Source organism: Rhodococcus sp. P1Y, assembly GCF_003641205.1.
GTDB lineage: Bacteria > Actinomycetota > Actinomycetes > Mycobacteriales > Mycobacteriaceae > Rhodococcoides.
In genome coordinates this window covers 1-56,240 of the sequence record NZ_CP032762.1, presented here as the reverse complement: position 1 = coordinate 56,240, position 56,240 = coordinate 1, and the positions used below count along the sequence as shown (strand labels likewise).

Here is a 56,240-nt window from a genome sequence, read left to right as displayed (position 1 = left end):
TTTCACGATCGCGCCGACGCTGACCCCGAGCGATGCGGCAGCGGCGTCCGCGGTCGGGGTCGGCTCCGGCGAGGTGACCACCACTCCGTGATGTCCGCGCGAAATCAGAATGTCGGCGACGTGGGCTGCGTTCGGGTGAAGTAGCCGGTTCATCTACCAAGGGTATTGCTACCGCGGCATTTTCGCAGTTACTACCGGCCGCTGGACTCGGATTGCCGCTACGACAACGAGCCGAAGAGCCGCAGGCGTGCCATACCCCCGTCGGGGAAGATGTCCATGCGTACTTCGGAGACCGGCTCGGTGCGCTCCAGCAGGAACCGGTGACGTGTGTCGGGTTGCAGGCGGGTCTTCGGTAGCAGTTCGATCCATTCGCCATCTCCGAGAAGGCCTTTGAGCGACGCAGCACCCGGGGCGTTTCCGAGGAAGCACGACGTGTCGAGCTCGGCCAGTTCGATCGTGCCTCGTCCGGCGAGGGCTACCTGGACCCAGTCGTTGGCGTCGTTACGCCTGCGTGAGGTTTCCCAGCCCTCACCCATCGACCGCGGCGGTCCGGGGAACAGCAGGTTGTTCGGCGAGCTGTAGAACATGTTGGAACACGCGGAGACGTAGCCGCCGTTCTCGAGGGCCGCGAGGTCGAACGGGCCGGCCGCGATGAACCGTGGGTCGGGACGCCCGCGTCCGAGTACGCGCAGTCGTGCCACACCGCCGTCGGGGTAGATCGACAGCTTGACGTGCGTCCAGCGCTCGTCGGATGCGACCCCGAACCGGTTCTCGGTGTCCCCGTTGACCGAGCTCTTCGGCACGATCGTCGTCCACTCGGTGTCCTCGTGCAGTTCACGCGCCGACGGGAAACCCTCGATCGACGCCGCCTCGATGGAGATTTCCGGCGGGTAGTTGCCGGTGAACCACGCGGTGTCCACCACCACAGCGTCGACGACGCCGGGCGCGCCGAGTCGGACGATGGCTTCGTCGTAACCCGCTTCCCGACGCCTACGCGTCTCCCACCCGTCGTAGATCTGGCCCTTGTGGCCGAAGGTCGCAGGCTGGTAGTCGGCCTTGCCCGGCTTGACGAGGTTCTCCTTCTCCGCGAACGTTTCGTCGTTCGCCCACACGACGGCGCCGCCCAGAGTGCGGACGGCGAGATCGGGTAGGGGGAGGGGGAAGGTGGCTGTCATACCGGTCAGGATACGGGGGCGGTCTCGGACTTCGCGTTGCGTGGTGACCGGCTGAAGCCGAACAGGAGTGCAATCCCGACGACGGCATACACGGCCAGCGCAAGTGCCGGTTGGCCCAGGCCGTTGCCGGAGAAGTACACGATGCTGCGCACACCCTCGGTTCCGATGCCAGGGGTGATCCAGCGTCCGACGGCTGCGTAGAACTCCGGGAGGACGTACGGACCGAAGGCCCCTCCAGCGCTCGGGTTTCCGAGAATCACGAACACGATGATGGCGATGGGCACGGCCGCGACGCCGATTGCTGCACGAAGGCCGAGGGTGAAGACCGAGGTTGCGAACACGACGCCGGTTCCCAGTAGCCACAACGGGAACCAGTGGCCCGCGAACGTGCCGAGCAGCGAGGTGACGATGAATGCGCCCAGCGCACCGGACAGAATCGAGTAGCCGGCGAATATGCCGAGTTGGGCGGCCGCGTCCCGGCGCGACTTCGGTGCTCCGACGAGTAGGCCGATGGCTGCGGCCAGCAGGTAGCCGCCCACGACCCAGCCGACGGACAGGTAGAACCCGGACAGTCCGCGATTGTCGTGGATGCCGACGGGGATGTCGTCACGGACTAGGAACTGCCGGTTCTGGCTTTGTTCGACCTGGGTGAAGATCGACTCGAGCGCGGCGGAAATGGAGCTTCCTGCGGCGCTGGCAGTGATGAGCGTGTCCGTTCCGCTGGCGCTCAGGACGTACGCACCGAGTACTTCGCGGTCTCGGATGAGGGCGCGAGCGTCCTCGGTGCTCGCGACGGCGCGTGCCTGGAGTGGGGTGCCGTCGATGCCGTTGAGTTTGTCGACCGTATCGGTGTCGACTCCGGCGGGGATGCCCTGCTCGGCGACCACTGCAATAGGGATCTCACGTGGCGTCGGCTGGTGGAAGGCTGCGACGTAGCTGGCGATGAACCCGAGTTGGAGTATGAGCACTCCGACCGAGATCCAGACGACCTTGCGCATGCGAACTCCTCCGGGATGTTGTTAATACTTCGAGTATTGAATACTCTAGGTATCGTGAGTACGGAGGGTCAAGTGACGTGGGCACCGACACAACGGCCGGGTCGGGAGAATGTGCGTGAGCGGCTTCTCGAGGCCGCCGCGGACGAGTTCACCGAGAACGGTTACGCAGCCGCCAAGCTGGCGGACATCGCGCGACGTGCGGGCTTCACCAAAGGCGCCGTCTACTCCAATTTCGATTCCAAGCAGGCGCTGTTCGCCGAACTGCTCTCGAAGAGGTCGATGGAACTCGCTGGCCGGGTGATCGACATCGTGTCGGGGCTCGGGCCGGGCGATGCCGCGGGACGAGGGGGCGACGCCATCGCGTCCTGGGTCGTCGCCGAGCCGCGGTGGCCGCTGCTCGTCACCGAATTCGGAATCCAAGCCGGACGCGTTCCCGACCTCGCCGAGGGGTACCGACGTGAGCGACGCCACCTCCGTGACGAACTGCAGCGCCTCATCGCCGAGCGAGCGACGGTGTGGGGCGTCGCCGACGCCTTGAATGCGCGCCGGGTCGCGACATCGCTGCTGGCCTTGATCTCCGGCTTGGCCGTCGAGCATTCGGTAGATCCCGACGAGATCGACGAGAATGTGATCGGCGACGCAATCACCGAGTTGCTCGCGGGTGCGATTTCCCGCGCACTGCACCGCGATTGAGTCCGGTGGTACCGGGTACCCGCACTTCATGACTGCTCAGAACCCCGAACCGAACGACACCGCGGGCCTCGAAGCCGGCGGGTCCGTCACGCCAGGGGACACACCTCCCGCCGAAACCGGTGTAGGCGGTCCCAACCACGAACCGCCGCAGCGCAGTTTGAAACTACCGATCGTGTTTCTCGGCATCCTGGGCGTGGTCGTATTGATCATCGTCATCGGCTTGATCGGCCGCATCGTCGGGCTGTTTTAGAAGCCGGATCAGATCTGGGAGGCCGGATCGGAGAAACGACCAGGTCGCCGACCGTGAGTGAGTAGTTACGTCGGGCGGTAACTACTCATGCACGGGCGGCGGAGCCGCTAGAACGGCGGCCAGCCCTCTTCCGGACCCAGCACCCGTTCGATGCGGATTCGATTGACCTTGGCGAGTTCCTCGCGCATCACCTTGCGCTCGGTCTCGTGGCTGTTGTCGAGCCGGTGGCCCAGGTCGACGAGGACCTCGCGCGGATCCTCGCCTGCGCTGTCGAGCGTCGCCGAACAGACGATGTAGCCGTAGCCGAACCGCTCGATGTACATCCGGCACGCGTCGATGAAGACACTCTGGGTGGCCACGTCCATGCCGGCGCAGGTCTTCCCGACCGGTCGGTGAGTCGAGGCGAGGTAGTCGATGTCGGCGTCCGACAGCTCGTCCAGCTCGGCATCGGCCCGGGCGAAGAGTTCGGCGTGGGAGCGGAACGGGCGTGCGTCGGCTATTCGCGACGCCCACGTGTGCGAGCAGCAGCATTCGTACAGGGCGTGCACCGCTTTGCGGCGCGGCAGGTCGTTGAACGTCTCCAAACCGAGTCCCTGGTGCATCAACATGGGCCCAATGATGAGCCTCGCCAGCGGAGAACTCCAGGGTTGAGCAGGGTCTTAGCGCAGGCGTAACCGGGCGTAACACACCCGAGGGCCCTAGCGTGGTGTTGTGGGCGTCCAATCGACGTGGTCGTCGTTCTCGGGCGGTGACTTCAGCGTGCCGCTTCTTGCCACCGATCACGCTGGGCGATCGGTGCCTACCCTCAACAGTAGACGGAACTGGACCCAAAGGACCATATTTGACTCATGGATTCGAGGCGGCGAGGCAGAGGACCGCGTGCATGATCTAGTTCTGGGTGGACGATTCCGCAGAGAATGCGCGAATCCGAGCGATCGCTATGTCCACGGCGACCCTCATGAGCTTCACATCACGAGTGGTCTTCGCGAGTAGGTACCCGCCCTGCACCGCAGCAAGTAACCCGATTGCCAACGTCTGGGGATCCGCATCCGCCCGGAGCACGCCGAGTGTTCTCAACCTGTCGATTGCGTTGATCAGCATCTGAAGCCACTCATCGAAATGGGTAGCGATGAGTTCTCGCCCAGCCTGATCGTGATCGGCTATCTCGTTCGCCATCGATCCCAGTGGGCAACCATATGCGCCGTCCCGGAGCGCGTTGCGCTCCACCATATCGTCCCGCCATAGTTCGAGTCCGCGAAGGGAATTCACCTTGTCCAGGCGACGACGCTGCTGGGCCAGCAATGCCTCGGCTCGGAACTCGATGACTGCGCTCACTAGTGCGTCCTTGTCAGCGAAGTGCTGATATAGCTGGGACTTCGACGTTCCGCTTGCGGTGCGAACGTCGGCGAGCGTTGTCGATGCGACGCCTTGCTCGAACATCAGTTGGTTGGCTGCCTCGATGATTCGCGCCTTCGTGGCTGCGCCCCGCGGCGTCAAACGGCGGGCACTCGCACCGTCGCCGCTGTTACTCACGCCTCCAGGTTAGCTTTCCAGGCGCATTGAGCCACGCAGGGTCGGTCCCATGATTGGCATGTCCACGGGGCAGTCGCTCGCACAAATTCTCGTATCGCGCTGTGGCAGCGCAGCGCTGATTGGACTCTCGAGACCGGTTGCTCGAGCGTAAGGTCACGGTGTGACTCGCAACAATGGCCGCATTCTCTTGGCCGCAGTGGGCGCATTCTTCGGCCGTCGCGGCGTCGGCCACGCAGAACGTTCTATTGCGGGGAATTGCACACACGGAAAGCGGAAGCGATGAACGACAGGCGCCCAGACGAGCAGCCAGAAGCATCACCAGGCGTTCGCACCGAGGGCCGCGAGATGTTCGATTGTCCGCATTGCGGGCACCAGCTCAGCATGTTCATGGAGACGCGGTCCAACCCCGGGGACAGGGCCGCTGCCCGGTTGGCCACGGTCGCGGGTTCCTGGCCCTTCCTTCTGATCCTGGTGCTGGCTATTGTCGCGTGGCTCGTCGTCAATACGATCCTGCCGCTCTTTCATCCTGACTCGTCGGCCGTGCTCGACTATCTCGGAACGGCGCTCGCTATTGTCGCGGCCTTGCAAGGACCGCTGATCCTGCTTACCCAGCGTCGAGAGTCCGATCGTGACCGCGCGCGGGACATCGAGACATTTCACATCTCGCAGAACGCCGAGGCCGACCTGCACTCGATCAGCCTCGCTATCGATTCGCTCCTCGAGCAGAGTGGGCGAGACCGGTCGTCGAGCGATGGACGACGACACGAACCATCCACGCCGTCAGAGGATTCCGCTTGATCGGTGATGCCGCTCCGTGATCGCGGGCAGTGGGAGCGGTTATGCGCGAGGCACCGTGATGTAGGCAAGCCCTGACATGTTCACGAGTGCCGATCCGGGATTCTCGACGACTACGGCCAACACAGCTTGGCACTCGCTGCACCGCATTACTGCGCCCATGGCGGTGATGAAGGCATGCGTGCGGGCCAGTTCGGAGGTATTGCCGCAGCCGCGGCACCTGCCGGTCGCAACCGTGATGTCGATACCAAGGGTCGCCGCAAAGACGCCGGCGAGTGCGTTTCCGTCAACGTAGGTCATGACATGCCTCCAAATCGTTCCGTACGGATCCGGGCTGGGTCGTGGCCGAGTTCGACAAGCCAACCGGCTACGGCCTCCACGAACGGCGTCGGTCCGCACACGAAGATGCGCGGCGACAGTGACGCTGGGAACGTCGACGCGGCGATCGTTTCCCGCGTCAGCCGACCGGGCGGCTGGCCCGCTCCGGGTGCCGACTCGCGGGTGTGCGCGATGTCGACGATTGTTCGCGAGAAGCCCGCGAGTTCGTCTGCGAAGAGCGTGTCGCGCGGACTGCGGACCGAGTAGAGCAGCCGGAAGGCGGCGCCTTCCGCTTCATGTTCACGTGCTGCGGCCATCGAGAACAGAGGTACGACGCCTGATCCGCCCGCGATGAGTTGTACCGGTGACCGGTCGGGATCGGTCGGCTTCCAGACGAAGAAACGTCCGAGAGGTCCTTGTATCTGGACTTCCTCACCCACCGCGAGATACCGCACCAGAAACGGCGACACTTCGCCCGTGGTTACCTCCTGGACCACAAGCACGACACGGGTCGATTCACCGGAGGACGCCAGCGAGTACGACCGGGACGCCTGGTATCCGTCCGGTGCCGTGAGCCGGATATCGAGATGAGCTCCGGCGTTGTTTCCGGGCCACGTCGGGACATCCAACTCCAGGCGGACGGCCGCCTCGGTCTCGAAACGCCGACTGATCACCCGTCCGAGGTGCCAGCGGATGCGGCTTGGTGTTTTCACCAGTATCGCTCCTCCCGCCACGGGTCGCCGCGAAGGTGGTAGCCGTTCTGCTCCCAGAATCCGGGGTCGTCCGAGGGCATCATGTCCATTCCGAGAACCCACTTCGCACTTTTCCAGAAGTAGAGATGGGGCACGAGAAGTCGGGCCGGACCCCCGTGCTCCTGCGAAAGGGGTTCGCCTTCCGCCTCGGTGGCTATCCACGCTTGCCCTTCGAGGAGATCCTCGAGCGGAAGGTTGGTGGTGTATCCGCCGGAGCAGTGCACCATCACGTAGTCGTAACTGGTTTCGACGTCCTCAAACAGCCGGTCGAACGGTACGCCGCGCCAGGCCATGTCCAACTTCGACCAGTGGGTTACGCAGTGGATGTCGGTGACGATGTCCTCGACCCCCACCTCATGCAGCTCATCCCAGTTCCATCGGTGCGTGACCTTGTCCTCCGTCATGATCGAGAAGCTCCATCGGCTCTCGTCGACGTTGGGTGTGGGTCCGGCCGAGAGAACCGGCCAGTCGTCGACGAGAGTCTGCCCAGGGGGTAGCCGCGTGTCTCTGGAACGACGCCTTCCTCCGAAACTACTGTTGATCACATCCACGAATGCCCCCTCTGTTGGACTTTCCTGACACTGCTGGCCGAGAATGGACCCTTCGGACCAAATTACGATCACTGGCGGCACGAGCTGCACAGCGCGTCAACTGCCCTGATCGGCGACCAGCATTGGTGGAGCGCGCTATTGAGACGTCAAGGCTTTTGCGGGATTCCGCCGCGCCGCGCAACCCACCTCCCGTCGCGCCCGCCGCCTGGGTCAGCCTCAATCTCAAGATACGCCATCGAAGTGGACCAGTAAGGCCAATCGAAACATTCGGCGCCGATCAGGGGATGTTTTCTACGGCTTGAAGTTTCGTAGCCTCGGACCCGATCGTAAGATGCCGGCCGCCTCCTGTTTGGCGTTGATTACTGAACCGTTGAGTTCTCTTGATAAGGCAACGCCTCGCCGCTCGGGGCGCACGTTTCGAGGGTCGTATGTCAGGAATGAGTCGGCTCGCAGCGCACCACCCTGCGGACGAGTGAAAACCACTTTTCTCCCGGGGGTGTAGACAAGAAGCATGCCAACGCCATCTGCCATCGCAGTCCAACTGCCCACGGCGCGTGGCCCCCTGACCGAGGGACTCGTGCGTGCGCTGAGATTGGAACCGGCAAGTCCGATCCTGCTCCCGGACGTCGACGGCGGTACGGACCCGTTCGGAGAGGACCTACAGGCTGCTCTGTACATCTGCTACGAGCTCCACTACCGGGGTTTCGACGACGTAGCCGATGCCTGGGAATGGAATCCGGACCTGCTCGGATTCCGGGCAGAACTCGAAAAAGTGTTCCTTACGTATCTCCGCGAACGAGTCGAGCCGGGGTCCGACGCGGTCGCCGAGATGAAGAAAGTCGAGGTCGAATCGACCCGCGACGAAGGTCCGTCTCATCACTTGTCCTCGCATGGAACCTGGACGCAGATGCAGGAGTACTTCGTTCATCGCTCCATCTATCACCTCAAGGAAGCGGATCCCCATGCGTGGGCGATCCCGCGATTGACCGGTCAGGCCAAAGCATCGTTCGTCGCCGTGGAGTTCGACGAATACGGCGGCGGTCATCGCGCCCGCATGCATCAGCAATTGTTCGCAGACCTGCTTGACGCAGCAGGGTTGGATTCGACTTATCTCGGTTACCTGGATCAGGTGCCCGCTGCAACGTTGGCGACCGTGAATGTGATGTCGCTCTTCGGGCTTCACCGCGGGCTCCGCGGCGCCGCAGTAGGCCACTTCGCCGCCACCGAGATCAGTTCGTCGCCGGGCTCGGCGCGCCTGGTGACTGCTCTGCGGTCCATGGGTGCACCGGAACCCTGCGTGCACTTCTATGCCGAGCACGTCGAGGCCGATGCGGTTCACGAGCAGGTCGTGCGCCACGACGTGGTGGGGTCGTTGATCGCTGAACTGCCAGCACTGGAACCGGATGTGGTGTTCGGGATGCGCGTGGCCGACTACGTCGAGGCGCGCTTGGGTGACCAACTGCTCGGCGCGTGGACTGGCGGTGAATCCTCGCTCCTTCGGCCCCTATGACGATGTAGCCCCACGGACGGCCGCCTTTCGTCGGTGGCTTGTGTCGCAGAGTGGGTAGTTCTTGCTTCGTTTGCACAGGCACACGGCCACCACGTTTCTCTGCGAATGCACCACTGTGCCGTCGGGCATGAGGATCTCAACCGGCCCGTCCATCAGCATCGGCCCGTTTTCGGCGATTCGTACACGGTTACGCGCCACTGGTATTCCTCTCGGCCAGTATCACTGCCAACTCTTCGGTGCGGCAGCCTTTTTCGATGAGGCCGTTGGCCTCCAGCCATGCGGCGCGCGCGAGCATCACCGGCCCGAATTCGATGGTTCGCCTGGCGACGATCGATGTGCGTAAACCTTCCCTCTCGAACATGGCGATCGACTTCGGAACGTCGGCATGCTCCGATTGAACAAGCAACAGAAATCCGCTCTCCGACAGAAGGGATGGAGCGGCACGACACAGTGGATCAAGAAATGCACGCCCGTCCACCCCTGCATCCCACGCCACCGAGGGGCCCTCGGTGGGTGGCACGTGCTCACTCGGTACGTATGGGGGATTGCACAGTACGACGTCGTAGGGGCCATGGTTCAGTGCGACGTGGAGGTCACCCTGACGCGTCTCGACATCGAGGCCGAGTCGATACGCAGCAGCCCTGGTCGATTCGACGGCTGCTATCGAGATATCTACTGCCAGTACTCGTTCGGCGCCCAGAGATGCTGCCGTCAAGGCTTGGATTCCAGACCCGGTGCACAGGTCCAGTACCCGTGCGGCTTTCGGTAAACCGCGGGCAACGACTGCCTCGGCGAGCATGTGCGAGTCATGCTGAGGTTCGTAGACAGTCCCGTGTCCGAGTGAGAGCGGGTCTGAAGCTGTGGTGTCGATGGCTGATCCCCCTTCGATTGCCGACGGCGACAGTGTCGCCGGGCGGTGCAGCTATACCCGTCGATCCGCGCCCTACGCATGGCGAATGCGCGCACCGCCTTTTGCCGGTAACCTAATACTACCGAGCATGTAGTAGTTCGGCATGGCCCTGGGGAGGACATCGATGTTGGACGACATGTTGCCGGTGAGCTCGCCGCAAAAAAATATCTGGTACGCCCAGCAGTTGACGCCCGACATTCCCTTCGCCATCGCCTACTACGTCGACGTCACCGGCACGATCGACCACGATGCGCTGCTCGACAGTGGACTGAGAGCGCACGCCGAATACTCTTCGGCGACGATGCGCATCGTCGAGGTGGACGGCCTGCCAGTTCAGAGCTTTGTCGACAGCTACGGCGATGCCGCTCAGATTGTCGACTTCCGAGATGAGGCGGACGCGCTCGAACGTGCTCGCTCGTGGATGGAGCGCGATTGCAGAAGCCCGCTGCCGCTCGACGGCTGCCTGGTCCGACTCCGACTCTTTCGTCTCGCCGACGATCACGTCCTTTGGTACACCCGCGCGCATCACATCGCTCTCGACGGCTATGCCTCGGTTCGGGTGCTCGAGCGTGCTGCTGCGATCTACAACGCCGTGGTCATGGGCAATGAACCCGACCCTGTCGACGTGACCGTGCCGTCGGCGGTCGTAGAGGAAGACCGGAAGTATCACGCGTCGGCGCGAGCGAAGAGAGACAAAGACTTCTGGTACGCGTCGGTAACGGAACGCGAGAACTCGGCCGCACCGTCGCTCGGTACCGTCGCTGCTCCTCAGCCGATGTCGACGACGGTCGGTGGCACCGACTCGAACGCCCACAGCTCGTCCGATCTCGAATTTTCCGGCAGTCAGTCGACGTCGAGTCTCGTGATTGCCGCATTCGCAGTGTTTCTCGCGCGTATGACCGACTCCGACGACGCCCGGCTTTCGCTTCCGGTCTCCGCTCGATCGAATGCGGTCCTACGCCGCGCGGGCTCTTCCACATCGAATGTCGTTCCACTGGCATTGCCAGGCATTGGGCGTACGACGGTCGATGGCGCGGTCAAGTTGACCGAGACGTCGATAGGCGCGGTCCTGCGTCATCAACGAAGTCGGCCGGACGTGGTGTGGGAAAGGGGTCGGAAAAGGACGGCGACAAGGTCTTTCGGCCCTACGGTCAACGTGATGATGTTCGCCCACACCGTTGCTGTGGGTGGTGTCGAAGGCCAGGTGCATATCCTGACCACCGGGCCGGTATCCGACCTCGCGGTCGACATCTACCCCGAAGGAGCCGGACGGCAGCCTCGCGTCGACTTCGAAGCAAATCCGGCTGCGTATTCACGCCCTGACCTCTCTCGCTATCACCGGAGGTTCCTGCAGTTTCTGCACGCCTTCGCGAACCGGAGTGTCGGCGACATGGCTGTGTCGGACCTCGAGCTGTTCCTGCCGGATGAGTCACGCATGTCGGCAGCGTCGACAGGTGCCACGTCCACCGAGCGTACGACGATGATCGACGCGTTCGATTCCGCTGTGCGACAACACGGAGACCGAATCGCGGTCGAGGACGGCGGAGAGGCTCTGACCTATCGAGAGTTGAACCATGAAGTCGACCGTCTGGCAGGGGTGCTACTGGATCGGAACGTCGGCCCGGAGGATCCGGTCGCGGTTCGGATAGCGCGTTCGATCGACTCGGTCGTCGCGTTCTGGGCGGTAGCGCGCGCGGGGGCCGTGTACGTTCCGATCGATCCGAGACTTCCCGACACGCGCGTCGAATACATCGTTCGGGACAGTCGCGCTGTTCTGGGACTTGGGTTGTCCCCAGATGGGACGGACAGGTGGGGCGAGATCGACTGGCTCGCCAAAGCTGAAAGCTCGTATTCAGAGCGCGAGCCGAGAACAGGCCGACGTACAGCGTCGCCGCGCAATGCTGCGTACGTCATCTACACCTCTGGTTCGACCGGTGTCCCGAAAGGCGTTGTTGTCACACACGATGGAATCGGGGGACTGGTGCAACAGATTCGGCACAGCTACGGACTCGATCCATCCTCGCGGGTCTGCCACCTCGCATCGCCTGGATTCGATACAGCTGTGGTCGAACACCTCGCGTCCGCGGTGACGGGTGCTTGCCTCGTGATTGCTCCACCGGATGCCTACGCGGGTCCCGAATTGACTCGGCTACTGGCCCACCGACGCCTCACTCACCTGCTCATCACCCCGTCTGCGCTGGCTACGCTGGAGCCGTCCGAACTCACCGACGTTGCGACGATCATCATCGGCGGGGAATCGGCGCCGAGAGACGTCGTACACACGTGGTCGCCTGGCCGCCGGCTCCTCAATGCGTACGGTCCGACCGAGGCCACTTGCAGTGTGACCATGACCGAGCCGCTCGGTTCGGACGCCGCGGTCGCCATCGGAACAGCAATGGCAGGCGCAACGATTCATCTGCTCGATCGCGCACTTCGTCCGGTGCCACCTGGTGCGATCGGCGAGATATTCATTGCCACCGCAGGTCTTGCGCGCGGATATTCGCACCACGCACCTGGAACCGCGTTACGGTTCGTGGCAAATCCATTCGGAGACAACGGCTCACGATTGTTCAGGAGCGGCGACATGGCTCGTTGTCGCGTCGACGGTTCCCTCGACTTCATCGGACGTACCGACGACCAGGTCAAGATCCGCGGCAACCGTGTCGAGCTCGGTGAGGTCGACGCCGCACTACGCGCGCACCCGCTCGTCGGCGCAGCTGCATCCATGATCCGTCGAAACCACCGCGGTGACGCGCGAATCGACGGCTATGTCGTATGGAAGAGCGGCGAGTCCGTCGACTTGCAGGAGGTTCGGGCATTTCTTGCGCGGGCGCTACCGGCATATGCAGTTCCGTCGACAGTCACAGTGCTCGACGCGATACCCCTCACTGTCAACCGCAAACTCGATAGGGTCTCCCTTCCGGAGCCTGTGTTCGCGGGAGGAGTCGGGGCGATCGAAACTCCTTCCGGGGCCACTGAAGAAGCGGTTTCGCAGGCGTATTCGCAGGTTCTGGGTGTCGACGGGGTTGATGTCACCACCTCGTTCTTCGACCTGGGTGGGGACTCGCTTGCCGCGACCGGCGTGATCGCGCGGCTGCGCGCTGACTTCGAAATCGATCTCGGCATACGGGACCTTGTGGATGCCAGTTCGGTTCGGGCTCGCCCAAGTGATTGAAACACGGCCACACGGTCACGTGCGATTGGACCGTCCGAAGGCAGGGTTGTCGAACAGTGTGTCGGTGATCCCGTTAGCACCGCAACAGGCCAATATCGATCGCGGTGCCCGGCTGCCTCTCTACAACTTGCCGTTCACCGTCGACATCGCCGGGCCGCTCGAGGTCGATGTGGTCGAAGCCGCATTCGGCGACCTACTCGTCAGGCACAGAAGCCTGCGAACGACATTTCCGGATTCACCGTGGGGTCCGCGGCAACTGTTCGTGGATGATCCGTCGACGATGAAGTCGGTTTTCCGTAGTGCACCGTTCAGCGAAGACGCAGTGACGGACGTCCTAAGTGCGCCGTTCGACGTTCGGTCTCAATTACCCGTCAGGGCAACGTTGTTCGAGCGGGAATCTGGTGATCACGTTCTGGCGTGCAGCGTGCACCATATTGCGGCGGACGGATGGTCGCTCGGTGTGCTTGCACGGGATTTCGCGACGGCCTTTTCGAGCCGCACGCTGGGAACGGCCCCGGAATGGACCGATGCTCCGCTCCACTACAGCGATTTCAGTGTCTGGGCGGAGGGCAATTCTGATGAATCCGATCTCGAATTCTGGCGCCGAGAGTTGAGTGATGTCCCTTTCGATACGTCCGTACCGAACGACCGCCCCAGAGAATCCGACTGGGACTACACGGGCGACCGGGTCGAGTTCGATGTGAATTCGCAGACCGTCGAGGGACTCGATCGAATCGCACAGCGTTATCGGACAAGTCGTTTCACCGTGTTGCGGTCCGCGCTGGTCGTTCTGCTCGCACGGTTGACCGGCGAGAAGGACCTGTTGATCGGCACTCCGATTGCCGGCCGTGGAGATCCGATTCTCGAACAGGTCGTCGGGATGTTCGTCAACACTCTCGCGATTCGGTCCGATATCGGCAAGGCCGCGACGTTCGAAGAAGTTATAGGCATCGCTCATGCCAGTGAGGTGCGGGCGTTCGATCACTCCGGTGTGTCATTCGATCAGGTTGTTGCTGAATTGGATCCAAGCCCCCATCGGGGACGGCATCCGTTGTTTCAAGTTGCACTCTCGCTAGACGTGTTCACCGTCTCGCAGTTCGATGTCGGTAGTACGCATTTCGAGGTCGTACCCGTCCTCTCGGCATAGCCAAATGCGATCTACATTTTCACGTCGTCGAACGACGCAACAGTTCTGGTGCGGTCGTCGGAGTGAACGTCGGAATTGTTTATCCGACAGCGTTGTTCGATCGAGGAACTGTGGAGTCGTGGGGGGAGTTCTACGAGCGGATTCTCGGACGCATCATTGTCGATCCGGCAGAGGAATGGACGACGCTTCCAGAAGTACTACAGAAGTTGTAGTATGACATGTGGGTTGTGCAGTGTGCGCAACCGAACAGTAGGAGACCCTGTGTCGACAACCGACGGCTTGCCCGTTCATATCCTGCTGGTGCACTTCATCGTGGTGCTCGCGCCTCTGACGGCAGTTCTCGCCATAGGGTCGAGTATCTGGCCTGCGATGCGGAACAGGCTGGTCTGGTTGGTCGCGGTGCTCGCCGTGGTCACGCTCGTGGTGACGCCATTGACCACCGATGCGGGTGAGTGGCTGGAAAAGCGGGTTCCGGAGTCGGCGTCCGTCGAGACGCATGCCGAACTCGGCGACTCGATGCTCTACATCGCGTTGGGACTAGCACTTGTTGCCGCACTGCTTGTGGCGCAGCATATTCGAGATCGCCGCGGGACACAGCCGGTCAAGTGGCAGTCGATAGCCGGCATCGTCTTCGCCGTCGTGATCGGTGTAGCGACGATCGTGCAGGTGTATCGAATCGGAGAATCAGGGGCACGGGCCGCGTGGGAGGACGCATTCACCTCTGCCCCGGCGCAGGATGGTCCCGGCGAGTGACGTCCGAGAGACGAGGAGTCGTGCCATGTCGGATCTGACCTCAGGGGGACACGAGGCCGAGCCTCACCGGAATATCGGTGGGCGTCTGAATTGGCTTCGAGCCGGTGTGCTCGGCGCAAACGACGGCATCGTGTCGGTCGCAGGCTTGGTCGTGGGTGTTGCGGCGGCCACCGTAGAACGCGGGCCTGTCCTCACGGCGGGAACCGCGGGGCTCGTTGCCGGCGCAGTATCGATGGCTCTCGGTGAATACGTCTCTGTGAGTACGCAGCGCGATACCGAAATAGCTCTGCTGAGCAAAGAACGTCGAGAACTGGACGAGGAGCCTGAGCAAGAGCTCGCTGAGCTCGTTGCGATGTACGAGGACAAGGGCCTGTCGCCTGAGACCGCCTGGATCGTCGCAGAGGAGTTGACTGCCCACGATTCCTTTGCCGCGCATGTCGATATCGAATTGGGTATCGATCCAGACGCACTGACCAATCCATGGCAAGCGGCAGCATCGTCGGCGATCGCGTTCGTCAGCGGCGCTCTGCTTCCGCTGTTGGCGATCGTGCTTCTGCCCGCGTCGAGTCGTATAGCGGTGACGTTCGCGGTGGTCTTGGTTGCACTTGCCGCGACGGGGACGATCAGTGCGTGGCTCGGAGGTTCATCCCGTTGGCCCGCAGTGACGCGGATAGTGACCGGAGGAGCCTTGGCGATGATCGTCACCTACGGTGTCGGTCAACTCGCCGGCGTCGCTGGCATCTGACGAGCTGAATCTTCACCGAAACACCGACGTCGGTGCCTCGCCGCCTTCCGGGGCGATCACGTCCTGCACCACATCGACCAACGCAATCGAAATTGCCGAGAACGTCACGATCAACGCCAATGCCGCGAGAATGATCGGACGACGTTGCGGTGGAGGCGGAGGTTCGGTCAGAGCGCGGACCCGGCGTACGACGTCGCCGCCGGTGCTGGACAACGCAGTCGATTGCTGTGCGAGGTGGGCGCGCAGTAGTACGGTTCTCGCCACGGCGGACATCGTTGCCGGCCGGTCCTGACGCGCTGCCCATTCGTCTGCTTGGCGCTCGGCTGCGTGGCGTACGTGCCGAACGACTGGGCGAAGTAGAGGATCGAATTGCGCGGCAACTTCGACCATCTGTGTCCAGAAGGTGTGCCGAAAGCGAAGGTGCGCTCGTTCGTGTCGAATCACGGCATTCAATTCGGGATCGGACAGAGCGTCGACGAGTGCTGTGGTGATCACCACCGCACCGCCACCGGACGCGACGGCGAATGCATCGGGCTCGGGCGAATCCACGACGACGGTTCTTGATCCGGCGTCTGCGTTCTCTCCGAACTTCGCTGCATCTCGGGCGCTGGCCAGAACGCGGGAGAGGTGTCTCGCAACCAGTACGAGCCTCCATGCGACCCAACCGAGTATCGCGATTCCGATTGCGACTGCCACTCCCCGTTTCGATGCGACCAACACCGATGCCACTGCCAGCGCAGACGCCGCAACGGCGAATGCGCTGACAGCCGCAAGAATGGGAAAGATCGAGACAGTGGTCTGTGGTGCGAAATGGTTCTCGATGCGCCCGCTGTACATCCGCAGCGCGACCGACATGAGCCAGGGTAGTGCGGCGACGACAAGCAGCAGAGTCATTGCCTGCCGTCCTTCTTGGTTACACCATTCTGGGACAGCAGTTTTCGAAGAACGGACTCATCTTCAGGATCGAGCGATGCGACGAAGTTGGCGAGAACGTCGGCTCGTTCTGCACGTGCATCGAGTTCGGTCCGCATTCGCATTGCTGCTCGTAAGGCCGGCAGCTCATCCACTGGCGCACGGAGGGTGTAGACATACGAACGGCCGCGTCGTTCCCGGTCGACGAGTCTTTTGCTGTGTAGTCGACTCAGCGCCGTCATCACTGTCGTGTGTGCGAGGTCGGATCCGAGCAACTCGCGAGCCTCGGAAACCGCCAGCTCGTTATGCTCGCCGAGCAACCGAAGGATCGACTCCTCCAACTTACCGGATCCTCGTCGCACGGCTTCGACCTCACTGTTCGGCTGTCGTCCTAGGGTATGTCATCGACCGTCGTCGTCGAGGGCGGGCAGTGATGTTCGTCCGCTGAATTCGACGAACGTGCCCACACCGCGGTACTCACGGTGAAATCGCACACTGCTCAGTTCCTGTCAGGCGAGACACATCGACCCGCTGCCGCCTAGCGGGATACCCCTGGGGGTACTTGCATACCCCCCTAGGTATGTGCGAGGGTAGGGAGGCGCCCGAGGGAAAGGACTGCCAGTGTGTTAGCCGGTCCAGTGCCCGACGTCCGCTAAGGCCATGTGGGCCGGTTGCTTGTCGGCGCGTCGACAACGTCACGATGTTCCGCAGTCACAACGCTTGATTTCAGTCGGCTTCTTTACCTATTTACATACCCCCACCCGTATTCAGGAGATGTCATGTCCGTGCCCGACACCGTCGAAGCCGCCGGCCGCGACAACCGCCCTCACCCATCCGCGCCCGGCGCGCTCGGTCGACTGGGGAGTGCGATGGTCACGCGCCGCCGGTGGGTGTTCGGAGTCTGGCTGATCGCCCTCATCGCCCTGGGATCTGCAGCACCATCGGTGTTTTCATCGCTCGCCGGCGCTGGGTGGCAGGCCAACGGATCCGAATCCGTCCAGGTCCGTGAACTCGCTCAGCAACATTTCGGCGGAAACTCCTCCGCAGCAGTGCAGGTGGTCGTGCACTCCGATACCGCCTCGATCGACGACCCAGCAGTGCAGCAGACACTGACCGACGTCGCGGCAGTGTTCGACGGCGACGCCCGCTTCGGGGAGATCATCGCTCCCCAGCCGGGGATGACCATCAGCCCCGACGGACACACCGGCATCCTCATCGCCGGCGCCAACGCGAGCACCGACGACATGGTCAAAGCCGTCGATGAGGTCAAAGGCGAGCTGACCGCGCTGTCCGGCAACGGTATCGAGGTCTATCCCACGGGCTCCTCGGCCTTGTGGTCCGACTTCAACAAAGCCAATCACGATGCAATGATCCAAGCCGAATTGTTCTCCTGGCCGGTCACATTGGCGATCATGGTCCTCGCGTTCGGCTCTCTCGTCGCCGCAGGGTTGCCCTTGCTGCTCACTGTCGCAGGCCTCGTTGCGTCCGCAGGCGGGTTGGTGCTCCTCAACGAAGTCACACCGATTTCGGTGTGGGCGATGAATTTCGCGATGATGTTCGCCCTCGCGCTCGGTATCGACTACGCCCTGTTCATCGTCGCCAGGTTCCGCGACGCACTGCGCAACGCGGACTCTCGGGCTGCGGTCGCCGAAACCATGGACACCGCAGGGAAAGCCGTGGTCCTGTCCGGCCTCACCGTCCTGGTGAGCCTCTCGGCAGTGCTTCTCGTTCCCGCACCGGCGGTGCGCACCATGGCCGTGGGCATCATGCTGGCCGTTGCCTTCGTCTTGATCGCCACCATGACGTTGCTGCCGGCCACGCTGGGTGCGCTCGGCTCCAAGGTCAACGCCGCATCGCTGCCCTACGCCAAGCGTCAGCAGCACCGCTCTCCGAGATTCGCGGCGTGGGGCGAACTGCTGTACAAGCACCCCTGGCCGTTCGCGCTGGTGTCTGTCGGCATCCTTATCGCGCTGGCTCTTCCGGTCCTCGGACTGAAAGTGGCGATGCCCTCGATCGCTGTCGTCCCCGAGGATGCACCCGTTCGGCAGGGTTACGAGCTGGTTCAAGCCCAGTTCGGTGACGGTGCACCCGGCGCACTGCAGATCGTCGTCCCCTCTTCCGACGCAGCCGCGACGGCCACCGCGGCAAGCAGCGTCGATGGGATCTCGATGGTCACCCCACCGCAGCCTGCCGCGGACGGCTCGAACTATTCACTGCTACAGGCACTTCCTACCGTGGATCCCTCTGACGAGGCCATGAGCACGATCCTCGACGGCCTACGTGCTCAGCTGCCGGATTCGGCGCTCGTCGGCGGTGCCCCGGCGGAGAACCTCGATCTGCAGCAAGCACTGAACGACTACCTACCGCTGGTCATCGGAATTATCCTCGCCCTCGGATTCCTTCTGTTGCTCGTGGCGTTGCAGGCACCCCTGATCGCGATACTCGGCACCGCCGTCAGTCTGCTCTCGACGGCCGCGGCGTTCGGTGTCGCGAAGCTGATCTTCCAAGACGGGCACGGTGCATCACTGCTCGGCTTCACCCCACAAGGGTTCCTCGACGGCTGGGGACCGGTGTTCTTTTTCGCGATGATCTTCGCCATCGCGATGGACTACACGGTGTTCCTCCTCGCCACCGCGAAAGAGCACTACGAGAAGACCGGTGACCCGAAAATGGCGCAGGTCGACGGTCTCGCGCACTCCGGCCGGGTCATCTTCGCTGCCGCCGCGGTCATGGTCGCTGTGTTCTTCACCTTCGCGCTCTCCGATCCGCTGCCGCCGAAAGAGATGGGCATCATCCTCGGAGTCGCGGTATTGCTCGACGCCTTCCTGATCAGATTGATACTCCTGCCTGTCCTGCTCCGACTGAGCGGGCACGCCGCATGGTGGTCACCCTCCTGGCTGCGCAGGGTGTTGCCGTCGATCAGTTTCTCGCACTGACACCCTCGCCGCTCCGAACGGAGAGACCATGATCGACACCAACGCCACACGGGTGGAGACTTCATTGCCGCCGTTCGACAACACCGCCGTTCGACAACCGGAAGGTTTCCCATCATGAACATCGCACTTTCGACCACCCTGATCGATACCGACTTCGATACCGCAGTCTCGTCCGTCAAAGCAGCACTGTCCGAGCAAGGATTCGGCGTGCTCACCGAGATCGACATGCAGGCCACACTCAAAGCCAAACTCGGCGAAGACATGGAGCAGTATCTGATCCTCGGTGCCTGCAATCCGACCCTCGCGCACCGCGCCGTGGGAGTCATGCGCCAGATCGGCCTGCTGCTGCCGTGCAATGTCGTCGTCCGCGCTGACACGAGCGCACCAGGATCGGTGATCGTCGAGGCGATGAACCCGGACATCATGGTCGAAGCGACCGGCGAACCCGCACTGTCCGACGTCGCCGCCGAGGCCACCACCAAGCTCCAGGCCGCCATCGACGCTCTCAGCGGCCAGGGCGCAGAACGCAGCTGATGACCCTCGACACCATCGTTCTCTCGTAATCGACCGCACAACCGCGGTAGATGCCCCCGCGGGGGTAATCTGGACTTCACCATAACCACGCATTCGAGGAGACCGACATGATCGGCGACGAAGACAGCATCGCATTGGTACTCAACCGCCTACGCCGCGCACACGGCCAACTCGCCGGCGTAATTGGCATGATCGAGAACGGGCGCGACTGCAAAGACGTCGTCACCCAACTCGCCGCAGTCTCCCGAGCCCTCGACAAAGCCGGATTCAAGATCGTCGCCACCGGCCTTCGTGAATGTATGACCGGCGAAACTGCCGACAACAAAGAACCCATGACCGAGGCGGAGCTGGAAAAACTCTTCCTCGCATTGGCTTGACCGTCCCGGCGGAGGCGAGGCACCGCCGGTCGATTACCGGCGGGTCCGGGGTTGACCCGCGGGGTTCCAGATCGTAGGGTTTGATATACCAGTTGTCGACCTATTACCTCGAGGCGGCTGGTGTGAACCGGTTCGACACCCGTCGACGAGCGCGTGTCTAGACATGAACTCTGCACTGGAGACCCGAAGAAAGGCCTAAAGCCCATGGTTAGCTCGCCTCGCGTAGTCATCATCGGAGCCGGTATCGTCGGCGCCAACCTCGCCGACGAGCTCACTGCTCGCGGCTGGGACCGCATCACCGTCGTCGATCAGGGTCCGCTGCCGTTGACGGGTGGGTCCACCTCGCACGCGCCCGGACTCGTCTTCCAGACCAACGCGTCCAAGACCATGACGCAGTTCGCCAAGTACACCGTGGAGAAGTTCCTGACTCTCGACGTCGATGGCGAATGGTGCTTCAACCAGGTAGGTGGCCTCGAGGTCGCGACGACGCCCGAGCGACTGGCCGACCTGAAACGCAAGCACGGCTGGGCCACGTCGTGGGGGATCGACGGACGCATCGTCACCGCCGAGGAGTGCGCGGAGCTCCACCCCCTGATCAACAAGGACCGCGTGCTCGGCGGCCTGTTCGTCGAGACCGACGGCCTGGCCAAGGCGTCGCGAGTCGTTGTGGCGCTGGCGCGTCGGGCAGAATCTCGTGGCGCTGTGTTCCAGGGTTCGACGAAGGTGACGGGCATCGAGCAAGCCGACGGACGGGTGACCGGGGTCGAGACCGACCAGGGCGTCATCCCGGCCGACATCGTCGTCTCGTGCGCCGGGTTCTGGGGCGTCGAGATCGGTGCCATGGTCGGCATGGATGTGCCGCTGCTCCCGCTCGCACACCAGTACGCCAAGACCGGTCAGATTCCGGAGCTCGTCGGACGCAATTCCGAAGTGCAGGAGGCCAGTCTGCCGATCCTCCGACACCAGGACCACGACCTCTACTACCGCGAACACGGCGACCGCCTGGGGATCGGAACCTACCGGCACCGGCCGATGCCCGTCGATCTGCGTGATCTGGACGGCGCCGACGACACGAGCGAGAACGACATGCCGTCGATGCTCCCGTTCACCGACGAGGACTTCGCGCCGTCGTGGGAGGAAAGTCAGTCGTTCATTCCGACACTGGAGAACGCCAAGCTCGACGAGGGTTTCAACGGGATCTTCTCCTTCACGCCCGACGGCGGTCCGCTGATCGGGCAGTCGTCCGAGGTCGCCGGCTTCTGGATCGCCGAAGCCGTCTGGGTGACGCATTCCGCAGGCGTGGCTCGCGCTGTGGCGGAACTGCTGGTCGACGGCCGAAGTCAGTCGGAACTGCACGGCTGCGACGTTCATCGTTTCGAGGAGATCCAGCTCGCGCCGAGCTACGTCAGCGAGACGTCGCAGCAGAACTTCGTCGAGATCTACGACGTCATGCATCCGCTGCAACCACGGACGAACCCACGCAACCTGCGCGTCAGCCCGTTCCATGTGCGCCAGGTCGAGCAGGGTGCCTTCTTCCTCGAAAGCGGTGGCTGGGAGCGCCCCCACTGGTACGAGGCCAACGCGAAACTCGTCGACGAGCTTCCGGCGCAATGGCAGCCACCGGCTCGCGACGACTGGTCCGCTCTGTTCTACTCGCCGATCTCGGCGGCCGAGGCGTACAAGACCAGAACTTCTCTGGCGATGTACGACATGACACCGCTGAAGAGGCTCGAAGTGTCGGGTGCAGGTGCGCTGGCGTTGCTGGAGCGGTTGACCACCGGCAAGATGGACAAGTCGGTCGGCGCGGTGACCTACGCTCTGATGCTCGACGAATCCGGCGGTGTCCGTAGCGATGTCACCGTCACGCGCCTGAGCCCGACGGTGTTCCAGGTGGGCGCCAACGGCAACCTCGACCTCGATTACCTGCAGCGGGAAGCGCCGCAGGACGGCAGCGTCCAGATCCGCGACATCACCGGCGCCACATGCTGTATCGGTCTGTGGGGCCCCCATGCGCGTGAGGTCGTCGAGGCGCTGAGCAAGGACGACTTCTCCAACGAGGGCTTCAAGTATTTCAGGTCCAAGAACGTGCGCATCGGCGGAGTACCCGTCACGGCCATGCGACTGTCCTACGTCGGAGAGCTGGGGTGGGAGTTGTACACCTCCGCCGACAACGGCCTGCGCCTGTGGGATCTGTTGTGGGCCGCAGGTTCTCGTTTCGACGTCATCGCCGGCGGCCGTGGCGCGTTCAACAGCCTCCGGTTGGAGAAGGGATACCGATCCTGGGGCACGGACATGACCACCGAGCACAACCCGTACGAGGCAGGCCTCGGCTTCTCCGTCCGAAAGCAGAAGGGCGACTTCGTCGGTAGCGCCGCAGTGGCCGACATCGACGATTCGACGGTGGGTCGCCGACTGACGTGCCTGACGGTCGACGACGGCAAGTCCATGGTGCTCGGCCACGAACCGGTGTACGTCGACGGCGTTGCCTCCGGGTACGTCACCAGTGCGGCGTTCGGCCACACCATCGGCAAGCCCATCGCCTACGCCTGGCTCCCCGCGGGCCTATCGGTTGGAACGCAGGTCGAGATCGAGTACTTCGGTGACAAGATCGTCGCGAGCGTCACCGCGGAGCCACTGGTCGATCCGGAGGCCAAGCGCATCCGCGCCTGATCTGCCCCCGAACCACAGCGCTCCCGCCACCATCGGTGGCGGGAGCGCTGCTGTGTGTGCGGACCACCGTGTCAGGCGCTGGGCCAGTTACACAGCGCAGGGCGTCGGGGACGTGAGCGGAGGTGCCAACCTGGCCGCCACAGCAAACCGGGCCGCGACAGCAAACCGGGCCGACGAGGATTGCTCCTCGTCGGCCCGGTGGGCGGTGGTGGCTAGGTCAGTTGAAGACGACCGTACGATGTCCGTGCAGCAGAACGCGGTTCTCGCAGTGCCACCGCACGGCCTTGGAGAGCGCGAGAGCCTCGGCGTCCTGGCCGACGGTCGCGAGCTGCTGGGGGTCGTAGCTGTGATCGATGCGGATCACCTGCTGCTCGATGATGGGTCCCTCGTCGAGATCGGGGGTCACGTAGTGCGCGGTGGCCCCGACCTGCTTGACTCCGCGATCGAATGCCTGGTGGTAGGGCTTGGCGCCCTTGAATCCCGGCAGGAACGAGTGGTGGATGTTGATTGCCCGTCCGCGCAGGGCTCGGCACGTACTGTCGGACAGCACCTGCATGTAGCGCGCGAGGACGACGAGATCGGCGTCGTGCTGGGCGACGACGTCGAGCAGTGCGCTCTCGGCCTCGGGCTTGGTCGCTGCTGTGACCGGAATGTGCACGAAGGGCAGGCCGGCGGCTTCGGCCATGGGCCGCAGAACTTCGTGGTTGGACACCACCGCGACAAGTTCACCGCCGAGATTGCCTGCCCGCCAACGGAAGATGAGATCGTTGAGGCAGTGGCCCATCTTGGAGACCATCACTACGATCCGCGGCGCGCTGCACCCGTTGAAGTTGAACGTCATTCCGAACTTGTCGGCCACCGGCTGGAAGCTGGCCTCGAGCGACGTCAATTCCTGTGCGTTGGAAGCGATGAACGATGTTCTGAGAAAAAACGCACCGTTGTAGCTGTCGTCGAACTGCTTGTGTTCGGCGATGTCACAGTTCTGCTCGAACAGGTAGGAGCTGACCGCGTGGACGATTCCCGACCGCTGCGGGCAAGTGAGCGTGAGAGTGAAGGTTTCCGACATGAGCGTCTCCTGGTGAGGTGCGTGTTCTCGACTTACGTTGGGGTGCGATGTGGATCGGCGGCTTTCGGCTCGCGGGACACCGACGCTCGAACGACGGTCATATCCAAATGATATATCAGATGTGTCGAGTATGGCACGGTGTTCGGGGCGGGTCAAGGAAAATGGCCAACAGTTAGACTGCCGGTCATGAGTGTGGAGGCCTTTGCCGACGGGGGAGCAGAACTGTCCCTGGCTGATCGCGCATTCGCAGCCATTCAGGACCAGCTGATCATGCTGGACATCCCGCCGAACACGGCAATTGTCGAGGGCGAGCTCGCCGCCCAGCTCGGCGTGGGGCGCACCCCGATTCGAGAGGCGCTGAAGCGGCTCGAGACGGAGCGTTTGGTGGTCTCGTATCCTCGTCGCGGCACGTTCTCGACGGCCATTGACGTCGCCGACCTGGGCTACATCTCCGAGATCAGAGCGACGCTGGAACCCTTGGCCGCGCGACGTGCGGCGGAGGCAGCGTCGCCGACCCTTCGGCAGTTGTTGTTCGACATGGCGGACAAGACCGAGGCCCTCGATCTGAGGATCGACCGCCGCGAACTGATGCGCTGGGACATGACCGTGCACCGGACCATCTACAAAGTGTCGAGGAACCCACACCTGGAAGACATTCTGATCAGGTACGACAACCTGGCCACGCGAATCTTCTGCCTGTTCCTCGATCGATTGGGAACGGTGTCCGACCACGTCAGCGAGCACGAAGCGTTGCTTCGAGCGATCGCGCGGGCCAGGCGGACCTGGCGGAGGACATCGCACGTACTCACATCATCGGCTTCGAGAAGAAGGTCATCGCCGCCATCTGACTCGTTTTCGTCGACAGGCCCGGAGCGAACCTCGCCCCGGGCCTGTCGCGCACACTTCGGTCAGTCGACCTGTGTCGTGTCGACCTGTGTTCGGGCGACCTGTGTTTGGGCTCCCGGTGTCTTGGCGAACGGGGGCTTGTTCGTCTTCGACCCGTCCGGCCTGACCATGGATGGATCATGGGTGACGTCGCGGAACAGAGACACACACATGCCGATCATGACGAACACGAAGGGTGCCGCGACGATGATCGTCATGGTCTGCAACCCATTCAGGGCATCGCTGCCGCCGGTCCAGAGCATCAGCACGGCGACGCCACCGGTGGCCACGCCCCAGAACGCCACCGTCCAGCGGGAGGGCTCGAGCGTCCCACGCTGCGACAACGTTCCCATGACGATGGAGGCGGCGTCTGCACCGGAGACGAAGAAGATTGCCACCAGAATCATCACCAGTACGGATGAGAACCCGGCAAGTGGTAATCCGTCGAGCATTCCGAACAGCTGCGATTCCGCGGCCCCTCGTGCGAACAGATCGTCGCCGTTGCGTTGCGAACCGATCGCTGCGCCACCGAAGATGGCGAACCAGACCAGTGATACCGAGCTCGGAATCAGGATGACGCCGACGACGAACTGCCGGATAGTGCGACCCCGCGAGATCCGAGCCAGGAACATTCCTACGAAAGGGGTCCACGAGATCCACCATGCCCAGTAGAAGATGGTCCAGGAGGACAGCCAGGTCTCTGTCGATGCGTCACCCGACGCGGCGGAGCGGGCTGCCATGCTCGCAAGCTGGGAGGCGTAGTCGCTCAACGTCGTCGGAAGCAGATTGAGGATGAATACCGTTGGGCCGAGGACGAATACGAACAGCGCGAGGATGAGCGCCAGGACCATGTTGATGTTGGACAGCCACTGAATGCCGCGCGAGATTCCCGATACAGCGGAAGCGACGAACGCCAGCGTCAGGATCGAGACGATGGCGACCAGAAGCAGTGTGCCTGCTTCGCCCACCCAGCCGATGACCTGAAGGCCCGAGCCGATCTGGAGTGCACCGAGGCCGAGCGAGGCGGCGGTGCCGAACATCGTCGCGAAGATGGCGAGGATGTCGATGACCTTGCCGATCGGGCCCTCGGCGCGCTTGCCGATCAGAGGGATGAACGACGAGCTGATCAGCTGCTTGCGGCCCATACGGTAGGTGCCGTACGCGATGGAGAGTCCGACGACGGCGTACATCGACCAGGGGTGCAACCCCCAGTGGAACAGTGCGGTGGCCATTGCAGTGCCGACGGTGGAGTCGCTGATGCCGGGCGGCGGCTGCACGAAGTGTGTCAGCGGCTCGGTGACACCCCAGAAGATGAGGCCGATTCCCATGCCGGCGCTGAACATCATTGCAATCCAGCTGATCGTGTTGAACTCCGGCTTCTCGCCGTCCTGGCCGAGGGGAATGGATCCGTAGCGACTGATCGCCAGCCACACTGCGAACAGTACGAACCCGGTGGCCGACGCGATGAACAGCCACCCGAGATTGGTGACGACCCAATTCAGGGTCGACGACATTGTGGCGGAAAGGCTTTCGGGGCGCAGTAGACCCCATGCGAGGATCGAGATCACCATCGCCGACGTCACCCCGAACACGACGCGGTCGGTCCGAGGGCGCGAGGGTCGAGTGGTCATGTTCGCGGTCGGGATCGACGATGCGGAGTGCGAATACTCGCCAGGTTCGTCGGGTTTCGCTTCGTCGGGTTTCGATTGATCCGTCCGACGAGGTTTGTTCTCGATGGTCACAGTTGTCTCCCATTGACGCAGAATGCTGGTCAGGTTGTACAGGTGCGGGTGCACGACTCTGTGCGATTTGAAATTGTTGCACATGGCGCAACGTGGCGCTCCCTGAGGAACAACAGTGATCTTGCTGGACGCATATGTCAAGGGTGGAGCGCAATATAATAAAGGTCACATTTGTCCGAATCAACCGTGATCGACGACCCGAAGCAAGATCAACTCAGGCCCGATCCACGACATAGGGGCGGAGTGGCGTGTTTGCGACGCAGACCGAAAACGACGAATCAGCACACAGCTGATAATGGTTTGATATATTAGCTCGACTCGGTTGGGGCGACTGTCTCGATCGTCCGACGTCGAAAAAGGAATCTCATGTCGCACAACGTGCGTGGCGTGATCGCCCGGTCGCAGGGTGCCCCTGTCGAGACCGTCGACATCGTCGTCCCCGACCCGGGTACATCGGATGTCGTGGTGCGAATCCAGGCGTGCGGTGTGTGCCACACGGATCTGACGTACCGAGAGGGCGGAATCAACGACGAATTCCCGTTCCTCCTCGGGCACGAGGCGGCGGGCATCGTCGAGGAGATCGGTGATGCGGTAACGCGAGTAGCGGTGGGCGACTTCGTCGTTCTGAACTGGCGGGCCGTTTGCGGCGAATGCCGTGCCTGCCGCAAGGGCACCCCGCAGTACTGCTTCGACACACACAACGCCTCGAAGAAGATGACCCTGGAGGATGGCACCGAGCTGACCCCGGCCCTCGGTATCGGTGCGTTCGCCGACAAGACCTTGGTACACGAAGGGCAATGCACCAAGGTCGCCGCCGACGCAGACCCCGCCGTCGTCGGACTTCTGGGGTGCGGCGTGATGGCAGGCCTCGGCGCCGCCGTGAACACCGGGGGAGTCGGACGTGGTGATTCGGTCGCCGTGATCGGCTGTGGCGGCGTCGGCGACGCGGCCATCGCGGGCGCGAAGCTCGCAGGCGCAACCACGATCATCGCGATCGACCGCGACGGCAACAAGCTCGATTGGGCGCGCGAGCTCGGAGCAACCCATGTGATCGACGCGAACGCCGGCGATGTCGTCGAGGCGGTCCGGGAGCTCACCGGCGGATTCGGGGCAGACGTGGTCATCGACGCCGTCGGGCGGCCGGAGACGTGGAAGCAGGCCTTCTACGCTCGCGACCTCGCGGGCACCGTCGTTCTCGTCGGAGTTCCGACGCCCGACCTGGTCCTCGACATGCCACTGGTCGACCTGTTCTCGCGTGGTGGATCCCTCAAGTCCTCCTGGTACGGCGATTGCCTGCCCGAGCGGGACTTCCCGATGCTCGTCGATCTGTATCAGCAGGGACGCTTGCCGCTGGAGAAGTTCGTCAGCGAGCGGGTGGGACTGGACGACGTCGAGAAAGCGTTCGACACGATGCATGCGGGCCACGTTCTGCGATCGGTGGTCGTGCTGTGAGCGGCAGGCTTCGCGTCGACAAGGTCGTGACCTCGGGCGTCTTCGCCCTCGACGGCGGCGAGTGGGCCGTGGACAACAACATTTGGTTGATCGGTGACGACACCGAGGTGGTCGTCGTCGACGCCGCCCACGACGCCGAGGCCATCATCGCCGCCGTCGGTGACCGCCACGTCAATGCGGTCGTGTGTACCCACGGACACAACGACCACGTCACCGTCGCGCCCGAGCTGGGTGAGCGACTGAATACTCCCGTGCTGTTGCATCCCGGCGACGAAGTGTTGTGGAAGATGACGCATCCGGACGTGAAGTACTGGCCGTTGCAGGACGGGCAGCGCATCGCGATAGCGGGTACCGAGGTCGAGGTCCTGCACTCGCCGGGCCATTCACCCGGCTCGATCTGCCTCTCCGCACCTGAACTGGGTGCGTTGTTCTCCGGTGACACGCTGTTCGCAGGCGGGCCAGGGGCGACCGGCCGGTCCTACTCCGATTTTCCGACGATCATCGGATCCATTCGGGACCGTCTTTTCGCGCTACCGCCGGAGACCAGTGTGTTCACCGGACACGGGGACGGGACCACCATAGGAGCGGAAGCCCCATCTCGGAGTGGATCAAGCGCGGGAGCTGAAGTTCGCGCCTGCGTCACGGGCCTCACACGTCGCCTCCTTCTGGCGTGGCCGGCGTGCGCTCGGTGACTGTGTTTACTGTCAAGTAATGTTTCGTATAGTGCATTCATGACCAAAAGTGATGGAACTAGGTCTGCAGACGGAAATGTTCAGTCGGTCGATCGGGCGATGCGCGTTCTGCAGGTCCTCGCTCGAACCGGCGAAGCAGGCGTGAGTGCCATCGCAGCCGAGATCGGCGTGCAATCAAACTGCCTCGCGGCTGCTCGGGTCGCTCGAGGAGCACGAGATGGTGACCCAGGCGTACGACCGCGGCAAGTACCGGCTGAGCCTGGGAATCCTGCGCCTTGCCGCTGCGGTCCCCGAGCGTCTCGAGGTCACCGAACAAGGCCACGCGGTGTGTGAGCGGCTCGCCGCCAAGGTCGGTGAAACGGTCAACGTCGCGGTTCTTCGTTCGCACGCGGCTGTGCATCTGGACCAGGCGCGCGGGCCAGCGGCCGTCGGCACTCACAACTGGATCGGTCAATCGACCCGCTCCACGCGACCGCGAGCGGCAAAATTCTGCTCGCTCACCTGAACTCGCACGATCGACGCGAAGCACTGGAGCAGGTGGTTCTCGAAGCGCTTCACCGAGCACACCATCACGTCGGTGCGACGGCTCGAAGAGGAACTCGACGCAGCCCAGCGCCTCGGTTACGCAGTGGTCGCCGAGGAGTACGAGGAGGGGCTCAACTCGATTGCCGCTCCGATCCGCGACTATGCGGGAATGCCGTCGGCAGCGCTGAGCGTGTCCGGACCGGTGTATCGCTTCAGCGAAGAACGGATGCGCGACGTCGTGTCCGACGTGATCGCCGCTGCCGCAGAGATCAGCGAGCGTATGGGCTACCGGGAAGAGTTCATGCCAGGGGCGTAGTCGCTCCTCGCCGGCGGCATGCTCGCCGGTGATCAGGCCGCGCTGTGCACGTTCTCGGAGATCTCGACGACGTTGGTCAGCAGCATCGCCCGCGTCATCGGTCCGACTCCGCCGGTCGCGCCGCTGAGCTTTCCGGCAACTCCGCTCACCGAGGGATGGACGTCCCCGAGGATCCCCTCGACCGTTCTGGTGATCCCCACCGACAGCACGGTGGCGCCGGGCCGTATCCAGTCGGCCTGGACCAGGTTCGCCACCCCTGCCGCTGCGATCACGACGTCCGCGGCGCGCGTGTGGGCGGCGGTGTCGGTGGTCGCTTCGTGGCACAGAGTCACCGTGGCGTGCTCGCTGCGTCGCGTCAGCATCAGCCCCAGTGGTCGTCCGACCGTGACCCCGCATCCGATCACGCAGAACCGTTGACCGGTGATCGGCACATCGTGCCGCCTGAGCAATTGGATGATTCCCCTCGGTGTGCAGGGAAGTGGACCGGGCATCCCCAGCACGAGCTTGCCGAGATTGGTCGGATGCAGGCCGTCGGCGTCCTTGTTCGGATCGATGAGGTTCAGCACGGCGGGTGTCGACGTGCGGGGTAGCGGAAGCTGGACGATGAAGCCGGTGCACTTCGGATCGGCGTTCAGGGCGAGAACCGCGGCCTCGATGTCCTCCTGGCTCGCCGTCTCGGGCAAGTGGACCTGAATGGAATGGATACCGATCTGCTGGCAGTCCCGATGCTTGGCCGCGACGTACGACCTTCCCGGGGTCGTCGCCGACGAGAATCGTGCCGAGTCCGGGCGAACGTCCTGGGTCTGCAGCAGGGCGATACGGCCCGCGAGCTGCGCCTTGATCTCTGCTTACCCGCTTGCCGTCGATTAGGGATGCAGTGGTCACGAAACGGCCTTTCGGTGAAAGTCGATGTAGGGCCCGAAGCCGACCGATGCCGAGCTTCGTGGCGACGCCGCCGACTACGGTTCGGCAGGGCGTGCGAGCGACTGTAGCACCTAACGCGACAATTGATATATTACATTCTCGAAAATCTTGGTCCGCGGATTCGATCTGTACGTGGGGTGGTTACCCCGGCGGATCCGAGCACTCAGACCGCTCGTGAGCAGCCGTTACGTTCCGATTGCTGGTAAGGTGCGCCGCTGTCGGCCGCCCCGTCTCGCGCGACTTGCGCGCATGAAAACTTTGTGTTGCCTGAGTGGCCCGACGACTCCCCTGCGGTTAAGTTTCCATCACCGCGTGCGCGGACCGGGCCCTCAACAGGCAAAAAACGCGCAAATCGGACGTTCGTGCCGTCACGCCATTGGCTGTACGCAGCAATGCTTGACATGAAGGTATGGCGATGGTCACATTGTTGCGTATAACAGGACGTGTTTCACATAGCGCGCCAAGAAAGGCTTCCGATGTTGGAGATTTGTCCGTTGGCAGACTTGCCCCCCGGAGACACCCGCAGAGTCGACATCTCGCCTCCGATCGCGGTGTTCCACACGGACGAGGAAGTCTTCGCCATCGACGACACGTGCTCGCATCAGGACGCGTCACTGGCGGACGGGTGGGTCGAAGGCTGCGAAGTGGAGTGCCCGCTGCACGCGTCCAAGTTCGACCTCCGCACCGGAGCCGTCGACTGCCCGCCGGCGAAGCTCCCCGTTCGGACCCACACCGTGGTGATCGAGAACGGAATCATCTACGTCGAACTCAGCGCCGCCGCACCGAACCTGCCACCGGACATCCGCAGCCGTCTCGAAGCCAAGAAGCAGGAGCTCGCATGAACAAGATCGCCGTCATCGGTGCCTCGCTCGCCGGATTGAGCGCCGTTCGTGCCCTTCGCGCTCAGGGCTTCGACGGACACATCGACGTCATCGGGGCCGAGGCGACGCGGCCGTACGACCGCCCGCCGCTGTCGAAGGAGTATCTGGCCGGTGCCGTGGACGCTGCCTCGTTGTCCCTCGAAGGCGACGACGAACACCTCGACGCGAACTGGATGCTCGGGGTCACGGCCGAACACCTCGATCCCGGTTCTCGCAGCGTCGCGCTGTCCGACGGAACCGAAGTGCGGGCCGACGGCTTCGTGCTCGCCACCGGTTCCAGAGCACGCAACTGGCCGGGCTCGGAACGGCTGGCCGGCGTACACGTCATCCGTACGATCGACGACGCGGATCGATTGCGCGCCGAACTGGTCCCCGGTGCACGGCTCGCCGTCATCGGCGCGGGCTTCATCGGTTCCGAGGTTGCCTCCACCGCCCGCACGCTCGGCCTCGACGTCACGGTGATCGAGGCGGCGCCGTCACCGCTGTCGGGACCTCTCGGCCCCGAACTCGGTTCTGCCGTCGCATGTTTGCACGGCGTCAACGGAACCGGCCTGCTCTGTGGAGTCGGAGTCGCGGCCTTGACCGGCGCGGACCGTGTGACGGGCGTCGATCTGATGGACGGCAGGCACATTCCCGCCGACGTGGTCGTCGTCGGAATCGGTGGAATCCCGAACGTCGAATGGCTTGCCGCAAGCGGAATCGAGATCGGCAACGGCATCCTGTGTGAGCGGCGGCGCGACGTCCATCCCGTCGCCGTCGGAGACTGCGCGGCGTGGCGAGACTTCGAGGGCGGCCATCGACGGGTGGAGCACTGGGCGGGTGCGGTCGAGCGGCCCGCAGTCGCGGTGAAGACCCTCCTGGCCGGCGGCTACCAAGGCTGCCACGTCAAGCCCCGTACTTCTGGTCCGATCAATACGGTTCTCGTATTCAGTTCGCCGGAACTGCCGGCCCTGGAACCGAATTCGCGATCGAAGCGGGAAGCCTCGAATCCGGAAGCTACCTCGCGATCTACCGCCGCGAAGGAATACCGGTAGCAGTGCTCGGCGTCGACCAGGTGCGTCTGTTCACCCGGTGGCGTCGCCAGCTGTCGGCCCCGGCGGCACTGACAACCATCTGACTCGACGGCCGGAATCGATCGACTTCCGGCCCACCCCATCATCTGCACGAAATCCTAGGGAGACCACACGGTGACATCGACCCAGCTACCCGAGAGCCTCATTTCCACGCTGCCGGGGCGTACTACACGGACAACGAGATCTTCAAGCTCGAGCAGGAGAAAATCTTCGAGCAGATGTGGATCTGCGCCGTGCGATCGAAGGACCTGGACAAGCCGGGCGCATTCAAGACGGTCACCATTGGCCGCGAAAGTGTCATCGTGACCCGTACGAGGAAGGGCGAGATTCGTGCCTACCTCAACATCTGCTCCCATCGCGGAGCGAAGTTGTGTACGGAAGAGAGCGGCGAGGTCAAGCGCTCCTTCCAATGCCCGTACCACGCTTGGACTTACGATCTCGATGGCAAGCTGATCGCAGCGCCGAATCTGACCAAGATGCCCGATATCGACCGGACCCGCTACGGTCTCGAGAACGTGGCCGTACGGGAGTGGCTGGGATATGTGGGTCAATCTCGGCGACAATCCGACGGAGTTCGAACTGACGGTGGTCCAAGATGTCAAAGATCGCCTGGGCGACGTGGAGTCGATCGACCGGTACCGCGTCGAGGATCTCGAGCTGGGACGTCGTATCACGTACGACGTGAAAGCGAACTGGAAGCTCATCATCGAGAATTTCATGGAGTGCTACCACTGCGCGACCATCCATCCCGAGCTGACCGAAGTTCTCCCTGAGTTCGCGGACGGATTCGCCGCCCAGTATTACGTGGGCCACGGCGCCGAGTTCGGTGAGGGTGTACAGGGATTCACCGTCGATGGGTCGGCCGGGCACGATCCGATTCCGGGTGTCACGCCCGAGCAGGATCGTCGGTACTACGCCATCACGATCAGGCCTCAGGTGTTCGTCAACCTCGTTCCCGACCATGTGATCGTGCATCGGATGTTCCCGATGGCCGCCGACCGCACCATCGTCGAATGCGATTGGTTGTACCTGCCCGATGTGGTGGCGGCGGGCCGCGACCTCGACCGGTCGGTCGAACTCTTCCACCGCGTGAACCAGCAGGATTTCGACGCGTGCGAGCGCTGCCAGCCGGCCATGGACTCACGACGCTATCGCGACGGCGGAGTCCTGGTTCCCAGCGAGCACCATCTCGGCGAATTCCACGACTGGGTTCGCAACGCCATCACCCACTGACGACCCCGATGCCCAGGGACGCGGCCGGTCGGCTGTCACGATCTCCGCGAACGCAAACAGGCCCCGTCCACGGCGTCGATTCGAAGAAGGACTGGTCACAGTGAGCAGCAAGAGACGGTTGACCGTCGAATTGCCCGCAGCCGTAATCGAACATTGGGACTGGCAACTTCGTGGCGCGTGTCGCAGGATGCCGGTCGTGATGTTCTTCCCGGAGCAGGACTTTCGAGGTCACGCGCTGACACGGGCCGAGCACACTGCCAAGCTCGTGTGTGCGCAGTGCCCCGTTGCCGATCGGTGTCGCGAGCATGCGATGTCGGTGAACGAACCGTTCGGCATCTGGGGCGGGACGACGGCTCTCGAGCGGTCTGTGGCTAGAGAAGCCCTCGAACGGCGTTCTCGAAACCCACGACGTGCTCGAAGCGTGAGGGATGCGGCGAGGTCGGCATCTTGTCCGCGATCGCCCGCAGCAGCGCGGCGTGCTCACGAACGTGAGCGGCCACGTGCGGGAGACGATCGATGAACAGGCACCAGATGCGGGTCGCGTGCGCGTCCAGTCCGACGAGGATGTCTTCGCGCGTTGCCCGCGGCACGGTAGATCTCATGATGGACGCGCACGTCGATGCGTAGGACATCGGTGGGATCCTCGCTGTCGGAGATCGACTCGACCTCATTCGCGAGTTCGACGAGTGAGTTCCGCGTTTCGAGCGTCGCTGTTTCGGCAGCACGTGCTGCGGCCAGAGGCTCGCTTCTTGCGAATCTCCGAGATGGGGACAGCTCGGTCATGTCGACCGCGGTGGCGAACGTTCCCCGCCGCGGGAAGGCCACGACAAGGCGGTCCCGCTCCAGCCGTTTGAGGGCTTCGCGGACCGGCGTACGGCCGTAGCCGAGTTCGGCGCCCAGCTTGTCGTCGTTGATCGGCTCGCCCGGTTTGATCTCGAGCATGATCAAACGTTCACGCAGAATCGTGTACGCGTTGTCGGCGTTGGAGGTTCCCTGCGGCGCGAGCGTGGTGCTCGGTTGTGTCATAGCGCTCTCCGTCAACTGAATTCGAACTCGGTATTGACCAACAGATCATCGCAAGCATACTCTGACAATCAGTTGATATACCAGTTGGTGATCTCAAGAGGTCGCCCGGAAAGGTTCTCATGACTCTGCAGACCGAATCCCCCACTCCATCGCAGACGTTGAGCGGTTCGCTTGCCTCGATCGATCCGGAGGTTCACGGAGCCATCGGTGCAGAGCTGCTTCGCCAGCAGAGCACCTCGAAATGATCGCAAGCGAGAACTTCGCACCCGCCGCAGTGATGGAGGCGCAAGGTTCGGTGCTGACCAACAAGTACGCCGAGGGCTATCCGGGCCGGCGCTACTACGGTGGCTGCGAACACGTCGACGTCATCGAGCAATTGGCCATCGACCGCTTGAAGAGCCTGTTCGGCGCCGAATTCGCCAACGTCCAGCCGCATTCCGGTGCGCAGGCGAATGCAGCCGCGATGGCGGCGCTGCTGACCCCGGGGGACACCATCCTCGGCTTGGATCTGGCGCACGGCGGACACCTCACGCACGGGATGAAGCTCAACTTCTCCGGCAAGCTCTACAAGGTCGCCGCCTACCACGTTCGCGAGGACGATCACCGTATCGACATGGAGGTCGCGCGCATCGCACGTGAGTCCCAGCCCAAGTTGATCGTGGCCGGATGGTCGGCGTATCCACGCCAGCTCGACTTCGCGGAGTTCCGACGAATCGCCGACGAGGTCGGCGCGTACCTGATGGTCGACATGGCCCATTTCGCCGGGTTGGTCGCAGCAGGCCTGCACCCGTCTCCCGTCCCGCACGCGCACGTCGTCACCTCCACCACGCACAAGACCTCGGTGGACGCGCGGCGGCGTGATTTCACCAACGACGCGGCGCTCGCGAAGAAGTTCAACTCCTCGGTCTTTCCGGACAGCAGGGCGGCCCGCTCGAGCACGTGATCGCCGGCAAAGCCGTGGCATTCGTTGGCTGCGGAGCCGGAGTTCCGTGAGCGGCAGGAACGCACACTCGCCGGGGCCAAGATCCTGGCAGATCGGCTGCTGGCGGACGATTCTCGCGCGGCGGGAATCAACGTCGTCAGCGGCGGCACCGATGTACACCTGGTTCTCGTCGATCTACGCGAGTCGGAGTTGGACGGTCAGCAGGCGGAGGACCGACTGCACCGGGTCGGTATCACCGTCAACCGAAACGCTGTTCCCTTCGACCCCAGGCCGCCGATGGTCAGCAGTGGCGTTCGCATCGGCACTCCTGCGCTCGCAACCCGCGGATTCGACGAACTCGCATTCACCGAGGTCGCCGACATCATCAGTTACGCGCTTCGCCCCGACACCGACGACGCTGCACTCGACGACCTTCGTGCTCGGGTCGACACTCTGGCCGCTCTTCCCGCTGTACCCCATCTCTCGGAGAACTTCTCATGAGCACTCCTGCGCAGCCTGGCGCCCACTTGCCCGAGCACCCCGATTTTCTCTGGCGCAACCCGGAACCGAAGAAGAATTACGACGTCGTCATCGTCGGCGGCGGCGGGCACGGGCTCGCGACGGCGCATTACCTGGCGAAGAACCACGGCATCACGAACGTCGCGGTTCTCGAGAAGGGATGGCTGGCCGGCGGCAACATGGCACGTAACACCACGCTCATTCGCTCCAACTACCTGTGGGACGAGAGCGCGAACATCTACGAGCACTCGCTGAAGCTGTGGGAGGGGCTCGAGGAAGACCTCGACTACCCGATCCTGTTCAGCCAGCGCGGCGTTCTCAACCTGGCGCACAGCCTGCAGGACGTGCGCGACAGCGTCCGGCGAGTAGAGGCGAACAAGCTCAACGGAATCGACGCGCAGTGGGTCGAGCCCGACGAGGTCAAGAAGCTGTGCCCGGTGGTGAACATCTCCGACGACATTCGGTACCCGGTCCTCGGCGCCACGTACCAGCCTCGTGCCGGCATCGCCAAGCACGACTACGTTGCGTGGGGTTTCGCGCGACGAGCCGACGAGGCCGGCATCGACATCATTCAGAACTGCGAGGTGACCGGCTTCGTCACCGACGGGAACAAGGTCACCGGGGTCAAGACGACACGTGGGGACATCGGGGCGGGCCAGGTTGCGCTGTGCGCGGCCGGACACACGACGACGCTGACCGACATGCTCGGTTTCAAGACCCCAGTCCAGTCGCACCCCCTGCAGGCTCTGGTGTCGGAACTGCTCGAGCCCGTACACCCGACCGTGGTGATGTCCAACGCGATTCACGTGTACGTCTCGCAGGCGCACAAGGGTGAACTGGTCATGGGTGCGGGCGTGGACTCCTACAACGGATACGGCCAGCGCGGCGCATTCCACATCATCGAGCGTCAGATGGCCGCTGCTGTGGAGCTGTTCCCCGTGTTCGCACGGGCCCACCTGCTGCGGACGTGGGGCGGCATCGTCGACGTCTGCCCCGACGCCTCGCCTATTGTCGGACGCACACCGTACGACAACGTGTTCCTCAACTGTGGTTGGGGCACAGGAGGATTCAAGGGTACGCCCGGTCTCGGGTGGTGCCTCGCGGACACCATCGCGAACGACGAACCACACCCGTACATCGCACCGTTCAGTCTCGATCGCTTCGTGACCGGTGCCCTCGTCGACGAGCACGGCGCTGCCGTCGCGCACTGAGAAAGGACACGGATATGCAACTCATCGAATGTCCCTGGTGCGGACCTCGCGAAGAGACCGAATTCCACTACGGCGGAGAAGCTCACGTCGAATACCCAGCCGACCCGGAAGCACTGTCCGACGAGGACTGGGCCCACTACGTCTTCTTCCGCAACAACCCCAAGGGTCTGTTCGCCGAACGCTGGAGCCACAACGCCGGTTGCCGACGCTGGTTCAACGCGGTCCGTGACACCGCCACGTACAAATTCCACAGCATCTACCGCGTGGACGAGCAAAGGCCGGCGATATCGTGACTAATTCCCCAACTGCTCCACAGCGGACCGAGCAGGGCGGCCGGATCGACCGCTCCACCGTATTGAATTTCACCTTCGCGGGTAAGGAACTGACCGGCCACGCCGGAGACACCCTTGCGTCGGCGTTGCTGGCCAACGGCATTCACCAGGTGACGACCAGCATCAAACTGGGTCGCCCGCGCGGAATCACCGCGGCATGGGCCGAGGACACCGGCGGCTTGCGCAGATCGAGGAGCCGTTCCCCGAGCCCATGCTGCTCGCGTCCACCATCGAGCTCTACGACGGATTGGTCGCCCGGGGCATCCCCGGTCAGGGCCGTCTCGCGGAGATCGGTGATTCGGCGCAGTACGACGCGGTGCACCAACACACCGACCTCCCTCGTCGTCGGCGCCGGACCCGCCGGTCTCGCGGCCGCGCTCACCGCGGCTCGCGCCGGCTCACGCGTCGTGCTGATCGACGAGCAGTTCGAGCGGGCGGCACACTGCTCGGCACCACCGACCGCATCGACGGAGCGCCCGCGACCGACTGGGTCTCCGAGGTCGTCGCCGAGCTCGCCACCTACCCCGACGTGCTGCATCTACAGCGCACCACAGCTTTCGGCACGTACGACGACGGTTTCGTGCTCGCGCTGGAGCGACGTACCGACCACCTCGGATTCGATGCCCCGACCGGATCTCGCGCCAGCGAGTCTGGCGAGTGCGAGCGAAGCAGATCGTCATCGCCACCGGCGCGCACGAACGGCCGATCGTGTTCACCGACAACGATCGCCCGGGCATCATGCTCGCGGGCGCTGCCCGTACGTTCCTGCACCGATACGGTGTGAAGGTCGGGCGCAAAGCAGTCGTGTTCACCACCAACGACAGTGCCTACGCTGCCGCCGTCGATCTGGCCGACGCCGGCGTCGACGTCACCGTCGTCGACGCTCGCACGACTGTGCCGGAGCAGTGGGTGTCGCAGTGCCGCCGACGCGGCATCGAGCTGCACTCCGAGTCCGTCGTCACCGGCACCCGTGGATACGACCGCATCACCGACGCACTCGTGGCGTCGACGTCCGGGCGATCTCGGTTCCTCGGTGCCGCTTGCCTGCGACGTGCTGTTGATCAGTGGCGGCTGGAATCCCGCGGTCCACCTGTTCAGCCAGGCTCGCGGAAAGCTCCGCTACGACGGCAGACTCGGCGCATTCGTCCCCGGTGAAGACGTCGACTCGATTCGGGTCGCCGGCTCCGCGGACGGCATCTTCTCCCTGGGTGCGTGCATCGATGCAGGTCAGGATGTGGCTGCCAAAGCGCTTGCAGCGCTGGGTCAGTCATCCGGCGAGGCGCTGGCGACCGTGCAGACGACCAGCACCGACCGCGCCTACGAGGACCCGATGGTGCTGTGGCGTGTTGCAGACATTCGCGGTGAGCACACCCAGTTCGTCGACGTGCAACGCGATGCGACGGTCGGCGACATCGCCAGGGCCGTCGGCGCAGGCATGACGGCGATGGAACACATCAAGCGCTACACCACGATCGGCACCGCACACGATCAGGGCAAGACTTCGGGCGTCATCGCCTCCGGCATCACCGCCGAACTGCTCGGTCGACCGATCGAGACATTGGGCACCACCACGTTCCGCCCGCCGTACACGCCGGTCGCTTTCGCTGCGCTCGCCGGACGTTCGCGCGGCATGCTGTTCGATCCCGAACGTGAGACGGCACTGCACGATTGGCAGCCGCGCGCGCGCGGTGTTCGAGGACGTCGGACAGTGGAAGCGTCCCCGCTACTACCCGCTGCCCGGGAGGACATGGACACGGCAGTCCTACGTGAATGTGCTGTCCGTGGCAGTGTCGGCATCCTCGACGGGTCGACCCTCGGCAAGATCGACGTCTCCGGTCCCGACGCAGGGTGCTGCTCGATCTCATGTACACCAACATGATGAGCACCCCAAGGTGGGCATGGTGCGATACGGCGTCATGTGCGGCGTCGACGGCATGGTCATCGACGACGGCACGGTCATGCGCCTGGACTCCGAACGCTTCCAGGTGTTCACCACAACCGGTGGCGCAGCGAAGATCCTCGAATGGATGGAGGAGTGGCTCCAGACCGAATGGCCGAATCTGGTCGTACGTCTGACCTCGGTCACCGAACAGTGGGCCACGTTTCCCGTCGTCGGACCCAAGTCTCGGGCCGTCATCGGAGAGGTCTTCCCGGACCTCGACGTCAGCCAGGAGGCGTTCCCGTTCATGGCGTGGCGCGATGCCGAACTCGGCGGCGTGCCTGTGCGCGTCGCCCGCATCAGCTTCTCCGGTGAACTCGCATTCGAGGTCAATGTCGACGGCTGGCATGCTCCCGCTGTGGTCGCGGCTGATCGACGCAGGGGAGAAGTACGACATCACGCCGTACGGCACCGAAACGATGCGTGTTGCGCGCCGAGAAGGGCTACCCGATCATCGGCCAGGACACCGACGGACCGTCACGCCGCACGACCTCGGAATGGCGTGGGCGGTATCGAAGAAGAAGAAGGACTTCATCGGAAAGCGCTCGTTTGCTCGTGCCGAGAACGGCAATCCACTACGCAAGCAGTTCGTGGGCCTGCTTCCGGTGGACCGAACAACGGTTCTCCCGGAGGGCTCGCAGATCATCGAGACGATCGACGACGGCGTCCCTCCTCCGCCCGTTCCGATGCTCGGTCACGTGACGTCGAGCTACATGAGCGCCGAACTCGGTAGACCGTTCGCTCTCGCTCTGTCAAGGGCGGCCGAGCTCGTATCGGCGACACCGTGCACATCCCCGTCGGCAGCGAACTGATCGCTGCCGAGATCACCGGTTCCGTACTCGTCGACATCGAAGGAGCGCGCCGAGATGGCTGACACTCTGGTACCCATCAGCCCACTGCACCGTCTGACCGAACGTATGGCGGCTCAGCCGAATTCGGCGTCGATGTCGGAGGAAGCGTTCACGGCCATGGCCGATCTGTGGGTCGATCCCACCGGGTCCGCCGCGGCAGCCGTAGCGGAGTTCCTCGGCGCCGACCTACCATCGGCGCCGGGCAGTGTCGTCGAAACATCTGCAGGAGCGGCTATCTGGGCCGGGCCGCAGGAATGGCTGATCACTGCGCGTACGGTGTCCGGCGTCGAGTTGGAACAACAGTTGCAAGCGGCGGTGCGCGAGCACGGCGGAGCGGCAACCGATGTGTCCGCTCAACGCACGGTCATCCGGCTGTCCGGCGAGCACGCTCGGCGGGTGTTGTCGAAGGGATGCTCGCTCGACCTGCATCCGTCGGTGTACCGGAAGGGTACTGCGCAGCAGACGATGCTGGCGCTGGCTGCGGTGACGATCATCGCGCTCGACGACACGGGAACCGACTACCGACTGCTCGTGCGCTCCTCGTTCGCGCGCTACCTCGCCGAGTGGTTGTTCGATGCGTCGGCCGAGTTTCTGGAGGATGTGTTTCGGGCATCGTAGCGATTCGCGTTCGAGACCACACTCGACGAAAGTAGGCGACGTGACTTCGCATGTGTTCGCCCGCCCGGCCGGGGACGAGGTCCGGATCTGTGGCATCGTCAATGTCACCCCGGACTCGTTTTCCGATGGCGGAGAACATCTCGACGGAGGCGGCCGTCGAGCACGGGTTGACGCTCGTCGCCGAGGGTGCGCACATGCTCGACATCGGCGGCGAGTCGACCAGGCCGGGGCGGTGGCGCCCACCGTGGCGGAAGAGCTGCGTCGCGTCGTTCCGGTCATCACGGAACTGGCGCGTCGAACCACTGTGCCGATCTCGATCGACACGTCGCGTCCGCGCGTCATGCAGGCGGCGTTCGATGCGGGTGCCAGATTCCTCAACGACGTCCGCGCATTCCGGCACCGGGCGCGCTTGCTGTCGCGGCAGAGTTGAACGTGCCGATCTGCGTCATGCACATGCGGGCACGCCTCGAACGATGCAGGAGCCACGCCGCTTCGCAGACGATGTGGTCGACTCGACGCGCACGTACCTGCGCTCTGCCATCGAGCGCTGCCTGGCTGCTGGTGTGCGACAGGAGAACATCGTGGTCGACCCCGGTTTCGGGTTCGGGAAGTCGGCGGAACAGAACTTCGAGCCCTCGCGGCCCTACCCGCTGTGGTCGAGCTCGGCGCGCCAGTTCTGGTTGGCCTGTCCCGCAAGTCCATGATCGGTCACGTCACCGGGCGTGAGGTCGACGGTCGGGTCTTCGGATCCGTCGTCGCCGCTGTGTTGGCAGCGCAGAACGGTGCGTCGATACTGCGGGTCCACGACGTCGCCGCCACTGCGGACGGACGGGCCGTCCTGGCGGCTGCGAAAGGATCGAGCGGGCGGCCGCGATGCGCTCGCAGGCATCATGACCGTCACTGCGCACGAACTGGTGCCGAGCGTGCGTACCGTCGACAAACCGACGCTGCTCGAGACGATGATGTTCCGCCCAGGCTCAGGATTCGGACATCTCAGCCGACATCTCGATCGCATGGAGGCGTCGGCTGGGGACCTCGGTTACCGCTTCGACCGACGAGATGTCGGCCGAGAGTTGCATGCCTTCGCCAGTCGGACGTCACGCCCGCAGCGGATTCGGCTCACCGTGTCGGGCGATGGGGAGATTTCGGTTGTCGGATCGGATCCTCCGCCTATGACCGGACCTGTTGCACTGACGATCGATTCGGTACCCGTCGATGCGCGCGACGAAGATCTGAGACACAAGACCACCGACCGAGGTCGGTACGAGGCATGCGTGCACGGCATCCGCAATTCGACGACGTCATCATGATCAACCAAGACGGTCACCTCACCGAAACGACGATCGCCAACCTTGTCGTCGAACTCGACGGAGTATGGGTGACCCCACCTCTGGCATCGGGGTGCCTGCCGGAGTCGGGCGCGCGGCGCTGCTCGGGCGTCATCACGTTCTCGAAAGGAACGTGACATCGACGAATTGTCGCGCGCGACAGCCCTTCGTCTCGTCAGCTCACCCGAGGTGTTCGCAGTGCTCATCTGCACCGGCCACCAGGCGACGCCTACCTCTGCTCTTGACCAGGTCCAGCGATGCATCTATGTTGGACACAATTAATATATCAATTGTCTACTGAGGTGGTTGCCATGAGCATCATCCCCAACTCGGACACCATCGAGACGACTGTCCACTTGGGTGGCGGAGCATTCACGCCATTCGGTGCCGGACTTCCCTGTGCGATGCGGTGTGACCACCGAGGCCACATCGTCTTTGGCCGGAGACGTCGAGATGTTCCTCCCTCCCGTCCGCACGTACACCGTCGAGGGTGAGGTGTGGATGGATCCGAGTCGGCGGAACAGTTGTCGACGTCCACGCGCCGGCCTCGGGTCAGGTGACCATCCACAATCCCGAGCTCGCGCACTATCCGGAACTCGTGATTGCCGATCCGACAGGCGCGGGTTGGTTGTTCGCGGTGATGCTCGACTCCGGGGCTCGGACGCACTTCGCGACCGCTGCTGGAGCGGCTCTCTAGCAACGACTGTCGCCCGCGGACCCCGCTCGCCCTGAGCTCCTACAATCGAAGGACTGCACCCGAAATGACCATCAGCGTGTTCGACCTCTTCGATCGGGAATAGGTCCATCCAGTTCACACACCGTTGGTCCGACGCCGCAGCCCGCTTTCTGACCGAACTGGGAGATCTCGGCGCCTCGACACCACCACGAACGTCCGGGTCGACCTGTACGGGTCTCTTGCGGCCACAGGGGCGGGCCACGGAACCATGTCTGCCATTCTCCTCGGCCTGGAGGGTTTCGAGCCGGAAACCATCGATACCGAGGAGATGGACAAGGCTGGACGAGATCCGCGAAACACAGCGTATTCGTCTGGGCGGCGGGCATGAGATCCCATTGTCGGAGGAGGCAATGATCCTTCGTCCTCTGACGGTGCTCCCATTCCATCCCAACGGAATGATGCTCACGGCCCTCGACGGTGTCGGGGCCACTACGTACGAGCGGACCTACTTCTCGGTCGGAGGCGGCTTCGTAGTGACCGAGGACGAGGCCGACCAGCCGTTGATTTCCTCCGACCCGGACAGCTTGTCATTCGGGTCCGCCGCAGAACTGTTGGAGCTGAGTCGCATTCGCAGCCAGTCGATCAGCGCAATCATGCTCGAGCACGAAACTGCGAGTCGCAGCGAGGAGGATGTTCGGGAGAGGTTGTTGCACATTCGCGACGTGATGGTCGAGTGCGAAAAACGTGGAATCAGTCGCGACGGCGTCCTCCCCGGTTCGTTGGGTGTTCGCCGTCGAGCACACGACTGGTTCAAGCGGCTCGACATCGAGGATCCGCAACGCGATCCTCAGTACGCAGAAGACTGGGTCAACTTGGTAGCCCTGGCCGTCAACGAGGAGAACGCAGCAGGGGGGAAGATCGTCACGGCGCCCACCAACGGCGCAGCCGGGATCATTCCCGCAGTGCTGCACTACGCGGTGCGCTACACCGAAGCCGGCAGAAACGATCCGGACGAAGTCTCCTTCAGATTCCTCTTGGTCGCGGGCGCTATCGGCTCGCTGTACAAGGAACGGGCCTCGATCTCCGGCGCCGAGGTCGGTTGCCAGGGCGAAGTCGGATCGGCGGCATCGATGGCCGCGGCAGGGTTGGCCGAAATCCTCGGCGGAACACCCGCTCAAGTGGAGAACGCTGCGGAGATCGCGATGGAGCACAGCCTTGGGCTGACATGCGATCCTATCGGTGGCCTCGTGCAAATCCCGTGCATCGAGCGTAACGCGATCTCCGCGGGCAAAGCGATCAATGCTGCACGAATGGCGTTGCGAGGGGACGGAATCCACCGTGTCAGCCTCGACCAAGTCATAGAGACCATGCGGACGACGGGCGCCGACATGAGCGACAAGTACAAGGAGACCTCGACAGGTGGCCTTGCAGTGAACGTCCCCGTCAATTTCATCGGGTGCTGAAAACTACTCGGTAAGTGGTCGATCAGCGGCAGCATCTGCCGCTGATCGACTTTTTTTGCTTTCGCGTCAGTCGCGTCCGCGCACTGACAACTCCGCCGTCCTCGCCGGTCAGGACCGACGTTCCAGCCGGATCAAGATCGCTTTGCTCACCGGGGTGTTGGATTTGGCGGCAACGTGATCGAGAGGGATCAGCGGGTTGGTTTCGGGGTAGTAGGCAGCGACGTTTCCTCGCGGGGTCGGGTAGGCCACGAGCCGGAAGTTGTCCGCTCGGCGTTCTTCGACGGAGCCGTCGCGTTGCGTCCACTCGGAGACCAGGTCGACGTGGTCTCCGTCGGAAAAGCCGAGGGATTCGATGTCGCGAACGTTGACGAACAGTACTCGTCTGCCACCCTTGACGCCGCGATAGCGGTCGTCGAGCCCGTAGATTGTTGTGTTGTACTGGTCGTGACTTCGCATGGTCTGCAGCATGAGTCGGCCGGTCGGCACGGGAAGCCACTCGAGGTCGTTGACGGCGAAGTTGGCTTTGCCGTTGTGGGTGTCGAAGGTGCGTGAGTCGCGGGGTGGGTGGGGGGGGAGCCCGAACCCGTCCTTGCGTCGGACTTTGGTGTTGAAGTCTTCGAAACCTGGTACGACGCGTGAGATGGAGTCGCGGATGAGGTCGTAGTCGGCGGCCAACGACGGCCACGGCACGGGATGGTCGGGGCCGAACAGCGCGGCGGCGATGCCGCAGACGATTGCGACCTCGGAGCGCATGTGTGCTGGATGGGTGAGCCCGCCGCGGGAGCGGTGCACCATCGACATCGAGTCCTCGACGGTGACGAACTGCTTCCCGTGGCTTGAACGTCCTTGTCGGTGCGCCCGAGGGAAGGCAGGATGAGCGCGGTACGGCCGTGCACGAGGTGGCTGCGATTCAATTTGGTCGAGACTTGCACGGTGAGTGAACAATTGCGTAGGGCAGCTTCGGTCACTGTGGTATCGGGTGGCGGAGACGAAGTTGCCCCCGCCACGAAGACGGATCGGGGCGTCGACTCATCACGCGTATCGAGTCGACTGCGTCGAGACCGTGTTCTCGTGGCGAGGTGATGCCGAATTCGGTGTCCAGCGCCGCGAGGAATGTCTCGGGCATCTTCTCCCAGATGCCCATGGTTCGGTCGCCTTGGACGTTGGAATGCCCGCGGACAGGGCAGACCCCTGCTCCCGGTTTGCCGATCATGCCGCGCATCAGCAGCAGGTTGACGGCTTCTTCGATGGTGGCGACGCCGTGGGTCTGCTGCGTCAGTCCCATTGCCCAGCAGATGATGGTGGCGTTCGATTCGATCAAGGCGCGTGCGGTGTCCTCGAAGTTGTTCGAGCGTCAGGCCGGTTGCTTCGAGGACGACGTCGAGGTCGACACGACGGATGTGGTCGAGCCATTCGTCGAATCCGGCGGTGGGTGTCGATGAACTCGGTCGAGAACGGTTCCGGGAGCGGAGTCTTCGGCGTCGACGAGGAGTTTGCCGAGGCCTTGGAACAGTGCCATGTCCCCGCCGATGCGGATCTGGAGGAAGTCGTCGGAATTTTCGCCCCGTCGCCGATGACGCCGTTCACCTTCTGCGGATCCTTGAACCGAAGCAGGCCGGCCTCGGGAGCGGGTTGATGCCGATGACGCGGGCGCCGTTCTTCTTGGCTTTTCGAGAGTGGACAGCATCCGGGGTGGTTGGTGCCTGGGTTCTGACCTGCGATGAGGATGAGGTCCGAGTTTTCTATGTCCGGGACCGATACCGATCCTTTTCCGATCCCGATCGACGCAGTCAGGGCGCTGCCGGACGACTCGTGGCACATGTTGGAGCAGTCAGGCATGTTGTTGGTTCCGTAGGAACGAATCATCAACTGGTAGAGGAATGCTGCCTCGTTGGAGGTGCGCCCTGAGGTGTAGAAGATGGCGTCGTGGGGGCTGCTCAACGCGTTCAGTTCGTCGGCTATGAGACGCTCGGCGGCATCCCAGTCGATCGCTTCGTAGTTGGTCGCGCCGGGCCGCAGAACCATCGGGTGGGTGAGTCGTCCCTGCTGGCCGAGCCAATATTCGGTTCGGTCCAAGAGATCTTCGACGGAATGCGTCGCGAAGAATTCCGGACCGATAGTTCGTCTTGTAGCTTCTTCCGCGACCGCCTTGGCGCCGTTCTCACAGAATTCGGCGTGTTTGCGGTGGCCGGGTGTCTCCGGCCAGGCGCAGCCGGGGCAGTCGAAGCCGTTGCGTTGGTTGAGCTTTGCCAGAGACAGCGCGGTGCGCGTCGGCCCCATTTGCTCGATGCCTCGTTGGAGCGACACCACAACCGCGGGAACGCCCGCTGCGTACTGCTTGTTCTTCGAAACTACGACGCTGTTCTCGTCGTAGTCGTAGGCGTCTCGGCGAGTCATCAGCGTTGAACCCTCTCTCTCCAAGTAAATGCCTTCGAGGGTGCACCACGGAGGTCGGCGGTGTCCAAGACGCCGTTCCTACTGGTTGATAGGAGATTCCGATGATGTCCGGTTCAAGGTCGAGGCGGTCTCTTCGAGGGCCTCGACAAGAATCGAGGACGGTCCGTCCAGTCGAGTGATCAACCCGACTACCGGGGCCGGTAAGTTCTCGGTCAGCGGAGTGCACCTGAGTCCGGGTGGCTCACCGAATACTGTCGACCACATCGACGGCACCACAGCGGACCACTGCCCCGTTTTGACATGGGCGTACAGCGTTGCCACCGAGTCGGTTTCGATGCGAGCGTTCAGGTGGGTGCCGTCTTCGGCGAAATGCTCGTCGAGGATCGGCGGCCTCGCATGATCGACGGTAGCGTACATCGGTGCTGATGCTTCGTGCCAGGAGATTTCGGCCCGCCTCGGGACTGTCGGATCGTCTGCAGTCAACAGAACGTAGCGTTCCTCGTACAGCGGAAAGCATCGATAGTGCTCGAGCACGTCATGATCGAGATAGGTGATGCCCCGTCGAGTTCGAAGCGATCGAGTCGGGCGGCGATGTCGACCGACGACAAGTCGCCGGTGAAGTGACACGAGCGGGTGCCGTACCGACAGCGGGCTCGCGATGTCGGCGGCCGCTGCGGACGCGGTCGGGATGACGCCGATGCGGACGGTGCCGGTGACCCGGAACGCAGGCTCGCGGCAGCTTGGTGCAGAGAGTGCTGGGCGTCCAGGACTTCTCTGGCCCACCGTACGATCTGTAGTCCCTCGGGTGTCAGTCCTCGAACTTGTGCCCTCGTACGATGAGGGGCAGGTCGAGTTCGATCTCCAGCTTGCGAATCGCCTCGAAAGGGCTGGTTGCGAGACCGAGCAGGCATCGGCCGCACGAGTGAAGTGCTTCTCGCGTGCGAGGACGACAAGGTACCGAAGTTGCCGGAAGTGCATCGCCCCATCGTTTCATCGGTGGGCTCGATCGGTGTCGATTGGTCCTCAATGCTCTGCATACGCGATTGCCACCGATTCGGTCTTACGCGGAGACAGTGTGCAGGTGAATCTCGCCGAGTATCTTCTCCTCGATGCGACGGCCCTCGCAGAACAGGTCCGATCCGGCAAGTGACCGCAGCTGAACTGCTGTCCCTGGCGCAAACTCGCCGACGCAGTCAACGGCGATCTGAACGCGATAGTGCTGCGGATGGACGCCGCGGCGGAGGGCAATTGTCGACTCTCGCGCCATCGGCGCCGTTTGCGGGCGTCCCATTTCTCGTGAAAGACCTTGCGCAGGAGTACAAGGGCTATCCGACATCGAACGGTTCACGTTCCTTGGCGAACGACGTCGCAACCGAACATGCTCTGATCACTCAGCGATTCCTGGACGCCGGGTTGGTGATCTTCGAAAACCAACACCCGGAATTCGGCGCCAAAGGCGTCACCGAGCCCGACCTCTGGGGCCAGCGCGCAACCCATGGAACCGTGATCGAACCCCAGGTGGATCATCGGGTGGGTCGGCAGCAGCGGTGGCCGCGGGCATCGTGCCGGCGGCGGGGCGAACGACGGTGGTGGATCGATCCGAATACCGGCTGCATGCACCGGGCTGTTCGGTCTCAAACTGGGCCGTGGCCTCGCCCTATGGGCCGCAGTCCGGCGAGGTTATGTACGGAATGGCCAGGGTGTCGTGACGCGCACTGTTCGCGACAGTGCGCGCCTCTACGACGCCATAGTCGGGCCAGACCCGAGTGCCGATTACCTAGCGCAGTTTCCGGCGACCCCGTACGCGCACGAACTCGATAGTCGGCCGTCCGGCCTACGCATCGGCTTCTCGGTGAAGTCGGCAGTGAACACTCGACCTGATCGTGAAGCGGTGGCTGCCGTCGAGCACGCGGCACGCCTTCTGGAGGACCTCGGTCATCACGTCGAGGAAGTCGAACCGCCCTATGACGATTGGGCGCTCTCTCGCGACTTCCTCTCCATTTGGTTCGCGCAGGTGACCGCTCAGGTGTCGGAGATCAAAGCCCGTACTGGAGCGGCGAATTCGCAATTCGAGGCTGACACACTGGCAGTTGCCGAATACGGCCGACACAGCGGCCTCGAGGCGCAGATGCGGGCGATCGACAACACCGCAAGCTATGTACGATCGCTCGCTGCGTTCCATCAGCGATTCGACTATCTCCTCACCCCGACCATCGCTACCACCCCGCCCGTCATCGGTGCCACTGCCAACTCGTCCGTGATTCACGCAGCAGCTCGTGTTGTCCACGCCGTGCGAGGCGGGCGATTACTGTCGCTCAGCGGTGTTCTGGACGAGACGGTCCAGAACGGGCTCGGATGGGTGCCGTACACGCAGTTGGCCAATGTCACCGGTCGCCCGGCGATCAGTGTGCCTGTGCACTGGACCGACGACGGGCTGCCACTCGGTGTTCAATTCGTCGGGAAACTGGGATCGGAGAGGGACTTGCTGCGGCTCGCAGCCCAACTCGAAGATGCGCAGCCATGGATTCATCGCTTCCCTGCACCGACAGGACTCTCGTCCTCATAGAGAATGCGTCGGCGGTGGTGGAAATCGGCGTTTCGCCGATCATCGGCGTTTGCGGCACCGACGGACACAGCGAAAATCCCGGACCGCAGTTGCAGCCCGGGACGTTCGTCGACACTATCTCGTCGCCAGCTCGTAGATCAGTAGGCCCGAGAGCGAGAGGATGGAGAGGAAGCCGAGGCCGCCGATGATGTTCTTCCACCATGTGTTGCGCAGATCGCCCATCAGTTGGCGGTTGTTGCTCGCGACGTAGAGCAAGTAATGGCGCGATCAGCACCGTCAATGCCTGAGCGAAAATGATCAGCTGAACGGGCGATTTCGTGAATATCAACGTGATTGCCAGTCCCCAGGCGAGGATCGCCGCGCTGGTGCGTTTGGCGGTCAGCGTGCTGGGCGAGGGCCCTTGCCGAGTGCGTCCGAGAGCATCAGCCGCCGGCGGTGGCGTTGGCGACCATGGCGGAGAAAGCGGCACCGGACAGGCCGAGGGCGAAGATGGTCGATCCGACAGGTCCGGCGATGGGCTCGAAGATCTTGGCCAGGCCGACGAGTGTCTGCGCTTCGGCATTCTGTCGACCGAGCACAGCCGCGGCCACGATGATCACCAGAGACGTCATGATTCCGGGGCGATGATGCCGGGGATGGTGTCTGCGATGGTCGTCTGCTTGTACTGTACGGGTGCGGCCGCGTTCATGTGTGCCGTACGAGGTGAAGAAGGCGGCGTTGAGCGAAGTTGGTGCCGACAAGGGCGACGACGAGCAGTGTCCTCCCGGCGGGATACTGGGGACGACGCCGTTGACCGCTTCGTACCAGTCTGGCTTGGAGATGACGGCGCTGATGATGAACGTGGCACCGAGGAGTCCGACGATGACCAACAGGACGCGTTCAACAGTGCGATAGACGTTGCGGAACAACAAGATCAAGCCGACGAATGCAGTACACACCGCCGACCAGATCAGTGGTGATCCGCCGAAGACCATCGAGAGCCCGAGGCCGGAGCCGACCGCGTTACCCACCGAGAAGCACAGCGTGATGATGAAGACGCCGAATCCCGCTGCGACGCCGACCTTGTGGCCGAGGACATCTTTGACGGAGCTGATCATCGATTTCGGGGTGCGGATTCCGAGCCGGACACTCATGTCCGCAAAAACCAGCATGAACACCGTCGAGAGCACGATGACCCAAATAAGGCTGTAGCTGTATTTGCTGCCGGCTTCGACGGCGCTGGCGAGGTTGCCGGGGCCGAATTGCCATGCGCCTGCGATGAAAGCGGGCCCGGCCATCGTGATGGTGCTCAGGAAGGCTTTCCGCTTGCCGGAGCCGAATGCCGGGGGTTCCGAAGTTCGCACGGCTGCGGACGGTACCACCGGTGATGCGTGGTCTTGACTCATTGCGAGCCCTTTCTCGAAGCACTTTTCCAGCCGGCGACGTGGGTTGAGTCTGCTGTCGTCTCTGGTGTGGCAAGGGGCGAATACGAGGGATGGATCTGGTGCACAGCTCGGCAGTCCAACCGAACGGACTCGACCCGGTCCGCGAGTGCGGTGACGCATGCCGAAAGGTGGTGCTCGGTCCTCCGGGCCGTAGCGGCGACTACGGAAGGGCACCGAGGACAGGGAGTTGTGACCGTAGAGCCGGTCAGACCAGGGCGGGCACTACCGAGCCGAGGTTCGCGGAATCGAGTGCCGCCGCAATCTCCTCGTGCGCGCCGGCAAGCGGGAGCAACGGCGAACGCACAGTGGCGTGTTCGAGGATGCCGCGGTGTACGAGGCCTTCCTTGAGGGCGACGGTGCCTTCCATGTGCGATCCGCGGTGGTAGACGTTCGCGGTGACGGGCAGCAGGCGGTCGTGGATGGCACGTGCTGCCGGGTAGTCCTTGGCCTTGCCGGCGGCGATGAGTTCGACGAGGGGCTCGGGTGCGAGGCCGCCGTAACCCACCAGGAGGCCGTCGACGTCGAACATGGTGTGCAGCAGGTACTCGTCGGCAGCTGAGGATCTGCAGGTCGGGTTCTCCTTGCAGCACCGGAATCTCACGGTCCCAGCGGCGCATGTTGCGGACGCCGTTCTTGGTGGCGAAAACGCCTCTTGAGCGGCGATTTCGAGCTGTGTGTCGAGGTTGTAGGTCGCCTTGTGACGTCGGGGTACTGGAACAGGATCAGCGGCAGGCCCGAGCCTTCGTACAGTGCCCTGTACCGGTCCTGTGGTGCGCCGTCCTGGTAACCGAACCGCAGCCATCCGTGCGAGGGGTAGACGAGACCGGCGGATGCACCGGCGTCGACCGCGCGCTTGGCTTCCTCGACGGAGACTGCGGTGCCTTCGCCGGTGATGCCTGCGACGATCGGGAGCTTGCCGTCCACCGAATCGCGGAACGCACCGATCACCTTGGCCTGCTCGGCCTGGGTGAGGAAGGTGCCCTCGCCTGCGTGGCCGAGGACGACCAAGCTCTTGACTCCGTCGACACTGCCAAGCCATGACCCGAGGCGCGCGATCGCGTCGTAGTCGACTTCACCATCGCGGGTGAAGGGCGTGATCGGTGCTGGGCTGAGTCCGCGGAGATCGAGTGAATTCATGATGACGTCCTTTCGAGAGGCGGTTGGGAACGTTGTCGGGAACCTTTATGACGCTAATCCCGTGACCCCGAATGTGTCAACCATCACCTCGATGGGCTCGGGGTGACGGGGCTCGCATGACGCACGGGCCTGCGTGGAACCCCTTGCAAACGTTCCTGGGACGTTTGCATGTGCAATCAGCTGGGCATCGGTAAGTTCGGTCCTGTCGTCCGATCGAACCGATCAGTCAAGGAGGTGCCGATGCGTCCCACCAGAACCGGCTCTCGACGGAACGGACAGACGTCGTCACGCTCCGCGACGTCGCCAAGGCCGCGGGCGTCAGCGTGTCGACGGTCAGTCGGGTGCTCGACGACCGCGTCGCTCCGTCCCGTTCGGCGACGGCAGTCCGGTGCGTGAGATTGCCGAACAACTCGGCTATCGACGCAACACCTTCGCGTCGAATTTGCGGCGAGGTGCAACAGCGACTATCGGGGTGCTGGTGCCGCGACTGTCCGACACAGTGATGGCACTGATGTTCGAGGCCATCGACCGGGCTGCAGGGAAGGACGGTTACCACGCCATCGTCGCGACAAGTGGCGACGATCCCACGGACGAATGGAACGCTGCGCAATCGCTGCTGGAACGCAATGTGGACGGTGTCGTGCTGGCTACGAGCCGCACCGACGATCCCCTCCCGCATCATCTGCGCGAGAACGGCATTCCTCACGTTCTCGTCCTACGGACCGACGGTAAGAGTCCATCGTCGATCGGCGACGACGAGACCGGTGGATACCTGGCGGTTCGACATCTCATCGATCTCGGCCACACCGATATCGCGATTCTACCGGCCCGCTCTTCACGTCGAGTGCCGTCGGCCGTCTAGCAGGTGCGCGACGGGCCTTGGATGAGCCGGCGTGTCACCGAGGCCGGAGTGGACTGTGGAAACCGGCTACGGAATCGAAGCGGGTGGGCGTGCTGGACACGAGCTGTTCGACGCCACCGACCGTCCCACCGCGGTGTTCGCAGCCAACGACAATCTTGCCCTCGGTGTGTTGTCTGCTGCTCATCGCCACAATCTGCAGGTGGGGACGACGTGTCACTCGTCGGATACAACGACATTCCCGCGCAGCTGCTTCCGGTGCCGTTGACGTCGGTGCACACTGCGTTCGATCAGATCGCGGGCACTGCGATGGAATTGCTGATCAACGGGACCGATGAGGCAAAGGCCGTGCATCAAGCTCTTCCGACATTGATACCCAGGCAATCCTCGAGCCGCGCCGCCCGCTGAACTGTGGCGCACAAGGCTATTCCGACGCGCTGCGACCCCAACCTGGCGTCGATTAGGCTCGAACGCATGACGGAACGCAACTGGAACGCATTCTCGCTGGAGATCTCCGACCACATCGCGACAGTGACGCTGCTCGGTCCGGGTAAGGGCAATGCGATGGGTCCGGATTTCTGGACCGAATGTCCGCAGTTGTTCACCCAGCTCGATGCCGACCCCGAGGTGCGGGCGATCCTGCTCCTGGGATCCGGGAAGAACTTCACCTACGGACTCGACCTGGCCGCGATGGGCGGTGAGTTCGCGCCACTGATGGCAGACAAAGCGCTCGCCGGACCGCGCACCGTGTTCCACGACACGATCAAGCGCATGCAGCTCGCAGCCAATGCCGTTGCCGATTGCCGCAAGCCCGTCGTCGCGGCAGTGCACGGGTGGTGCATCGGCGGTGGCCTCGATCTGATCAGCGCGGCGGACATCCGCTACGCCAGCGCAGATGCAAAGTTCAGCGTCCGTGAGGTCAAGGTTGCCATCGTCGCCGACATGGGATCGCTTGCCCGACTGCCGGCGATCATCGGCGACGGTCACCTGCGCGAACTGGCTTTGACGGGCAGGACATCGACGCCGCTCGCGCCGAGAAGATCGGCCTCGTCAACGACGTGTTCGAAAGTTACGACGCGCTGCTCGCCGGGCACGCGCGACGGCGGCAGACATCGCTGCGAACCTCCACTCGTAGTCCACGGCGTCAAAGCTGTCCTCGATCACACCAGGTCTGCGGCAGTGAACGACAGCCTGCGTTTCGTCGCTGCATGGAATGCCGCGTTCCTCGCTTCGAACGATCTGACCGAGGCCATCACATCCGTCTTCGAGAAGCGTCCTGCCGACTTCAGTGGTAGCTGACGTGACAGATATCGACACCGACACCGCCGAGCAGCTCGGCTCGCAACTCGTTCGGTTGCAACGCATCCGTGAGCGCAAATTGGCTCAGCTCTCCTCCGAATCCGGGGGCGTGGAAGGGGCCGCGTTCGTATGCTTGTTCCGGCTGTTGCGCGATGGCCCGATGCGATCGAGTGAGCTCGCGACACTGGTCAATTCGGATCCCTCGACAGTCAGCCGCCAAGTGGCTCAGCTCGTCGAACACGGGCACGTGGAACGTATGCGCGACGAGAAGGACGGTCGTGCCTACGTTCTCGCGGTCACCGACTCGGGACGCGACGTTGCCGACCGTATGCACCGGATACGCACCGCTCACCTCGGATTGGTGATCGAGGAATGGTCACAGGATGACCGTGCGGCGTTGGTGAACCTGTTGGACCGCTTCCCGACCGATTTCGAGCGTGTCCGGCCGGGCACGTAACAGCAAGGATTCTCGACGAGTCGGGCGTCGACGAGACCAGTAAAGGAGGCGCAGTGCCAGGTATCGCCCGCTGGTGGCCACTGCGTACTCTCCGCGACCGGCCGGCCACGAGCCCGGTGGAGCGACTGGAGCGCAAGGTCGGTGTCGGCATCTCGATGCTGGTGCCGATCTTCGCCGTAATCGGCGCAGTGATCATGTTCTCGGACGACGGCCCGGCCTCCCCGGGGACGAGTGCTGTGTGCGGCGGTATTGCTGAGTACGATTCCGGTCGGAGCATGGTGGTGGACACACGGCCGAGACATCGTGCGAATGCCTGGCTGGTTCGTGTTCTACGCCGATGTCGGGGTCACGGCCGTCCTCGTCACATTCTCCGATCGCGGCCTTGCCCTGCACGCGACTGTGCTGTTCGCCGTTATCGGCATCTACATCGCGTATTTCTCCAGCACCAGAGTGCTGTTGGTGCACTCGGCTTTCATCAGCGCCGTCATCGTCGCGTTCGCCGCCGGTGCCTATTACGAGCGTGTGTACGACGGTCCGGCGGTGATCGCGCAGGCGCTCGTCGCATTGGTCGTCGTCAATTCGGTCCTGGTGTTCCGTGCGGTGATCAAAGCCCAGCTGGACCTCGGCATCACCGATTCGCTGACAGGGCTGCTGAACCGACGCGGGTTCGAAACGAGGATCGAAAGAATGCTGACCGAGGCCCAGCCGAGAGAACGTCGGGATATTCGTGGTCGATCTCGATCGGTTCAAGTCGGTGAACGACACATCCGGACACGCGGCGGGAGACGGAGTCTCAGATCCACCGCATACCGTCTGGCGAATGCGGTGCCGGACGGCTCGATCGTGGCACGAACCGGCGGTGAGGAATTTGCCATTGCGGTACTGATGCACCCGGTGGAGGCGGCCGCGCTCGGCGATCGAGTGGTGCGGTCGCTGTACGAACCGAACGACGACATATCGGTGACCGGCAGCGTCGGCGCCGCGATGTTGCCTGTGGACGCTTGAAGGACATCTGCCGGTTGAGGCCGCCGAGATGGTTCACCTGGCGATCCTCAAGGCGGATACCGCAATGTACGAGGCCAAAAGATCGGCGGAAATCAGGCGAGAACTTTCGCCAGGTGAGGCGTCGCGCCCGTGAGTGGGTAATTACGTCCCGACGTAACTACGCACTCACGGGGGCGCAGCACCTTTGGGATCGTTCCAGAGCTGATCGGTGAAATCTTCCAGCGCCACGAGCACGAGGTTGTCTTCCGCGCGACGCAGGATCGACTTGCTGGCACGAACCTGCACGACGTCACCGGTCTTGTCCGTCATGCGCCACAGGAGTCGGCGCGAGTCGCGACCGTCGTGAGAAACATGTCCGCGACGTTGACGCCCTCGGGAGCCTGGTCCGGGAAAATGTCGCAGGTGGAAGTCCGAGGGCTCCGAACGATCGGTCCCGAACAGCTCGTCGAACGCCTCGTTCGCGAACACGATGGCACCGCTCGGATCGACAGCGAGGATCGGCACGGGAATCCGGTCGAGGACCACCGTGACAGGGAGGTCGGGGAACTGCGCTGGGTCGGAGATCGCGCTCGTCTCCGATTTACGCCGTTCACCTGTCGAATTGCTGTCCGTCATATTTCTCCCCACCTGATACGTCGCTCGATTGGTCGTGCGTGTATTCGAAAGTCCCCGAGAAGATAGTACTGAC

52 protein-coding genes and 15 pseudogenes (1 of these 67 running past the window's edge) are annotated in these 56,240 nt (G+C 63.4%); 43 read left to right on the top strand and 24 right to left on the bottom strand.

What is annotated here, in order from left to right; translation table 11 throughout:
* From D8W71_RS00285 to D8W71_RS00275, 3 genes are all read right to left on the bottom strand, one after another.
* Positions 1-153, bottom strand: partial view of a YbaK/EbsC family protein gene (locus tag D8W71_RS00285; protein WP_121109966.1) — the 5' end (the start) only. Its footprint begins 321 nt before the window's first position; only the first 153 of its 474 coding nucleotides appear in the window; its start codon is at positions 151-153; its stop codon lies off the left edge, out of view.
* A 65-nt stretch (positions 154-218) separates the two neighbouring features.
* Entirely contained in the window at positions 219-1,175 is a 957-nt protein-coding gene (gene alc / locus D8W71_RS00280; protein WP_121109964.1) for an allantoicase, read from the bottom strand.
* 5 nt (positions 1,176-1,180) lie between these two features.
* Positions 1,181-2,173: a hypothetical protein gene (locus tag D8W71_RS00275; RefSeq protein WP_121109962.1), complete on the bottom strand. Its 993-nt coding sequence runs from the start codon at positions 2,171-2,173 to the stop codon at positions 1,181-1,183.
* A 111-nt stretch (positions 2,174-2,284) separates the two neighbouring features.
* On the opposite strand from D8W71_RS00275, the gene D8W71_RS00270 reads away from it, so the two are divergent.
* Both D8W71_RS00270 and D8W71_RS00265 read left to right on the top strand, forming a co-directional pair.
* Positions 2,285-2,866, top strand: coding sequence for a TetR/AcrR family transcriptional regulator (locus D8W71_RS00270; protein ID WP_121109960.1), 582 nt, complete (start codon positions 2,285-2,287; stop codon positions 2,864-2,866).
* Between the two features lie 28 nt (positions 2,867-2,894).
* Positions 2,895-3,116 (top strand): DUF6480 family protein, encoded by a 222-nt coding sequence (locus D8W71_RS00265; RefSeq protein ID WP_121109958.1) that lies wholly within the window; start codon positions 2,895-2,897, stop codon positions 3,114-3,116.
* Between the two features lie 107 nt (positions 3,117-3,223).
* On the opposite strand, the gene D8W71_RS00260 is transcribed toward D8W71_RS00265, so the two are convergent.
* Both D8W71_RS00260 and D8W71_RS00255 read right to left on the bottom strand, forming a co-directional pair.
* A complete protein-coding gene (locus tag D8W71_RS00260; protein ID WP_121109956.1) occupies positions 3,224-3,724 on the bottom strand; it encodes a 2-oxo-4-hydroxy-4-carboxy-5-ureidoimidazoline decarboxylase in 501 nt (166 codons plus the stop codon).
* 280 nt (positions 3,725-4,004) lie between these two features.
* On the bottom strand, positions 4,005-4,649 hold the full coding sequence (locus tag D8W71_RS00255; RefSeq protein WP_236077647.1) for a TetR/AcrR family transcriptional regulator: 645 nt from the start codon (positions 4,647-4,649) through the stop codon (positions 4,005-4,007).
* A 279-nt stretch (positions 4,650-4,928) separates the two neighbouring features.
* Between D8W71_RS00255 and D8W71_RS00250 the strand changes: the two genes are divergently transcribed.
* Positions 4,929-5,447 (top strand): DUF1003 domain-containing protein, encoded by a 519-nt coding sequence (locus tag D8W71_RS00250; protein ID WP_121109954.1) that lies wholly within the window; start codon positions 4,929-4,931, stop codon positions 5,445-5,447.
* A gap of 39 nt (positions 5,448-5,486) precedes the next feature.
* Here D8W71_RS00250 and D8W71_RS00245 read toward each other — a convergent pair whose 3' ends face one another.
* The 3 genes from D8W71_RS00245 to D8W71_RS00235 are packed head-to-tail and all read right to left on the bottom strand — an operon-like array spanning position 5,487 to position 7,065.
* The gene (locus D8W71_RS00245) at positions 5,487-5,744 is read right to left on the bottom strand and encodes a DUF6510 family protein (protein ID WP_121109952.1); all 258 of its coding nucleotides are present in this window, start codon (positions 5,742-5,744) and stop codon (positions 5,487-5,489) included.
* Positions 5,741-6,475 (bottom strand): FAD-binding oxidoreductase, encoded by a 735-nt coding sequence (locus tag D8W71_RS00240; protein ID WP_121109949.1) that lies wholly within the window; start codon positions 6,473-6,475, stop codon positions 5,741-5,743. Before D8W71_RS00240 ends, D8W71_RS00245 begins: the two co-directional genes overlap by 4 nt.
* Complete coding sequence (locus D8W71_RS00235) at positions 6,472-7,065, bottom strand: molybdopterin-dependent oxidoreductase (RefSeq protein ID WP_121118317.1); 594 nt, start codon at positions 7,063-7,065, stop codon at positions 6,472-6,474. Before D8W71_RS00235 ends, D8W71_RS00240 begins: the two co-directional genes overlap by 4 nt.
* A gap of 511 nt (positions 7,066-7,576) precedes the next feature.
* Here D8W71_RS00235 and D8W71_RS00230 point away from each other — a divergent pair.
* Positions 7,577-8,575 (top strand): iron-containing redox enzyme family protein, encoded by a 999-nt coding sequence (locus tag D8W71_RS00230; RefSeq protein WP_121109947.1) that lies wholly within the window; start codon positions 7,577-7,579, stop codon positions 8,573-8,575.
* On the opposite strand, the gene D8W71_RS00225 is transcribed toward D8W71_RS00230, so the two are convergent.
* Together D8W71_RS00225 and D8W71_RS00220 are read right to left on the bottom strand one after the other, a co-directional pair.
* A complete protein-coding gene (locus D8W71_RS00225) occupies positions 8,570-8,734 on the bottom strand; it encodes a CDGSH iron-sulfur domain-containing protein (RefSeq protein WP_121118315.1) in 165 nt (54 codons plus the stop codon). The two genes, D8W71_RS00230 and D8W71_RS00225, sit on opposite strands and share 6 nt — an antisense overlap.
* 28 nt (positions 8,735-8,762) lie before the next feature.
* On the bottom strand, positions 8,763-9,446 hold the full coding sequence (locus tag D8W71_RS00220) for a HemK2/MTQ2 family protein methyltransferase (protein WP_268959880.1): 684 nt from the start codon (positions 9,444-9,446) through the stop codon (positions 8,763-8,765).
* A gap of 163 nt (positions 9,447-9,609) precedes the next feature.
* Here D8W71_RS00220 and D8W71_RS00215 point away from each other — a divergent pair, with 163 nt between their 5' ends.
* From D8W71_RS00215 to D8W71_RS00205, 5 genes are all read left to right on the top strand, one after another.
* A complete protein-coding gene (locus D8W71_RS00215) occupies positions 9,610-12,660 on the top strand; it encodes an amino acid adenylation domain-containing protein (protein WP_236077646.1) in 3,051 nt (1,016 codons plus the stop codon).
* A 64-nt stretch (positions 12,661-12,724) separates the two neighbouring features.
* A complete protein-coding gene (locus D8W71_RS27770) occupies positions 12,725-13,807 on the top strand; it encodes a condensation domain-containing protein (protein ID WP_236077645.1) in 1,083 nt (360 codons plus the stop codon).
* Positions 13,808-13,869: 62 nt separating this feature from the next.
* The gene (locus tag D8W71_RS27765) at positions 13,870-14,019 is read left to right on the top strand and encodes a hypothetical protein (protein ID WP_236077644.1); all 150 of its coding nucleotides are present in this window, start codon (positions 13,870-13,872) and stop codon (positions 14,017-14,019) included.
* A gap of 49 nt (positions 14,020-14,068) precedes the next feature.
* Positions 14,069-14,560, top strand: coding sequence for a DUF2231 domain-containing protein (locus tag D8W71_RS00210; RefSeq protein ID WP_121109943.1), 492 nt, complete (start codon positions 14,069-14,071; stop codon positions 14,558-14,560).
* Between the two features lie 25 nt (positions 14,561-14,585).
* Complete coding sequence (locus tag D8W71_RS00205) at positions 14,586-15,305, top strand: VIT1/CCC1 transporter family protein (RefSeq protein WP_121109942.1); 720 nt, start codon at positions 14,586-14,588, stop codon at positions 15,303-15,305.
* Positions 15,306-15,317: 12 nt separating this feature from the next.
* Here D8W71_RS00205 and D8W71_RS00200 read toward each other — a convergent pair whose 3' ends face one another.
* Both D8W71_RS00200 and D8W71_RS00195 read right to left on the bottom strand, forming a co-directional pair.
* Positions 15,318-16,199 (bottom strand): M56 family metallopeptidase, encoded by an 882-nt coding sequence (locus D8W71_RS00200; RefSeq protein WP_121109940.1) that lies wholly within the window; start codon positions 16,197-16,199, stop codon positions 15,318-15,320.
* Complete coding sequence (locus tag D8W71_RS00195) at positions 16,196-16,579, bottom strand: BlaI/MecI/CopY family transcriptional regulator (RefSeq protein ID WP_121109938.1); 384 nt, start codon at positions 16,577-16,579, stop codon at positions 16,196-16,198. The genes D8W71_RS00200 and D8W71_RS00195 overlap by 4 nt, the downstream gene beginning before the upstream one ends.
* Positions 16,580-16,996: 417 nt before the next feature.
* On the opposite strand from D8W71_RS00195, the gene D8W71_RS00190 reads away from it, so the two are divergent.
* The 4 genes from D8W71_RS00190 (at position 16,997) to D8W71_RS00175 (ending at position 22,734) form a co-directional block, all read left to right on the top strand.
* Positions 16,997-19,153 carry an MMPL family transporter gene (locus D8W71_RS00190; protein ID WP_121109935.1) on the top strand — a complete coding sequence of 719 codons (2,157 nt, stop codon included), beginning with the start codon at positions 16,997-16,999 and terminating at the stop codon, positions 19,151-19,153.
* Between the two features lie 114 nt (positions 19,154-19,267).
* The gene (locus D8W71_RS00185; protein ID WP_121109933.1) at positions 19,268-19,687 is read left to right on the top strand and encodes a DUF302 domain-containing protein; all 420 of its coding nucleotides are present in this window, start codon (positions 19,268-19,270) and stop codon (positions 19,685-19,687) included.
* Positions 19,688-19,794: 107 nt separating this feature from the next.
* Positions 19,795-20,064, top strand: a complete 270-nt coding sequence (locus D8W71_RS00180; RefSeq protein WP_121109931.1) for a metal-sensitive transcriptional regulator — start codon at positions 19,795-19,797, stop codon at positions 20,062-20,064.
* 204 nt (positions 20,065-20,268) lie between these two features.
* Complete coding sequence (locus tag D8W71_RS00175) at positions 20,269-22,734, top strand: GcvT family protein (protein ID WP_121109929.1); 2,466 nt, start codon at positions 20,269-20,271, stop codon at positions 22,732-22,734.
* 217 nt (positions 22,735-22,951) lie between these two features.
* Here D8W71_RS00175 and purU read toward each other — a convergent pair whose 3' ends face one another.
* Positions 22,952-23,800 carry a formyltetrahydrofolate deformylase gene (gene purU / locus D8W71_RS00170; RefSeq protein ID WP_121109927.1) on the bottom strand — a complete coding sequence of 283 codons (849 nt, stop codon included), beginning with the start codon at positions 23,798-23,800 and terminating at the stop codon, positions 22,952-22,954.
* A gap of 186 nt (positions 23,801-23,986) precedes the next feature.
* Here purU and D8W71_RS00165 point away from each other — a divergent pair.
* Positions 23,987-24,511: pseudogene (locus D8W71_RS00165) on the top strand (GntR family transcriptional regulator); the annotation flags it as partial.
* A 197-nt stretch (positions 24,512-24,708) separates the two neighbouring features.
* On the opposite strand, the gene D8W71_RS00160 reads toward D8W71_RS00165, so the two are convergent.
* Positions 24,709-26,316 carry a BCCT family transporter gene (locus D8W71_RS00160; RefSeq protein ID WP_121118313.1) on the bottom strand — a complete coding sequence of 536 codons (1,608 nt, stop codon included), beginning with the start codon at positions 26,314-26,316 and terminating at the stop codon, positions 24,709-24,711.
* A gap of 477 nt (positions 26,317-26,793) precedes the next feature.
* Here D8W71_RS00160 and D8W71_RS00155 point away from each other — a divergent pair, with 477 nt between their 5' ends.
* The 5 genes and pseudogenes from D8W71_RS00155 to D8W71_RS27755 all read left to right on the top strand — a co-directional run bounded on the left by D8W71_RS00155 (position 26,794) and on the right by D8W71_RS27755 (position 29,412).
* Positions 26,794-27,879 (top strand): S-(hydroxymethyl)mycothiol dehydrogenase, encoded by a 1,086-nt coding sequence (locus D8W71_RS00155; protein ID WP_121109925.1) that lies wholly within the window; start codon positions 26,794-26,796, stop codon positions 27,877-27,879.
* Positions 27,876-28,504: pseudogene (locus tag D8W71_RS00150) on the top strand (MBL fold metallo-hydrolase). The gene D8W71_RS00155 and the pseudogene D8W71_RS00150 overlap by 4 nt, the downstream one beginning before the upstream one ends.
* A gap of 106 nt (positions 28,505-28,610) precedes the next feature.
* A complete protein-coding gene (locus tag D8W71_RS28225; protein ID WP_328588810.1) occupies positions 28,611-28,904 on the top strand; it encodes a helix-turn-helix domain-containing protein in 294 nt (97 codons plus the stop codon).
* Positions 28,789-29,076: a hypothetical protein gene (locus D8W71_RS27760; RefSeq protein ID WP_236077643.1), complete on the top strand. Its 288-nt coding sequence runs from the start codon at positions 28,789-28,791 to the stop codon at positions 29,074-29,076. The genes D8W71_RS28225 and D8W71_RS27760 overlap by 116 nt, the downstream gene beginning before the upstream one ends.
* 72 nt (positions 29,077-29,148) lie before the next feature.
* On the top strand, positions 29,149-29,412 hold the full coding sequence (locus tag D8W71_RS27755; RefSeq protein WP_236077642.1) for an IclR family transcriptional regulator domain-containing protein: 264 nt from the start codon (positions 29,149-29,151) through the stop codon (positions 29,410-29,412).
* 32 nt (positions 29,413-29,444) lie between these two features.
* Here D8W71_RS27755 and D8W71_RS00140 read toward each other — a convergent pair whose 3' ends face one another.
* Complete coding sequence (locus tag D8W71_RS00140; RefSeq protein ID WP_328588836.1) at positions 29,445-30,221, bottom strand: tetrahydrofolate dehydrogenase/cyclohydrolase catalytic domain-containing protein; 777 nt, start codon at positions 30,219-30,221, stop codon at positions 29,445-29,447.
* Positions 30,222-30,812: 591 nt separating this feature from the next.
* Between D8W71_RS00140 and D8W71_RS00135 the strand changes: the two genes are divergently transcribed.
* From D8W71_RS00135 to D8W71_RS28315, 5 genes and pseudogenes are all read left to right on the top strand, one after another.
* Positions 30,813-31,178 (top strand): bifunctional 3-phenylpropionate/cinnamic acid dioxygenase ferredoxin subunit, encoded by a 366-nt coding sequence (locus D8W71_RS00135; protein WP_121109923.1) that lies wholly within the window; start codon positions 30,813-30,815, stop codon positions 31,176-31,178.
* Positions 31,175-31,987 (top strand): annotated as a pseudogene (locus tag D8W71_RS00130) (NAD(P)/FAD-dependent oxidoreductase); the annotation flags it as partial. The gene D8W71_RS00135 and the pseudogene D8W71_RS00130, both read left to right, overlap by 4 nt.
* 2 nt (positions 31,988-31,989) lie before the next feature.
* Positions 31,990-32,334: an oxidoreductase C-terminal domain-containing protein gene (locus D8W71_RS27750; protein WP_236077641.1), complete on the top strand. Its 345-nt coding sequence runs from the start codon at positions 31,990-31,992 to the stop codon at positions 32,332-32,334.
* Between the two features lie 75 nt (positions 32,335-32,409).
* Positions 32,410-33,523 (top strand): annotated as a pseudogene (locus D8W71_RS00125) (aromatic ring-hydroxylating oxygenase subunit alpha).
* A 100-nt stretch (positions 33,524-33,623) separates the two neighbouring features.
* A pseudogene (locus tag D8W71_RS28315) lies at positions 33,624-33,878 on the top strand (WhiB family transcriptional regulator); the annotation flags it as partial.
* 16 nt (positions 33,879-33,894) lie between these two features.
* On the opposite strand, the pseudogene D8W71_RS00115 reads toward D8W71_RS28315, so the two are convergent.
* Positions 33,895-34,549: pseudogene (locus D8W71_RS00115) on the bottom strand (GntR family transcriptional regulator).
* A gap of 119 nt (positions 34,550-34,668) precedes the next feature.
* Between D8W71_RS00115 and glyA the strand changes: the two are divergent.
* From glyA to D8W71_RS27735, 7 genes and pseudogenes are all read left to right on the top strand, one after another.
* Positions 34,669-35,949, top strand: a pseudogene (glyA, locus tag D8W71_RS00110) (serine hydroxymethyltransferase); the annotation flags it as partial.
* Between the two features lie 19 nt (positions 35,950-35,968).
* Positions 35,969-37,201: a sarcosine oxidase subunit beta family protein gene (locus D8W71_RS00105; RefSeq protein ID WP_121109921.1), complete on the top strand. Its 1,233-nt coding sequence runs from the start codon at positions 35,969-35,971 to the stop codon at positions 37,199-37,201.
* Positions 37,202-37,215: 14 nt separating this feature from the next.
* Positions 37,216-37,494 carry a sarcosine oxidase subunit delta gene (locus D8W71_RS00100; RefSeq protein WP_121109919.1) on the top strand — a complete coding sequence of 93 codons (279 nt, stop codon included), beginning with the start codon at positions 37,216-37,218 and terminating at the stop codon, positions 37,492-37,494.
* Positions 37,491-40,346 (top strand): annotated as a pseudogene (locus D8W71_RS27500) (FAD-dependent oxidoreductase). The gene D8W71_RS00100 and the pseudogene D8W71_RS27500 overlap by 4 nt, the downstream one beginning before the upstream one ends.
* Positions 40,339-40,941: a sarcosine oxidase subunit gamma gene (locus tag D8W71_RS00080; RefSeq protein ID WP_121109917.1), complete on the top strand. Its 603-nt coding sequence runs from the start codon at positions 40,339-40,341 to the stop codon at positions 40,939-40,941. Before D8W71_RS27500 ends, D8W71_RS00080 begins: the two are co-directional and overlap by 8 nt.
* 40 nt (positions 40,942-40,981) lie before the next feature.
* On the top strand, positions 40,982-41,371 hold the full coding sequence (locus tag D8W71_RS27740) for a dihydropteroate synthase (RefSeq protein WP_236077640.1): 390 nt from the start codon (positions 40,982-40,984) through the stop codon (positions 41,369-41,371).
* A pseudogene (locus D8W71_RS27735) lies at positions 41,298-41,686 on the top strand (dihydropteroate synthase); the annotation flags it as partial. The gene D8W71_RS27740 and the pseudogene D8W71_RS27735, both read left to right, overlap by 74 nt.
* Here D8W71_RS27735 and D8W71_RS28310 read toward each other — a convergent pair.
* Positions 41,585-41,833, bottom strand: a complete 249-nt coding sequence (locus tag D8W71_RS28310) for a hypothetical protein (protein WP_442972005.1) — start codon at positions 41,831-41,833, stop codon at positions 41,585-41,587. The pseudogene D8W71_RS27735 and the gene D8W71_RS28310 overlap by 102 nt on opposite strands.
* Between D8W71_RS28310 and D8W71_RS28145 the strand changes: the two genes are divergently transcribed.
* From D8W71_RS28145 to D8W71_RS00055, 4 genes and pseudogenes are all read left to right on the top strand, one after another.
* A complete protein-coding gene (locus tag D8W71_RS28145) occupies positions 41,832-42,251 on the top strand; it encodes an aminotransferase class IV (RefSeq protein WP_121118311.1) in 420 nt (139 codons plus the stop codon). The two genes, D8W71_RS28310 and D8W71_RS28145, sit on opposite strands and share 2 nt — an antisense overlap.
* Positions 42,248-42,406, top strand: a complete 159-nt coding sequence (locus D8W71_RS28140; RefSeq protein ID WP_268959879.1) for an aminotransferase class IV — start codon at positions 42,248-42,250, stop codon at positions 42,404-42,406. The genes D8W71_RS28145 and D8W71_RS28140 overlap by 4 nt, the downstream gene beginning before the upstream one ends.
* 353 nt (positions 42,407-42,759) lie before the next feature.
* Positions 42,760-42,966, top strand: a complete 207-nt coding sequence (locus tag D8W71_RS00060; protein ID WP_121109915.1) for a hypothetical protein — start codon at positions 42,760-42,762, stop codon at positions 42,964-42,966.
* 64 nt (positions 42,967-43,030) lie between these two features.
* Positions 43,031-44,408 (top strand): annotated as a pseudogene (locus D8W71_RS00055) (L-serine ammonia-lyase).
* 108 nt (positions 44,409-44,516) lie between these two features.
* Here the strand turns inward: D8W71_RS00055 and D8W71_RS00050 are convergent.
* From D8W71_RS00050 to D8W71_RS27715, 4 genes and pseudogenes are all read right to left on the bottom strand, one after another.
* Positions 44,517-46,805, bottom strand: a pseudogene (locus tag D8W71_RS00050) (FdhF/YdeP family oxidoreductase).
* Between the two features lie 78 nt (positions 46,806-46,883).
* Positions 46,884-47,588: a LysR family transcriptional regulator substrate-binding protein gene (locus D8W71_RS00045; RefSeq protein WP_236078166.1), complete on the bottom strand. Its 705-nt coding sequence runs from the start codon at positions 47,586-47,588 to the stop codon at positions 46,884-46,886.
* 93 nt (positions 47,589-47,681) lie between these two features.
* Positions 47,682-47,783, bottom strand: a pseudogene (locus tag D8W71_RS28305) (LysR family transcriptional regulator); the annotation flags it as partial.
* Positions 47,784-47,865: 82 nt separating this feature from the next.
* Positions 47,866-48,096 carry a hypothetical protein gene (locus D8W71_RS27715; RefSeq protein ID WP_236077638.1) on the bottom strand — a complete coding sequence of 77 codons (231 nt, stop codon included), beginning with the start codon at positions 48,094-48,096 and terminating at the stop codon, positions 47,866-47,868.
* Between the two features lie 5 nt (positions 48,097-48,101).
* Between D8W71_RS27715 and D8W71_RS28300 the strand changes: the two are divergent.
* Both D8W71_RS28300 and D8W71_RS00040 read left to right on the top strand, forming a co-directional pair.
* Positions 48,102-48,514: pseudogene (locus D8W71_RS28300) on the top strand (amidase family protein).
* Complete coding sequence (locus tag D8W71_RS00040) at positions 48,403-49,371, top strand: amidase (RefSeq protein ID WP_442972070.1); 969 nt, start codon at positions 48,403-48,405, stop codon at positions 49,369-49,371. The pseudogene D8W71_RS28300 and the gene D8W71_RS00040 overlap by 112 nt, the downstream one beginning before the upstream one ends.
* 422 nt (positions 49,372-49,793) lie before the next feature.
* Here D8W71_RS00040 and D8W71_RS00035 read toward each other — a convergent pair whose 3' ends face one another.
* Positions 49,794-50,714, bottom strand: a complete 921-nt coding sequence (locus D8W71_RS00035; protein WP_161965373.1) for an Nramp family divalent metal transporter — start codon at positions 50,712-50,714, stop codon at positions 49,794-49,796.
* 286 nt (positions 50,715-51,000) lie between these two features.
* Positions 51,001-51,932 (bottom strand): annotated as a pseudogene (locus tag D8W71_RS28215) (dihydrodipicolinate synthase family protein).
* 212 nt (positions 51,933-52,144) lie between these two features.
* Here D8W71_RS28215 and D8W71_RS28295 point away from each other — a divergent pair.
* From D8W71_RS28295 to D8W71_RS00010, 6 genes and pseudogenes are all read left to right on the top strand, one after another.
* Complete coding sequence (locus tag D8W71_RS28295; protein ID WP_442972069.1) at positions 52,145-52,435, top strand: LacI family DNA-binding transcriptional regulator; 291 nt, start codon at positions 52,145-52,147, stop codon at positions 52,433-52,435.
* A complete protein-coding gene (locus D8W71_RS28290) occupies positions 52,321-52,794 on the top strand; it encodes a LacI family DNA-binding transcriptional regulator (protein WP_442972004.1) in 474 nt (157 codons plus the stop codon). The genes D8W71_RS28295 and D8W71_RS28290 overlap by 115 nt, the downstream gene beginning before the upstream one ends.
* 31 nt (positions 52,795-52,825) lie before the next feature.
* Positions 52,826-53,199, top strand: a pseudogene (locus tag D8W71_RS28285) (substrate-binding domain-containing protein).
* Between the two features lie 66 nt (positions 53,200-53,265).
* Entirely contained in the window at positions 53,266-54,090 is an 825-nt protein-coding gene (locus D8W71_RS00020) for a crotonase/enoyl-CoA hydratase family protein (protein ID WP_236077635.1), read from the top strand.
* Between the two features lies 1 nt (position 54,091).
* On the top strand, positions 54,092-54,547 hold the full coding sequence (locus D8W71_RS00015) for a MarR family winged helix-turn-helix transcriptional regulator (RefSeq protein ID WP_236077634.1): 456 nt from the start codon (positions 54,092-54,094) through the stop codon (positions 54,545-54,547).
* A 309-nt stretch (positions 54,548-54,856) separates the two neighbouring features.
* The gene (locus tag D8W71_RS00010) at positions 54,857-55,552 is read left to right on the top strand and encodes a hypothetical protein (RefSeq protein WP_236077633.1); all 696 of its coding nucleotides are present in this window, start codon (positions 54,857-54,859) and stop codon (positions 55,550-55,552) included.
* Between the two features lie 165 nt (positions 55,553-55,717).
* On the opposite strand, the gene D8W71_RS00005 is transcribed toward D8W71_RS00010, so the two are convergent.
* A complete protein-coding gene (locus D8W71_RS00005; protein WP_236077632.1) occupies positions 55,718-56,167 on the bottom strand; it encodes a PAS domain-containing protein in 450 nt (149 codons plus the stop codon).
* Positions 56,168-56,240: the final 73 nt, after the last annotated feature.

Excerpts from the sequence above, each read along its gene's own strand:
- D8W71_RS00155 (WP_121109925.1), top strand. The coding sequence starts at position 26,794 with ATGTCGCACAACGTGCGTGGCGTGATCGCCCGGTCGCAGGGTGCCCCT.
- D8W71_RS00275 (WP_121109962.1), bottom strand. The coding sequence starts at position 2,173 with ATGCGCAAGGTCGTCTGGATCTCGGTCGGAGTGCTCATACTCCAACTC.
- D8W71_RS00205 (WP_121109942.1), top strand. The coding sequence starts at position 14,586 with ATGTCGGATCTGACCTCAGGGGGACACGAGGCCGAGCCTCACCGGAAT.
- D8W71_RS00100 (WP_121109919.1), top strand. The coding sequence starts at position 37,216 with ATGCAACTCATCGAATGTCCCTGGTGCGGACCTCGCGAAGAGACCGAA.
- D8W71_RS00175 (WP_121109929.1), top strand. The coding sequence starts at position 20,269 with ATGGTTAGCTCGCCTCGCGTAGTCATCATCGGAGCCGGTATCGTCGGC.
- D8W71_RS27760 (WP_236077643.1), top strand. The coding sequence starts at position 28,789 with ATGGTGACCCAGGCGTACGACCGCGGCAAGTACCGGCTGAGCCTGGGA.
- D8W71_RS00225 (WP_121118315.1), bottom strand. The coding sequence starts at position 8,734 with ATGCTGATGGACGGGCCGGTTGAGATCCTCATGCCCGACGGCACAGTG.
- purU (WP_121109927.1), bottom strand. The coding sequence starts at position 23,800 with ATGTCGGAAACCTTCACTCTCACGCTCACTTGCCCGCAGCGGTCGGGA.
- D8W71_RS28310 (WP_442972005.1), bottom strand. The coding sequence starts at position 41,833 with ATGATGCCTGCGAGCGCATCGCGGCCGCCCGCTCGATCCTTTCGCAGC.
- D8W71_RS00180 (WP_121109931.1), top strand. The coding sequence starts at position 19,795 with ATGATCGGCGACGAAGACAGCATCGCATTGGTACTCAACCGCCTACGC.
- D8W71_RS00185 (WP_121109933.1), top strand. The coding sequence starts at position 19,268 with ATGAACATCGCACTTTCGACCACCCTGATCGATACCGACTTCGATACC.
- D8W71_RS00005 (WP_236077632.1), bottom strand. The coding sequence starts at position 56,167 with ATGACGGACAGCAATTCGACAGGTGAACGGCGTAAATCGGAGACGAGC.
- D8W71_RS00080 (WP_121109917.1), top strand. The coding sequence starts at position 40,339 with ATGGCTGACACTCTGGTACCCATCAGCCCACTGCACCGTCTGACCGAA.
- D8W71_RS00160 (WP_121118313.1), bottom strand. The coding sequence starts at position 26,316 with ATGACCACTCGACCCTCGCGCCCTCGGACCGACCGCGTCGTGTTCGGG.
- D8W71_RS00020 (WP_236077635.1), top strand. The coding sequence starts at position 53,266 with ATGACGGAACGCAACTGGAACGCATTCTCGCTGGAGATCTCCGACCAC.
- D8W71_RS00010 (WP_236077633.1), top strand. The coding sequence starts at position 54,857 with ATGCCTGGCTGGTTCGTGTTCTACGCCGATGTCGGGGTCACGGCCGTC.
- D8W71_RS00245 (WP_121109952.1), bottom strand. The coding sequence starts at position 5,744 with ATGACCTACGTTGACGGAAACGCACTCGCCGGCGTCTTTGCGGCGACC.
- D8W71_RS28140 (WP_268959879.1), top strand. The coding sequence starts at position 42,248 with ATGATCAACCAAGACGGTCACCTCACCGAAACGACGATCGCCAACCTT.
- D8W71_RS28225 (WP_328588810.1), top strand. The coding sequence starts at position 28,611 with ATGACCAAAAGTGATGGAACTAGGTCTGCAGACGGAAATGTTCAGTCG.
- alc (WP_121109964.1), bottom strand. The coding sequence starts at position 1,175 with ATGACAGCCACCTTCCCCCTCCCCCTACCCGATCTCGCCGTCCGCACT.
- D8W71_RS00215 (WP_236077646.1), top strand. The coding sequence starts at position 9,610 with ATGTTGGACGACATGTTGCCGGTGAGCTCGCCGCAAAAAAATATCTGG.
- D8W71_RS00230 (WP_121109947.1), top strand. The coding sequence starts at position 7,577 with ATGCCAACGCCATCTGCCATCGCAGTCCAACTGCCCACGGCGCGTGGC.
- D8W71_RS00135 (WP_121109923.1), top strand. The coding sequence starts at position 30,813 with ATGTTGGAGATTTGTCCGTTGGCAGACTTGCCCCCCGGAGACACCCGC.
- D8W71_RS00200 (WP_121109940.1), bottom strand. The coding sequence starts at position 16,199 with ATGACTCTGCTGCTTGTCGTCGCCGCACTACCCTGGCTCATGTCGGTC.
- D8W71_RS00190 (WP_121109935.1), top strand. The coding sequence starts at position 16,997 with ATGTCCGTGCCCGACACCGTCGAAGCCGCCGGCCGCGACAACCGCCCT.
- D8W71_RS27715 (WP_236077638.1), bottom strand. The coding sequence starts at position 48,096 with ATGGGACGCCCGCAAACGGCGCCGATGGCGCGAGAGTCGACAATTGCC.
- D8W71_RS00260 (WP_121109956.1), bottom strand. The coding sequence starts at position 3,724 with ATGTTGATGCACCAGGGACTCGGTTTGGAGACGTTCAACGACCTGCCG.
- D8W71_RS00265 (WP_121109958.1), top strand. The coding sequence starts at position 2,895 with ATGACTGCTCAGAACCCCGAACCGAACGACACCGCGGGCCTCGAAGCC.
- D8W71_RS00105 (WP_121109921.1), top strand. The coding sequence starts at position 35,969 with ATGAGCACTCCTGCGCAGCCTGGCGCCCACTTGCCCGAGCACCCCGAT.
- D8W71_RS28145 (WP_121118311.1), top strand. The coding sequence starts at position 41,832 with ATGACCGTCACTGCGCACGAACTGGTGCCGAGCGTGCGTACCGTCGAC.
- D8W71_RS00250 (WP_121109954.1), top strand. The coding sequence starts at position 4,929 with ATGAACGACAGGCGCCCAGACGAGCAGCCAGAAGCATCACCAGGCGTT.